This is a genomic window from Amycolatopsis acididurans (assembly GCF_012328925.1).
In the GTDB taxonomy this organism is placed as follows: domain Bacteria; phylum Actinomycetota; class Actinomycetes; order Mycobacteriales; family Pseudonocardiaceae; genus Amycolatopsis_E; species Amycolatopsis_E acididurans.
The window spans coordinates 57,672-112,598 of record NZ_JAAXLS010000008.1 but is presented as its reverse complement, the minus strand read 5'-3'; the positions used below and the strand labels follow the sequence as shown (position 1 = coordinate 112,598).

Genomic DNA, 54,927 nt, shown 5'->3' with positions numbered 1-54,927 from the left:
CGCGTCGTGGGCGGCGAGCCCGATGCCCCAGATGCGGTCCTCCGGGGACGCCTCGACCAGCACGGCGTCCCGGGTGCCGAGCAGGAAATCCCGCAAGGTGGGATGTTGGGTGAACTTCGCGAGGTTGCCCTCGACGACGATCTCGAACCGCCGCTGCTCCCAGCGCGACTCGTCGAACCCGGAGATCTGCCTGCCGAGGGCCTTGGCCTCCTTCGGATCGGTCGTGCGCAGGATCTGGCCCGCGATGTCCGCGTCGCCGAACAGCAACGCCTTCTCCGACATCATGAAGTGCTCCGCCGTCGGATAGGCCCGCCCGCCGACGACGAACTCGGCCGGCCACCACTGGCTCAGACAGGTTGGGCCGACGCCGTTGCCGGCCGGCTCGTGACCCCAGAAGTACAGGTACTCCGGCTCGTCGAGACTCCGCACGGCGGAATTCCTACCAGAACCGCCAGTGGCGCGGAACACACTTAGCCAGGACAAGGAATAACGCGCGGCTTGTCGCGCGCTGGGTCCACGGGAGACGGGAGAGAAATGACCGCCGCAACGGCAGACGTGACACCCGCCAGACCGAGGACCTTGCGCTACGCGCTCATCCTGGGCGGACTGTCCGCTTTCGCGCCATTGTCCATCGACATGTATCTGCCCGCGCTGCCGACCATGGTCGAGGACCTGCACAGTTCGGACGCGACCCTGCAGGTCACGCTGACCGGGTTCATCATCGGGCTGGCACTGGGCCAGCTGGTGATCGGGCCGGTCTCCGACGCGATGGGCAGGCGCAAGCCGCTGCTGGCCGGGCTCGCCCTGTACGCGGTGATGTCGGTGCTGTGCGCGCTGAGCCCGTCGGCCGGGCTGCTGGTCGGTTTCCGTCTGCTGCAGGCGATCGGCGCCGCGGCGGGAGTCGTGATCGCCCGCGCGATCGTGCGCGATCTGTACTCCGGCACCGCGATGACGAAGTTCTTCTCGATGCTCATGCTCGTCAGCGGCCTGGCGCCGATCCTCGCGCCGGTGGTCGGCGGCCAGTTGCTGCGGGCCACGTCGTGGCGCGGGGTGTTCGTCGTACTGACCGTGTTCGGCGCCGCGCTGCTGCTCGCCGCGGCGTTCGCGTTGCCCGAACCGCTGCCCCCGCAGCGCCGCCGGTCCGCGCGGTTCGGCGCGACTCTGCGCAACTACTGGTCGCTGCTGCGCGACCGCTCCTTCCTCGGTTACGCGCTGGCGGCCGGGCTGATGTTCGCGGGGCTTTTCGCCTACGTCTCGGCCTCGTCGTTCGTGCTGCAGGACGTCTACGGCCTCAGCCCGCAGCAGTTCAGCCTCGTGTTCGGCGCGAACGGGGTGGGCATCGTGCTCGCGGGCCAGATCAACGGGCGGCTGGTCGGCCGCTTCTTCCGCGAACGGACGCTGCTCGCCACCGGGCTCACGCTGTCCACCGTCGGCGGGCTGGGCGTGTTGCTGGCCGCCGTGTTCGCGCTGCCGCTGCCCGCGCTGCTCATCCCGCTGGTGCTGCTCGTGTCCAGCATCGGTCTGGTGATGCCCAACGCGTCGTCGCTGGCGCTGGCCGAGCATCCGCACAACGCGGGTTCGGCCTCGGCGCTGCTGGGCGTCATGCAGTTCGTGATCGGCGGCATGGCGACCCCGCTGGTCAGCATCGGTGGCGCGGCCAGCGCGGTGCCGATGGGCACGGTGATGGCCTCCTTCGCGGTGGCCGCGGTAGTCGTGTTCCGGACGATGACCCGGCCCGTCAGGACTTGACCTCCCGCTCCGCCACGGCGCGTTCGTAGGCGGCCCGGAGCTGTTCGGAGGCCCGCGGCCGGTCCGGATCCGGGCGCGGAATGCCCAGGTGCAGTTCCCGCAGTTCGTCCATCAGGTCGTTCCACAGCGGCGGGCCCGCCTCTTCGAGCAGTTCGGCGCGCACGGCCAGCTCGCGGGTGGTCGGCCGGTGCCGCAGCCCCCACGACCCCAGAACCGCCATCACCGGCACCAGCTGGATCGCGGCCTCGGTGAGGCTGTAGGTGGCGCGCTTCCCGCGACCGGCGTCCTCCCGCGTGAGCAACCCCTCCGCGACCAGCGATTTGAGCCTGCTGGCCAGGATGTTCGACGCGATCCGCTCGTCGGAGAGCGTGAGCAGATCCCGGAAGTGCCTGCGGTTTCCGAAGATGATGTCGCGCAGCACGATCAGGCTCCACTGATCGCCGATGGCCTCCACGGCCGCGTTGATCGCGCACCCCGACCGCGGCCGGTCACGCATTGCCGCCTCCAAACCGATTGCACTTTGCCACCACTGAGCCTAGGGTACTCGCTAAGTGATTGCATTTCGCAACCAGCCTTGGGAGGGCACGATGTCACGGGTACGAATTCACAACTTCGCGGTCTCGCTCGACGGTTTCAGCACCGGCGAAGGGCAGAGCCTGGAGACGCCGTTCGGACACGCCGGCGAACGACTGATGAGCGGCTGGTTCTTCCAGACCCGCACGTTTCGCGGGATGCAGGGCAAAACGGACGGGAGAATGGGCGTCGACGACGCCTTCGCCGGCCAGTGGGGCGGAGAGATCGGCGCGGAGATCATGGGGCGCAACAAGTTCGGGCCGCAGCGTGGACCGTGGGAGAACCACGACTGGACCGGGTGGTGGGGGCCGAACCCGCCGTTCCACACGCCGGTGTTCGTGCTGACCCACCATCCCCGCCCGTCGGTGGAGATGGAGGGCGGCACGACGTTCCACTTCATCGACGCCACGCCCGAGGAGGCGCTGCGGCAGGCGCGCGACGCCGCGGGCGGGCTGGACGTGCGCATCGGCGGCGGCCCGGCCACGGTGCGGCAGTTCCTGGCGGCCGATCTCGTCGACCACATGCACGTCGTGCTCGTCCCGATCCTCCTCGGACGCGGCGAACGCCTGTGGGACGGTCAGGAAGGGCTGGAGGAACGCTTCGACATCGAGTCGGTGACCTCCCCCACCGGCGTCACGCACATGTCCTTCGACCGGCGCTGACGTCAGACGAGCCCGGCCAGGTCGCCCTGTTCGAGATCGCGGGCGCTGACCTTCGTGTCGTTCTCCACGAGCGCCTTCAACGCGTCGCCGTCGTCCCAGACGTTGACGTTCATCGCGGCGGTGACCTGGCCATCGCGGACCCAGAACGCGATGAACTCGCGTTTGGCCAGATCACCACGCACGACCAGCTCGTCGGTGTCGAGATCGGCGAGGCCGCGGTACTCACACCCGAGGTCGTACTGGTCGGAGAAGAAATAGGGCGCCCGGTCGTACGGTTCGTGCGCGTCGAGCAGGTTTCCTGCCACGTGGGTGCCCTGGTTCTTCGCGTTGGCCCAGTGTTCGACGCGGACGCGACGGCCGTAGCGGGGATGGAAATGCGCCGCGATATCGCCCACCGCGTAGACGTCCGGCGCCGCCGTGCGCAGGTTCGCGTCGACCGCGACCCCGCCGCCGTCGGACAGTTCGAGACCGGCCTGGTGCGCGAGATCCACGCGCGGCGCCACACCGACCGCCACCAGCACCAGATCCGCGGGCAGCTCCGTGCCGTCGGCCAGCCGCACGCCGCGCACCCCGTCCGGGCCGCCGGTCACTTCCGCGACACCGCTGCCGAGCTGCCAGCGCACCCCGTGTTCGGAGTGCAGGTCCTGGAAGACGCGCGACACCTCGGGCCCCAGCACCGGCAGCAACGGTGCGGAGATCTGGTCCACGACGGTGACGTCGACGCCGTGTTTACGCGCCGCAGCCGCGGCCTCGGTGCCGATCCAGCCCGCGCCGATGATCACCATGCGCTTCGCGTCGGACATCGCGGCGCGCAACGCGAGCGCGTCGTCGAGCGTGCGCAACGTGCGCACACCGGGAAGATCCGCGCCCGGCACCGGAAGCGAACGCGGTTGCGATCCGGTCGCCAGCAGCAGCCGGTCGTAGGGGTGCTCGCCGCCTTTGCCGTCGTGCACCAGCCGTGCGCCCAGTTCGATCCTGGTGGCGTGCGTACCCGAACGAAGATCGACGTTGTGCTCACGCCAGAAGTTCTCGTCGCGCACCCAGTCCGGCTCGTCGGTGTCCCCGAGGAGCAATCCCTTGGACAACGCCGGAAGTTCGTACGGCCGGTGCGGTTCTGCGCCCAGTACGACGACATCGCCGGAAAAACCCTGTTCCCGTAAGGAAGCCGCCGCCGACGCGCCGCCGAGCCCGGCACCGACGATCACTACTCGTTCTGGAGCTGTCATCTCGCCTCCCATCTCCGGTGACGTGGCTCACGCTACCGGCCACGGCGGTTTTTCGCGCGCGCCCCGTCACGACACCGGGCCGGCGACGTCCCTTCTCCCGAGAGGGCAGCCGATGAGGGGAAGGCGAGGAAACGTGGCGTCTCGAGAGGAGTGGTCGGTCAACTGCCGCGATCTGGCGGGGCGGCGGCGCGAGCTGACCGTGTTCACCAGCAGCGGGCGGATCGTGCTCGTGGCTCCGCCTGGTGAAGCGGCCGTTCTGGAACCACTGGACGTCGGCAGGCTGCGTGCGGCACTGCGCGACGCGGTGGTCGCGGTCAGCCAGGACCCGAAACACGCCCGCGAATAGTCCGAAGATCACAGATCCTTTTCCGGCCGACGCGGTACCTTTCGGCCGGTCCGATAGGTTAGCCTAACTTCATGACCGCTCTCGCCGAGACGACCACGGCCACTCGCCTGCACGGCAAGGAACTCACGCTCGCCTACGACGGGCGGACCGTGGCCGAGGATCTCGCGGTCGCCATTCCCGACCGGTCCTTCACCGTCATCGTGGGCCCTAATGCCTGCGGCAAGACCACGCTGCTGCGCGCCCTCGCGCGGCTGCTCAAACCCCGCAAGGGCATGGTCTATCTCGACGGTGAGGTCATCACGTCGTTGCCCGCCAAGCAGGTCGCGCGCCGGCTCGGCCTGCTGCCGCAGAGTTGCATCGCGCCCGAGGGCATCACGGTCGCCGATCTCGTCTCGCGCGGGCGGTACCCGCACCAGCGGCTGCTGCGGCAGTGGTCGAAGGAGGACGCCGCGGTGGTCGAACGGTCGATGGCCGCGACCGGGGTGGACGAACTCGCGGACCGGCTCGTCGACGAGCTTTCCGGCGGGCAACGGCAGCGGGTGTGGCTCGCGATGGCGCTGGCGCAGGAGACGGACCTCCTGCTGCTGGACGAGCCGACCACGTTCCTGGACATCTCGCACCAGATGGACATCCTCGACCTGTGCGCGCAACTGCACACGGAGCAGGGCCGCACGCTGGTGGCGGTGCTGCACGACCTCAACCACGCCGCGCGCTACGCGACGCACCTGATCGCGATGCGCGACGGCAAGGTGCTGGCGACCGGCACCCCGGAGGAGGTCGTCACGGCGGAGAAGGTCGAGCAGATCTTCGACCTCCCGTGCCGCGTGATGCCGTGCCCGGAGACCGGCACCCCGCTCGTCATCCCGAAGGCGCGCTAGTCAGCCCCGCTTGTAGAACGGCATCGCGACGACCTCGACCGGGACCGTGCGGCCGCGGATGTCGACCGACAGGCCCGTGCCGGGCTCGCTCAATTCCCTTGGTACGTAGGCCATCGCGATCGGGTAGCCCAGGGTCGGCGACAGCGCGCCGCTGGTGACCTCGCCGATTTCCCGCTCGCCGTCGAGCACCTTGTACCCGTGCCGGGGCGCGCGCCGCCCCTCACCGCGCAGGCCCACGAGCACCTGCGCGGGCTCGCGGCGTCCGTCCAAAGCGGACCTGCCGACGAAGTCACCGGGCTTCTCGAACTTCACGACTCGGCCGAGACCGGCGTGGAACGGCGTCAGCGCGGTGGACAGTTCATTGCCGTACAAGGGCATTCCGGCTTCCAGACGCAGCGTGTCCCGGCACGCCAGCCCCGCCGGCAGCAGGCCGTGCGGGTCGCCGGCCTCGGTCAGCACATGCCACACGTCGACGGCCTCGGCGGCGGGCACATACAGTTCGAAGCCGTCCTCGCCGGTGTAGCCGGTGCGCGCCAGCAGCACGTCGCGGCCGCGCACGACCGCGGGCATGCTCGCGTAGTACTTGAGGCTCGCCAGGTCCGCATCGGTCACCGCACCCACGATCGCCGCGGAGTTCGGGCCCTGCACCGCGATCAGCGCGGTGTCGGCCGAGCGGTCGGACACCACGGCGTCGAACTTCGCGGCCCGCTCGCTCAGCTCCGCCGCCACCACCCCGACGTTGGAGGCGTTGGCCACCACGAGGTACTTCTCGTCCGCGAGCCGGTAGACCACCAGGTCGTCGAGGACGCCACCATCGGCCGCGCACATCATCGTGTACCGCGCCCGGCCGACCTTGACCCCGGAGAGGTTGCCGACCAGCGCGTAGTCCAGCGCGTCGGCCGCCTGCGGGCCGGTCAGCTCGATCTCGCCCATGTGCGAGAGGTCGAACAACCCGGCGGTCTCGCGCACAGCGCGGTGCTCGGCCAGTTCGCTGGCGTACCGGACCGGCATCTCCCAGCCCGCGAAGTCGGTGAACAACGCGTGCAGTCCCTTGTGGACACCGTAGAGGGCGGTGTGCATGAGTCAGCTCCCGTAGGCTTCGATCGGCGGGCACGAGCAGACGAGGTTGCGGTCGCCGAAGGCGCCGTCGATCCGGCGCACCGGCGGCCAGTACTTGCCCTTCGGTGTGACACCGGCCGGATAGACCGCCAGTTTCCTGTCGTAGGGCAGATCCCAGTCGCCTGCCAGGGTTTCCGCGGTGTGCGGCGCGTTGCGCAGCGGGCTCCGCTCGAGCGGCCACCGCCCCTCGGCGACCTCCTCGATCTCCCGGCGGATGGCGATCATCGCGTCGCAGAACCGGTCGATCTCGCCGACGTCCTCGCTCTCGGTCGGCTCGACCATGAGCGTGCCGGCCACCGGGAAGGACATCGTGGGCGCGTGGAAACCGTAGTCCACCAAACGTTTCGCGACGTCCTCGACGGTCACGCCGGTGCGCTTGGTCAGCGCGCGCAGGTCCAGGATGCACTCGTGCGCGACCAGCCCGTCGCGGCCGGTGTAGAGCACCGGGTAGTGCGGCGCGAGCCGGGCGGCCACGTAGTTCGCCGCGAGCACCGCGACCTTCGTGGCCTGGGTCAGGCCCGTCGCACCCATCATCCGCACGTACGCCCACGAGATCGGCAGGATCGACGCGGAGCCGAACGGCGCGGCCGAGATCGGGCCGACCCCGCTGTCCGGTCCTGCGCCGGGGAACAGCGGGTGGTTGGGCAGGTACGGCGCCAGGTGCGCGCGCACCGCGACCGGCCCCACGCCGGGACCGCCGCCGCCGTGCGGGATGCAGAAAGTCTTGTGCAGGTTCAGATGCGAGACGTCGCCGCCGAACTCGCCGGGCTTGGCAAGGCCGAGCAGCGCGTTGAGATTGGCGCCGTCGACGTAGACCTGACCGCCACCCTCGTGCACGATGCGGGAGATCTCACCGATCCCGTTCTCGTACACGCCGTGCGTCGACGGGTAGGTGATCATGATGGCCGCGAGGGTGTCGCGATGTTCGTCCACTTTGGCCTGAAGATCGCCGAGGTCGACGTCCCCGTTGTCGTCGCAGGCGACGACGACCACGCGCATCCCGGCCAGCACCGCCGACGCCGCGTTGGTGCCGTGCGCGGAGGACGGGATCAGGCAGACCTCGCGTTCGGGCTGCCCGTTGGCCTTGTGGAAGGCCCGGATCGCCAGCAGCCCGGCGAACTCGCCCTGCGAACCGGCGTTGGGCTGCAGGGAAACCTTGTCGTAGCCGGTGACCTCGGCCAGCCACGTGCACAGCTGGTCGATCAGCTCGCGGTAGCCCTGCGCGTCCTCGGCGGGGGCGAACGGGTGCAGGCCGGCGAACTCGGGCCAGCTGATCGGCTCCATCTCCGCGGTGGCGTTGAGTTTCATCGTGCACGAGCCGAGCGGGATCATGCCGCGGTCCAGCGCGTAGTCCATATCGGACAGCCGCCGCAGGTACCGCAGCATCGAGGTCTCCGACCGGTGGGTGCGGAACACCTCGTGCGCGAGGAAGTCGCTCCCCCGCGCCAGCCCGGCGGGCAGCACGACCGGCCCCGGCTCCACGTGCGTGTCCACCCCGAAGGCGGCCAGCACGCGGCGCAGCGTGTCGGGCGTGGTGACCTCGTCGCACGCGACCCGCACGTGGTCCTCGTCGACGAGGCCGAGGTTGATGCCGGACCGCCGCGCGTCGGCGAGCACCCGCTCCGCGCGGCCCGGCACCCGGGCGATCACGGTGTCGAAGAAGTGCTCTTGCACCACCTCGACCCCGCCCGCGCGCAGCGCGCCGGCGAGACCGCCGGCCAGCCCGTGGATGCGCGAAGCGATCGCGCGGAGGCCGTCCGGGCCGTGGTAGACGGCGTACATCGCGGCGAGCACGGCCGGGAGCACCTGGGCCGTGCAGATGTTGGAGGTGGCCTTCTCCCGGCGGATGTGCTGCTCGCGGGTCTGCAGCGCGAGCCGGTAGGCGGTGTTGCCGTCGGCGTCCTTCGACACGCCGACGAGCCGTCCCGGCAGCGAGCGCTCCAGGCCCTTGCGCACGGCGAGGTACCCGGCGTGCGGCCCGCCGTAGCCCAGCGGCACGCCGAAGCGCTGCGTCGTCCCGGCGACGGCGTCCGCACCGAACTCGCCCGGCGCGGTGATCAGGGTGAGCGCCAGCAGGTCCGCCGCGACCGTGTACAGCGCGCCGGCCGCTTTCGCAGCCGTGCCGATCTCCTCGTGGAAACCCTTGTCCCGCAACAATCCCGACGCGCCGGGGTACTGCACCACCACGCCGAAGAACTCCTCGGGCAGCCCGCCGGCGAGGTCCCGCACGTCCACCTCGATGCCGACCGCCTCGGCGCGGGTGCGCACCACCGCGACGGTCTGCGGCAGGCATTCGGCGTCCAGGACGACGCGCGAGGACTTGGCCTTCGACGCGCGGCGCATGAGCAGCACGGCCTCGGCGACGGCGGTGGACTCGTCGAGCAGCGAGGCGTTGGCGGTGTCCAGGCCGGTCAGGTCGGACACCATGGTCTGGAAGTTGAGCAGCGCTTCGAGCCGCCCCTGCGAGATTTCCGGCTGGTAGGGCGTGTACGCGGTGTACCAGGCCGGGCTCTCCAGCACGTTGCGGCGGATCACCGGCGGCGTGATCGTGTCGGCGAAGCCGAGCCCGATCATCTGCGTCATCGGCCGGTTCTTCGCGGCCAGCGCGCGCAGTTCGGCGGTGGCCTCGCTTTCCGAGGCCGGCGGGGCCAGGTCCAGCTCACGCGGGTTGCGGATCGCGGCGGGCACGGCGGCCTCGACCAGCGCGTCCAGGCTCCCGTAGCCGCATTCGGCCAGCATCTTGGCCTGCTCGTGCTCGGAAGGTCCGATGTGGCGGTCTGCGAAGGCGGACATCGGGAGCTCCTCAACTCAAGTAGTGGCGGGAACTCCCCCTCTGTCATGGGCACCTGAGAGTTTCACCGCTGGCGCGGCTTTCACCTTGGGTGAGGCACGCACGCGCGCCTGCTTTCCAGAGTGGCCTGGCCTGAGCGGTAACTGGTACCTGAGAGATTGGCGGGGAGATTGCTCCTTCGGTGCCCCGTTCGGCGACGGGGGCTCTCCCGCTCCGGCTCATGACGGCCGATGTTCAGTTGTCCGCCTAAGTCTATAGGCCCACGCCGTCGCGCGACATACGACGCAGAACGCGGCCCTCCCCGGCACCCACCGTGAGCGGCGCGCTACAGCGGGGTGACGTACGCGCCGCTGATACCGCCGTCGACGAGGAACTGCGACGCCGTGATGAAGGAGGCGTCGTCACTGGCCAGGAACGCGACCGCGGCGGCGATTTCCGTCGCCTCGGCGAACCGGCCCATCGGCACGTGCACCAGCCGCCGCGCCGCGCGTTCCGGGTCCTTGGCGAACAGCTCCCGCAGCAGCGGCGTGTTCACCGGGCCGGGGCACAGCGCGTTGACCCGGATGCCCTCGCGGGCGAACTGCACGCCCAGCTCACGGGTCATCGCCAGCACGCCGCCCTTGGACGCGGTGTAGGAGATCTGCGAGGTCGCCGCCCCCATCACGGCCACGAACGACGCGGTGTTCACGATCGAGCCCTTGCCCTGCCGCCGCATGTGCGGGATCGCGTATTTGCAGCACAGGTACACCGAGGTCAGGTTGACCTCCTGCACCTTCTTCCACGCGTCGAGCCCGGTGGTCAGGATCGAGTCGTCGTCGGGCGGGGAGATACCGGCATTGTTGAACGCGACGTCGAGCGAGCCGTACTTCTCGGCCGTGCCGTCGAACAGCGCCGCGACCTGGGTCTCGCTGGTGACGTCGGTGGCGACGAACTCACCGGGGACCTCGTCGGCGGCGGCCTTGCCCGCGGCGGCGTCGACGTCGGCGATGACCACCTTCGCGCCCTCGCTCGCGAGCCTGCGCGCGGTCGCGAGGCCGATCCCGCTGCCACCGCCGGTGATCACGGCGACCCGGCCGTCGAAACGCTGCACCATCTTTACGCGACCTCCACCAGCGCGGCGAACAGCCGCACGTCCGTATCGTCCTGCTCCGGATGCCATTGCACGCCGAGCACGAACGCCTCGCCGGGCATCTCCACCGCCTCGATCGTGCCATCCGCCGCCCAGCCCACGGCCTTGAGTCCGGGCGCCGGTTCGCCGACCGACTGGTGGTGGTAGCACTGGCCCTTCGCTTCCGTGCCCAGGATCCGCGCGGCACGGCTGCCCTCGGCCAGCGTGATGCGGTTGTGCCCGTAGACCGCCGGTGCGGGCTGGTGCCCGGTGTGCCCGGCGGCCTCGGGCAGATGCTGGGTCAGGGTGCCGCCGAGCGCGACGTTGAGCACCTGCATGCCCCGGCACACGCCGAGCACCGCGAGCCCGCGGTCGAGCGCGTCCCGGATGAGGGCGAACTCGAACCCGTCCCGCTCCGGGCGGCTCACCGTCGTCTCGTGCGCCTGCTGCCCGTACCGGGCCGGATCGACGTCGGCACCGCCCGCGATCACCAGACCGTCCACAGCGGACAGCGCCGACGTGTCCCGGCCGACCGAGGGCAACAGCACCGGCACCCCGCCCGCCTTCACCACACAGTCCACATAGGACCGCGGCAGCAGCGCGGCAGACGTGTCCCACACGCCCCAGCGGGCAGGTTCCACGTAGGTCGAGATGCCGATGACGGGTTTAGAGCCGTTCGAAGCCACGCACGCGCTCCCAGTCGGTGACGGCCGAGTCGAACGCGGCCAGTTCCACCCTGGCCGCGTTGAGGTAGTGGTCGACCACGTCGTCGCCGAACGCCTTCCTCGCCATCTTGCTTTCGGCGAGCGCGGCCGCCGCCTCTCGCAGTGTCGAGGGCACGGCCGGCTTGTCCGCACCGTAGGCGTTTCCCCGGAACTCCTCCTCCAGCGGCAGTTCGTTCTCGATCCCGTGCAGGCCCGCCGCGACGAGTGCCGCGACCGCGAGGTAGGGGTTCACGTCACCGCCCGGCACCCGGTTCTCGACGCGCAACGACGGTCCGTGCCCGACGACGCGCAGCGCGCACGTGCGGTTGTCGGTGCCCCACGCGACGGCGGTCGGGGCAAAGCTGCCGGGCACGAAACGCTTGTAGGAGTTGATGTTCGGCGCGAAGAAGTAGGTCAGCTCGCGCAGGCAGGCCAGCTGCCCGGCCAGGAAGTGCTCCATCAGCTTGGTGAACCCGCCGGGCCCGTCCCCGGCGAGCACCGGCTCACCCTCGGCCGAGCGAAGGCTGATGTGGATGTGGCAGGAGTTGCCCTCGCGCTCGTTGTACTTCGCCATGAAGGTCAGGCTTCTGCCTTCCTGCGCGGCGATCTCCTTGGCGCCGGTCTTGTAGATGCTGTGGTTGTCGCATGTGGACAAGGCGTCGGTGTAGCGGAAGGCGATCTCGTGCTGCCCGGGATTGCACTCCCCCTTCGCCGACTCGACGTACATCCCCGCACCGGCCATGTCGTTGCGGATGCGCCGCAGCAACGGTTCCAACCTGCCGGTACCCAGCATCGAGTAGTCCACATTGTACTGATTCGCGGGTGCCAGCTCCCGGTAACCGCGCTGCCAGGCCTGTTCGTAGGTGTCGTCGAAGACGATGAACTCCAGCTCGGTGCCGACGTAGGCGGCCAGCCCGCGTTCGGCGAGCCGGTCGAGCTGGCGGCGCAGCACCTGCCGGGGCGAGGCGGGTACCGCACCGCCCGCCACCCATTCGATATCGGCCAGAACCAGGACGGTGCCCTCGTGCCAGGGAATGTGCCGCAGCGTCGAAAGATCAGGCCGCAGCACGAAATCGCCGTAGCCGCGGCTCCAGGACGACATCTCGAAACCGTCGACGGTGTTCATCTCGACGTCGACGGCCAGCAGGTAATCGCAGGCCTCGGTGGCATGCGGCACGACCTCGTCGACGAAGTACCCGGCGGCACAGCGCTTGCCCTGCAGGCGCCCCTGCATGTCGGTGATCGCGACCAGGACCGTGTCGATGGTGCCGAGCCGGACCAACTCGCGGAGTTCGTCCAAGGTGAGCATGCCCCTGGCCATGTTCATGCGCTCACCCTACCCTCAGAAAGTGGGCCGGATGAGCGACGAGATCATCGACGTATGGATGCAGCAGCCCAACGAGCTGTTCATGAGCCAGCCGTGGCTGGAAACCGTGCTGCGCTGGACGAACACCGAGCGCGTCGTGCCGCCGCTCGCGGGCACCCTCGACGCGATGGACAAGGCCGGCGTGAGCATCGGGCTGCTCTCCGCCTGGACCGGTCCGCAGGGCGTGCTGATCTCCAACGACGAGGTCGCGTCGGTCGTCGACAAGCATCCCGGACGGTTCGCCGGGATCGCCTCGGTCGACCTGCGTGATCCGGTGCGCGCGGTGCGGGAGATCCGGCGCTGCGTGCGGGATCTGGGATTCGTCGGCGTGCGCGTCGTGCCGTGGCTGTGGAACCTGCCGCCGAACGACCGGCGCTACTACCCGGTGTACGTGGCGTGCGTGGAGGAGGACGTGCCGTTCTGCACGCAGATCGGGCACACCGGTCCGCTGTGCCCGTCCGAGCCGGGACGGCCGATCCCCTACCTGGACGAGGTGCTGCTGGACTTCCCCGACCTCGTCGTGGTCGGCGGTCACGTCGGATATCCGTGGCTGCCCGAGGTTTTCTCGCTCGCCGACAAGTACCCGAACTTCTATGTGGACACTTCGGCGTACGCCCTGCACCGGCTGCCGGCCGAACTGGTCGAGTTCCTGCGCGGCCGCGGCCGCACCCGGGTGCTGTTCGGCACGAACTACCCGATGCTCACGGCGTCGGCGTGCCTCAAGCGGCTGGACGAGCTCGAACTGGGCGAAGAGGCGCGGGAGCTATTCCTCGGCGGCAACGCCCGGCGCGTGTTCTCACTGTCCTAGCAGCTGCCGGATCTCGGTCACCGCGGCCCGGCCCGCGCGGCTGGCGCCGACCGTGCTCGCCGACGGGCCGTACCCCACCAGGTGCAGCCGCGGTTCGGCGACCACCCGGGTGCCGTCCATCCTGATGCCGCCGCCGGGCGCGCGCAGGTGCAGCGGGGCCAGATGGTCCAGCGCCGCGCGGAACCCGGTCGCCCACAGGATCACGTCCGCGCGCTGCTCGCTGCCGTCCGCCCAGACGACGCCGTCCGGCGTGATCCGCTCGAACATCGGCTTGCGGTCCAGGATCCCGCGATCGATGCCGCGCTTCACCTCGGGTGTCAGCGCCAGCCCGGTCACGCTCACCACGCTCGCGGGCGGCAGGCCCTCGCGGACCCGCTCGTCCACCTTCGCGACCACCTCGCGCCCGTACTCCGGGGTGAACTCGTGGGAGAAGAACTCGGGCGGCCGCCGGGTCACCCACGTCGTCCCGCTCGCGACGTCGGCGATCTCCAGCAGCAACTGCACGCCGGAGGCACCGCCGCCGACCACCACGACGTGCCGGCCGCGGAACTCCTCCGCGCTCTGGAAATCGGCCGTGTGCAGCTGACGGCCGCGGAAGGTCTCCTGGCCCGGGTAGTGCGGCCAGAACGGCCGGCCCCAGGTGCCGGTCGCGTTGATCACCGCGCGGGCGGCCCACTCGTCGGTGACGCTGCGGACCAGCAGCCGCTCGCCCTCGTCGTGCACGTCCAGCACCTCGACCGGACGCCGCACCGGGAGGTCGAAAGTGCGCTCGTACCGGCCGAAGTACTCGGACACGACCTCGGAGGCGGGACGGTCCAGATCCGTCGCGGCGAACGACATTCCGGGCAGATCGTGGATCCCGTGCACCTTGCCCAGCCGGAGCGAGGGCCAGCGGTACTGCCACGCGCCGCCCGGCCGCTTGCCGTGATCGAGCACGACGAAGCCCGAGCCGTTGCCGAACCCGGTCCGCCGCAGGTGGTAGGCGGCCGAAAGGCCGGCCTGGCCCGCGCCGATCACCACCACGTCAGTCTCGCTGCGCACATCCCGTACAACCGAGGGCGCCGCGAGGGACTTCCCGACGTGGCGAGGGGCACTCTTCCCGCGAAGGTGCCCCTCGCCCGCGGGAAGTCAGCGGCGGCGGATCGCGCGGATGATCGCCACGATGATCAGCAGGCCGGCGACGCCGGCGAGGACCGGGGCGAGCCGCTTCGCGACCGAGCTGCCCGCGTACTCGAACAGGTCGATCGCCTCGGCTTCCTTCTGCGGAGCCGGCTTCACGGCCTCCAGCTTCGGCTTCGCCGCCTCGGCGGGCTCGGCCGCACCGGTGGCGGGCTGCGCGGCGGGCTCGGCCTTGGGCTCCTCGCCGCCGCCCAGCTTCTCGGCCAGGTTCGTCGCGAACTGGTCGAGGATCTTGCCGCCGACCTCGGAGATCATGCCGCGGCCGAACTGCGCCGGCTTGCCGGTCACGTTGAGGTCGGTCTCGACCTTGCCCTTGGTGGAGCCGCTCTCCTCGGTCAGCGTCACGGTGACGGTCGCCGCCGCCGTGCCGCCGCCGCGCGCGTCCTTGCCGGAGGCCTTGATGACGATCTTGCGGGCGGTTTCGTCGGCCTCGAGGAACTCGCCCGCGCCCTTGTAGGTCAGGGAGATCGGCCCCAGCTTCACCTTGACCGTGCCGGTGAAGGTCTCGCCCTCCACCTTCGTCAGGGTCGCACCCGGCATGCACGGGGCGACGGCCTCCGGATCGGTCACGGCCTTCCAGACCTGTGCGGGCGGCGCCGGAACGCTGAATTCATGGTCAAGCCGCACGGCTCGACCTCCCTTCTGTGTCGCGAAGTCGTGAGGGACCCCCTCATGGCGCATAGCACCATGAGGGGGTCCCTCACGGCAACTGGCTAAGCGGTCACGGCAGCCGAGACAGCCCGGCCCGTGAGTACCCGTGCCAATTCTTGCCGATATTCGACGTCCGCGTTGCCGTCAGGGGTCGGGGAGGTGCCCTCGGCGGCGTGGGACGCGGCCGCGCGGATGGTTTCCTCGGTGGCCGCCTGACCGACGAGTGCCTGCTCAACGGCGGTCGCCCGGACCGGAATCGGCGCCATGTTGGTCAGCGCGATCCTGGCCTCGGCGATCGTGTCACCCTCGGTCCGGACGGTGACCGCGACGGCCACCATCGACCAGGCCTGCGCGACCCGGTTGAACTTCTCGTAGTGCGCCCGCCAGCCCGTGTGCTTGGGCACCCGGACCTCGACCAGGATGTCGGTCGGCTCCAGCGACGTGGTGAAGAAGTCCTGGAAGAACTCCGCCGCCGGTACCGTGCGGCGCCCGCCGGTCCCGGCGATCACCATCTCGGCGTCCAGCGCGAGCGCCGGGGCGAGCAGGTCACCGGCCGGGTCGGCGTGCGCGATCGCGCCGCCGAACGTGCCGCGGTGGCGCACCTGTGGGTCGGCCACCGTGTCGGTCGTGCGGGCCAGCAGCGCGGCGTGCTCGGCGATCAGGTGATCGCGCTGCACGTCGTAGTGCGTGGTCATGGCACCGATGACCAGCGCGTCGCCGTCCTCGCGGACACCGCGCAGCTCGGCGATCTTGCCCAGGTCGATGATCGTGGTCGGCGCGGCGAGCCGCATCCGCAGCACCGGCAGCAGGCTCTGCCCGCCTGCCAGCACCTTGGCGTCCTCGCCCGCGTCGGCCAGCGCACGGACCGCCTCGTCCACTGTGGACGGAGCGACGTAGTCGAATGCAGCGGGAATCACTGCACACCTCCAGAAGCGTCGATCGAACCCAACCCGCCGCCGGCCTCGGCCCCCGGCCCGCCGGCACTCTTCTCGCCACGATGGATCGCCGCCCACACGCGCATCGGCGAGCACGGCATCTCGACGTCGTTCACGCCCAGGTGCCGCACGGCGTCCACCACCGCGTTGACCACGGCGGGTGTCGAGGCGATCGTGCCCGCCTCGCCGACGCCCTTGACACCCAGCGGGTTCGTGGTCGACGGCGTGGTGGTGCGGTCGGTGACGAACGAGGGCAGGTCGGCCGCCGACGGGAGCAGGTAGTCGGCGAACGTGCCCGTGGTCAGCGTGCCGCTCTCGTCGAACACCGCCTCCTCGAACAGCGCCTGCGCGATGCCCTGCGCCAGCCCGCCATGGATCTGGCCCTCCACGATCAGCGGGTTGACCACCGCGCCGACGTCGTCGACGCAGACGTACTTGCGGATGCTCACCCGGCCGGTCTCGGTGTCGACCTCCATCGCGCACAGGTGCGTGCCGTGCGGGAACGAGAAGTTCTCCGGGTCGTACACCGCGTCGGAGTCGAGCGAGGGCTCGATCCCGTCGGGCAGGTTGTGCGCCATGAACGTCGCGAACACGACGTCCTGGATCGTGGTGGACTTGTCCGTGCCGCGCACGGTGAACTTGCCCTGCTCGAACTCGAGGTCGTCGGGCGAGCACTCCATCAGGTGCGCGGCGATCGTGCGGGCCTTGCCGACGACCTTCTCGGCCGCCTTGACCACCGCGATCCCGCCGACCGCGAGCGAACGCGAGCCGTAGGTGTCCAGGCCCTTGGCCGAGGACTGCGTGTCACCGTGGATGACCTCGACGTCCTCGAACGGCACGCCCAGCTGGTCGGCCACGATCTGGCTCCACGCGGTCTCGTGTCCCTGGCCGTGCGCCGAGGCCCCGGTGATCACCTCGACCTTGCCGGTGGGCAGCATCCGCACCGACGCGGCCTCCCAGCCACCGGCGCCGTAGTCGAGCGACCCGAGCACCCGCGACGGGGCAAGGCCGCACATCTCGGTGAACGTCGAGATGCCGATGCCCAGCTGAACGGGATCGTTGCGGTCGCGCCGTTCCTTCTGCTCGCGGCGCAGCCCCTCGTAGTCGAACAGCTGCATGGCCTTCTCGGTGGCGGCCTCGTAGTTGCCCGAGTCGTAGGTCAGCGTGGAGACCGTGGTGTACGGGAACTCCTCGTGCTTGATCCAGTTCTTCTCGCGCAGCTCCATCGGATCCATGCCGAGCTCGGCGGCGAGCTCGTCCATGATCCGCTCGATACCGAACGTGGCCTCCGGCCGCCCGGCGCCGCGATAGGCGTCGGTGAGCGTGGTGTTGGTGAACACGTTCGTGCAGGCGAAGTGGTAGGCCGGGATCTTGTAGATCGCGTTGAACATGAACGCGCCGAGGATCGGCACGCCCGGCCCGACCAGGCCGAGGTAGGCGCCCATGTCGGCGAGCAACTCGACCTTCAGGCCGGTGATCGTGCCGTCGCGGTTGGCGCTGATCGTGAGGTCCTGGATCTGGTCGCGGCCGTGATGCGCGGTCTGCATGCACTCCGAACGCGTCTCGGTCCACTTCACCGGCTTGCCCAGCCGCTGCGCCACGAGCAGCGCCAGGCACTCCTCGGGCAGCACGCCGATCTTGCCGCCGAAACCGCCGCCCACGTCGGGCGCGATGACGCGCAGCTTGTGCTCGGGAATGCCCAGCGTCAACGCGGCCATCGTCTTGAGGATGTGCGGGATCTGGGTGGCAGACCACATCACGATCTGCGTGCCGGTCGGGTCGACGACGCAGGAGCGCGGCTCCATGAACGCGGGGACGAGCCGCTGCTGACGGAACCGGCGCTTGACGACCACCTCGGCGCCGGAAATGGCCTCCTCGACGCTGCCGCCGGAGCCGGCCTCGCCGGAGTCGAACGCCCAGAAGGCGTTGCGGTTGGTGCCCAGCTCCTCGTGCACCAGGGGCGCGCCTTCGGCCAGCGCGTTCTCCAGGCCGAGGACCACGGGCAGTTCGTCGTAGTCGACGTCGATCGCCTCGAGCGCGTCGCGGGCCGCCGCGGCGCTGCGGGCGACGACCACGGCGACGCCCTCGCCCGCGAAGTTGACCTGGTCGGCGGCCAGCACGGGCCGCCGAGGCGATTTCATGTCCGGCGTGATCGGCCACGCGCAGGGCATGCCGATCGCGCCGTCGGGGTCGAGGTCCTTCGCCGTGAGCACCGCCACCACTCCGGGGCGGCTCTTGGCCTCGCTGACGTCGATGCTGTTGATCCGCGCGTGCGCGAACGGGCTGCGCAACACCGCGAGGTGCAGCAGGCCCGGCAGCGTCATGTTGTCGGTCCAGCGGGTGCGGCCGGTGATCAGCCGCGCGTCTTCCTTCCGGGTGCGGCTCTTGCCGACCTCGGGCTCGATCGTCGCGGTCACGTCACTCGCCTCCGCCTGCCACGGCGCTCGGCGCGCGGCGTACTTCGGTGTCGCTCATCCGCTCGGCCTCGGGCCCCGCGCCGGGGCTCATGTGCTTGGCCGCGTCCTGAACGGCGCGAACGATGTTCTGGTAACCCGTGCAGCGGCAGAGGTTGCCCTCCAGGCCCTCGCGCACGGTCTTCTCGTCGGGGTCGGGATTGTCTGCGAGCAGGTCGATCGACTGCATGATCATGCCCGGAGTGCAGTAGCCGCACTGCAACGCGTGGTTGTCGTGGAACGCCTTCTGCACCGGGTGCAGTTCGCCTTCGCGGGCGAGGCCCTCGATGGTGGTGACCTCGCACCCGTCGGCCTGCACCGCGAGTACCGAACAGGATTTCACGCTGTGCCCGTCCAGATGGACCGTGCACGCGCCGCAGTTGCTGGTGTCGCAGCCGACAACGGTGCCGACTTTCCCGAGCGTCTCCCGCAAGTAGTGAACGAGCAACGTGCGGGGTTCGACCTCATCGGTGTACTGGGCTCCGTCTACGGTGACGGTGATGCGCATGTGAGCCCTCCAGTGGTGGGAGCTGGGGTGATCGGCTTCACAAGGGAGCGTGCTACGTCCGCCGCCATCGGACAAGTCCTAGCCGGGTGACTCTCGAACGGCCTTTCCGCAGATGCGGATGAAGATCTTTAGCGGTTCCGAATCTGCGGAATTCCGGGCTTTGGGGACCACAAAAATTTTGCGACCGTCACACGACTTGTGGAACGAGTGACCGTGCGCGACGGGGAGGGCACCATCGATTTCGAGGGGGCGCAAGGGAAAGCGCCCCCACCGACGGACCGCCCTCGAACCTCGCTCAGCCGTGAATCCGGCCGCTGAGGTCGGCGAGCCTGCGGCCGCCACCGCCCCAGCGCAGCGCGATGATCTCCGCCGCGATCGAGACAGCGGTCTCCTCGGGTGTGCGGGCGCCGAGATCGAGCCCGATCGGCGAAGACAGCCGCGACAGCTCCTCCTCCGTCATGCCGGTCTCGCGCAGCCGCTCGATCCGGTCGTCGTGCGTGCGGCGCGAGCCCATCGCGCCGACGTAACCGATGTCCAGCCGCAGCGCGACCTCCAGCAGCGGCACGTCGAACTTCGGATCGTGCGTCAGCACCGCGACGACGGTGCGCCGGTCGATGCGGCCCGCCTCGGCCTCGGCCTTGAGGTAGCGATGCGGCCAGTCGACGACGACCTCGTCGGCGTCGGGAAACCGGCTGGCGGTGGCGAACACCGGCCGCGCGTCACACACCGTGACCTGGAAGCCGAGGTAGGAACCCATTCGTGCCATCGCGGCGGCGAAGTCGATCGCGCCGAAGACCAGCATCCGGGGCGGCGGCTCGAAGGTGTTCACGAACACCGACATGCCCTCGCCACGGCGTTCGCCCTCCAGGCCGTAGTGCAGGGTGCCGGTGCGGCCGGTGGCGAGCAGCCCGCGCGCGTCGTCGACCACGGCGTCGTCCACACGCGCGCTGCCGAGCGTGCCCTTGGTGCGGTCCGGCCACACGATCATCCGGCGGCCGAGCCGGCCGCCGTCGGCGTGCTCGATGACGGTGACGACCGCGACCGGTTCGCCCCGGTGCACCGACTCGACGACGTCCTCCAGCTCCGGCATGGACTCCTTGTCGATCCGCTCGACGTAGACGTCGATGATCCCGCCGCAGGTCAGGCCTACCGCGAAGGCGTCGTCGTCGCTGACCCCGTAGCGCTGCAGCACCGGGGTGTGCTCGCTCATGACCTGTTGCGCGAGTTCGTAGACCGCGCCCTCGACGCAGCCGCCGGACACGCTGCCGACGACCTCTCCGCCGCTGTCGACGAGCATCGCCGCGCCGGGTGCGCGCGGCGCCGAGGAGAACGTGGACACGACCGTGCCCAGTCCCACCGGCTGGCCGTCGGACCAGCGCTTGTACAGCTCGTCCAGTACGTCATGCATCGCGTATCTCCACCAGCAGTCGTTCCAGGGTGGCCAGGCTGTGGCCGGCCAGCAGGCGATCGAGGTGCGGGAGCGCGGCGGCGATGCCTGACTGCACCGGAGCGTAACCTTCGCGTCCCGCGTGTGGGTTCACCCAAATGACAGCGTGCGCCAATCTGCGCATCCGTGCCAACTGCTCACCGAGCAGACTCGGGTCGCCGCGTTCCCAGCCGTCGGAGAACACGACGACCACCGCGCGCCGGGCGACGCCCCGTTGCCCCCAGCGGTCGAGGAAAACGCGGAGCGTCTCGCCGAGCCGCGTGCCACCGGCGAAGTCGGGCACCGCCTGCCCCGCGGAGAGCATGGCGCGTTCGGGGTCGCGCTGGCGCAGCTGGCGGGACACGCGCGTGAGCCGGGTGCCGAGCGTGAACACCTCCACGTTGCCGGGCGCGGCGCGCACCACCACGTGGGCGAAGCGGAGCAGGGCGTCGGCGTACGGGCTCATCGACCCCGACACGTCGAGCAGCAGCACGACGCGGCGGGGCCGGGTGGCGCGTTTGCGGTGCGCGAGGCGCACCGGTTCGCCGCCGTAGGCGAGCATCCCGCGCAGGGTGCGGCCGGAGTCCAGTGCGCCGCGTTTGGCCGGGCGGCGGCGCAGCGAGTTGCGGGTGGGCGGTACCGGTTTGAGCACGGACAGCAGTTCGCGCAGGTGGCGCCGCTCGGCCGCGGTCAGCTCGGCGAGATCGCGCTGGCGGAGCAGCTCGGTGTCGGTCGCGGCGACCTTGAGCTGCTCGCCGTTGGTCTCGGATTCACCGGATTTCGCGCCCTCGGTGCTCATCGCGGCCATGCGGGCCTGCTGCTCGCGCCGGACCGTCGCGGGCCGCGCGTGGGGCGGCTCGGCGGCGAACCACTGCGCGAAGGCGTCGTCGTAGCGGGGCAGGTCGTCGGGGTCGGCACAGAGGGTGACGCGGCCGGCCCAGTACAGCTGGCCGGGGTCGGCGATGTCGACCCGGTTGACGGCGTCGAGGTAGGCCTGCACGCGCTGGGGCCCTGCGGGGACACCGGCCTCCCGCAGTGCGGTCGCGAAACCGACCAGTCCGGCCAGTGGGTCGGGTGCGCTCATGCCTCCATTGTCCCTCTGTTCCGGCCCCGGTCACGGGAACCGTCCGCTAGGCTCCAACGTCAGACGATCACGACCGGTAGCGGGGAGGCATCGTGCTCGAAGCAGACGGGGTCGGCGCGGCCACTCGGGCCGCACAGGACGTGTGGGGATCGGGCGTGCTCGCCGGTGCGGTGGCCGGTGCCGCCGTGGGAGCGCCGGCCGGTCTCGCCTCCGTCGGCGCCGCCGCGGCCGCACTGGCCGGTCCGGCGACCGGATCCGGTGGCGGTTTCGAGTTCCCCAGCGTCGAGGAGATGAACGCCGTCAAGGGGATGTGGCAGGAACGGCAAGTCAGCATTCAGCACAAGCAGACACAGATCAGCCAAGCGCTGCGGAATCTGAGCGAACTCGCAGACGACCCCGAGAGCCAGGGCTACCTCACCCAGACTCGTGAGTCACTTCAGCTGCTGAACGACCAGCACGTATCAATGCTCAAATACGTCGAGAACTACATTCAGAAGCTGACGCATGCCGCGAACGCCAAGCAGGCGAACGAAGAGAACAACACGGCGGCACTCACCAGCAAGCCGGAGCACTAGTGCGCGCGATGAAGTCCGGCCGTCCCCTTGCCCTGATTTGTGCCGGAATAGCGACCGCGGCGATCGGCGGGTGCACGCAGACGACGCCCGGTACCGCGACATCGGCACCGTCGGACACGAACTCCGCATCGGCCAGTGGCGCGGCTGCTGCCCCGAAGGTGTCGCATCCGCTTCCCAACATCGCGGACTATGTGAGCAAGACCTGCGACCTCGTACCGGCGGCTCTGATAAGCCGGCTGGGCTTTTCAGACCCGACTTCCACCGGCGCGGGCGATGCGCTCGGGCCAGGCTGCAGCTGGGTCAACACGACGAACGCGCACAGCAAGGGCCTGGGCGTCTCGGTTCAGACCGACGGCAACAAGGGCAACGGCGGCATGGCGAAGATCATAAAACTCAACGGGAGCCTCTACGCCTTCGTCGAGCCGACCTCGATATCCGGTTATCCCGCCGCGTATGCCGACAGCCGCGATGACCGTCCGCAAGGCAAATGCGGTCTGTTCGTCGGCGTGACCGACGACGTGACGTTCGCCGTGGACGTCCAGGGCTACAGCGGAGCACAGGACTCCTGCGACACCGTGAACCAGGTCGCCGCTTCCGTGATCACCACACTGCGAGGGGGCTAGCGTGATGGACGGAACCCAGATCTACCAGAACTTCACCGCGGGCAACTCACAGTCGTTGCAGACGGCCTCCGACATCGTCAAGCAGCTGTCGGACGGCTATCGCGCCGAGGCCGACGCGATCAAGGCGTTGCAGCAGCGGATGGCGGCTGCCTGGACGGGCGGCTCGGGTGATGCCGCGACAGCGGGCGCCGAGCCACTCGCGGCGGCGTTCGCGCAGTCGGCGCCTCCGCTCGACACCACCACGAAGTCGATGCAGACCCAGTCCGACGCCTTCGAGAAATCCAAATCCAGCGTCGTCGAGGTGCCGCCCGCGCCGGCGAAGCCCAGCCCCTGGTCCACCGGGCTGAAGGCCGCCATCCCCTTCGTCGGACCGTCCATGGCGGCCGGTGACATCCAGTCCTACGAGCAGGGCCTCGCGGCCACGAACGCGGCCAACGAGAACAACGTCCGGGTCATGGACCAGTACTCGAACGTCACCGGCAGCACCCGCGACTCGATCCCCATGGACTACCAGGCGCTCGCGCTCGACGGCGCCTCCGTCGGCCTCGCGCCCGCCAAGCCGGGCAGCATCGGGTCCACCGACCTGCTCTACAGCGACCGCACCAACGCCTCCTCCACCACGTCCCCGGCCACCGGCAACACGGTCGGCAACGTCGGCCCGGTCAGCTCGGGGCCCAGCCTCAACGGACCCAGCACGACCTCCGGTTCCGGGCCCGCCGGCACCGGCGGCCCGGCTTCGCCCGTCAGCTCCGGGCCGAGCCTGCCCGCGACCTCGAACCCGGGCGGCGGGGGCGGCACCAATGCGAGCACGTTCATCCCGCCCGCCGCGACCACCGGCTACACCGACAGCACCCAGCGTCCCGGCGGCAGCAACTACCGCAGCGGCACCGCCGACCTGCCCGGCGCCGGCCGCAACAGTGCCGCGAATCGCCTGTACGACTCCGAAAGCGGCGGCAGCGGTCGCGGCGGGAGCCTCGGCGGGCGCGGCGGCGCGAGCCAGGGCGCAGGGCGCGGCGGCAGCGCGACGGGCGAGAGCGCCCGGTCGCTCGGCGCGGGCAAGGGCACCGGCGCGGGCAACCTGGGCGGCGCGGCCGCGGAAGAGGCCGCCGCGCGCCGCAGCGCCGCGCGTGGCGCGAGCGGCACTCCCATGGGCGCCGCCGGGCAGCGCGGCAAGGGCGAGGACGACGACGAGCACAAGCGTCCCGACTACCTCATCGAGGCCGACCCGGACTCGGTCTTCGGCACGGACGTGCGCGCCACGCCGCCGGTCATCGGCGAATAGCGCGAGCCCGTGGCCAGAAGCGACTACCTCTCCCTGCCGCTCGCGGCGCTCGCCGGCGCCGTCGAGCAGGAGAACGTGGGAACGCTGCACCTGGTGCTCCGGCCGGAGCCGGTCTGGCTCAGCGCCACCGAGAAGGCCGCCGCGCGGGAACGGCTCCACGAGGCGCTGCTGAACGCGGGACTGCTCGACCGCCGCGGCCGCATCGAAATCGAGTTCCTCGACTGGCTTCCGCTGCTGACGAAGGCCTCCATCGAGTACTACGGCTGGGTCAACGACGGCGACCGCACCTACGGAGTAGTCGCCGCCGCGCGCGGTCTGCAGGGCATCGTCGCGGTCCGGGTCGCCGACGGTGTCGCGCTCAGACCGGTCCCCCGCGACCGGCTGGTCGACGCGCTGGTCACCGAACTGCCCGACGTGCGCCCCGGCGGCGGCCGACCGCTGATGATCCGCGTCGGCGAACTGGAGGAAGCCGCCCGGGAGGATCGCATCCCGAGCTGGGACATCCGCGATCTGATCAACGTGCTGCAGCGCCCGGTCACCGGCACCGGCGAGCTCTACGTCGCCCACCGCGACGAGCTCAACCGCTACACCCGCCTCGAACAGCCCCTGCACTACGCCGACACCGACTGGGGCCGCTACCTCAACTACACCCTCGGCACCGGTCCCGAGGCCGAGATCCACCTCGCCCCGGGCGACCCCGCCGCGCTCACCGACCACCTGCTGCGGCTCGAGAAGACACTCGCCGGCTAGGTGGGGGAATCCAGCCGCTAAGCCAGAAGCGCGTCCAGCTTCGCGCGGACGCGGTCCATGTCCTCGGTGTACTTCAGCACGGCACCGAGGGTCCGCGCCGCGGTCTCCGCGTCCAGTTCCTCCCGGTTGAGCGCCCGCAGCGCCTGCGCCCAGTCCAGCGCCTCCGCCACCCCGGGCGGCTTGAGCAGCTCCAGCTCCCGCAGCCGGTGCACGGCGGTGGCCACCTGGGTGGCCAGGCCCTCCCCGACCCCGGGCAGGCGCTTGCGCAGGATCGCGACCTCACGCGCGAGGCCCGGATGCTCCAGCCAGTGGTACAGGCACCGCCGCTTCAGCGCGTCGTGCACCTCCCGCGTGCGGTTCGACGTGAGGATCACCAGCGGCGGCTGCTCGGCGCGCACCTCCCCGAACTCGGGGATCGTCACGGCGTTCTCGTCCAGCAGTTGCAGCAGGAAGGCCTCGAACTCGTCGTCGGCGCGGTCGATCTCGTCCACCAGCAGCACGCACGGCGCCGCGGTCAGCGCACGCAGCAGCGGCCGCGCGAGCAGGAACCGCTCGGTGTACAGCGACTGTTCCGCGGCGTCGACGTCGAGCGTCTCGCTGCCCGCCTCCAGCGCGCGCAGATGCAGCAGCTGGCGCGGAAAGTCCCATTCGTACAGCGCCTGCGCCGCGTCGATGCCCTCGTGACACTGCAACCGGATCAGCGGCAGCTCCAGGGCCTGCGACAACGCGACCGCGAGCGACGTCTTCCCGGTGCCGGGCTCGCCTTCGCAGAACAGGGGGCGCTGCATGCGCAGCGCGAGGAACGCGGCCGTGGCGATGCCGTCGTCGGCGAGGTAGCCGACGCCGTCCAAAGTCTTGGCCAGCTCTTCCGGGGAATCGACCATCACGCTTCCACCCTAAGGCTTCAAGTCGGCGGGTGTGTCGACGTCGTCCCCGCTGCCCAGGTCCGCGCATTCGACGAGCCGCAGATCGTCCCTGGTCGCCAGCCAGTCCCTGGCCCCGCGATCGCCCCGTGCGCTCGCCGCGATTTCCCGCCACCATCGCGTGCCGAACAGCACCGGATGGCCTGCAACGCCGTCGTAGGCGGCACGCGCGACGACGTCCGGGGCGGCCAGCGCGACCAGGCGGGAGATCACGCGCGCGTCGACCTTCGGCAGGTCCACCAGATGCACGAGCACGGCGTCGGCCGCGGGCAGCGCGTCCAGCCCGGCCCGCAGCGAGGCACCCATGCCGCTGGACCAGTCCGGCGCGTACACGGAAATGGACGGATCGGGCAGCAGCGCACGCGCGTCCTCGGCCTGGGCGCCGAGGACGACGCGGACCGGATCGCAGCCGCCCTCGGTGAGGACCCGCAGCGCACGCAGCAGCAACGGTTCCCCGTCGAGTTCGACCAGTGCCTTCGGGCCGCCGAAACGCCGCCCCGCCCCCGCCGCGAGCAGGAGCCCCGCGCAGCTAGCCACGGCCGGCCCTGGCGGGTGCGACGGCGAGGTCGTTCTCGATGCGCTTCGCGGCCGCGAGCAGCGGCGGCACCATGTCCTCGATGACCGACTCCCGGGTGGTGCGGCTGGCGTGCGTGGACACGTTGATCGCGGCGATCACGTTCCCGCCGCGGTCCCGGATCGGCGCGGCGACCGACCGCAGGCCCTCTTCCAGCTCCTGATCCACCAGCGCCCAGCCCTGCTCGCGCACCGCGGCGAGTTCGGTTCTCAGCTCGGCGGTCGAGGTCAGGGTGTGCGAGGTGAGCCGGTCCAGCTGCGCCCGCTCCAGGTAGTTCGCGAGCCCGTCGGCGTCGAGCCCGGCGAGCAGCACGTGCCCCATCGACGTGGCGTAGGCGGGAAACCGCGTGCCGACGTTGATCGTCACGGTCATGATCCGGGAGACCGCGACGCGGGCGACGTAGACGATGTCCGCGCCTTCCAGCACCGACACCGAACTGGATTCGTGCACCTCGGCCGACAGCCGCTCCAGATGCGGCTGCGCGACGTCGGTCAGGGTCATGCTGGACAGGAACGCGTAGCCGAGTTCGAGTACCCGCGCGGTGAGCGAGAAGTACTTGCCGTCGGTGCGCACGTAGCCGAGGTCCACCAGCGTGAGCAGGAACCGGCGGGCGGCCGCCCTGGTCAGCCCGGTCACCTTGGCCACATCGGACAACGTCAGCTCCGGCGCCCCCGCGCTGAACGCCTTGATCACCGCGAGGCCGCGTTCGAGCGACTGCACGTGATGCGCCCCGCGTTCCTCCATCGCCGAATCCAATCAGTCGCGCGACTGTGCGTCCGTCGAGGGGGGTGGTGGGGAAGCGGCAGGCCCTGCCTCGCCCATTTCCGACAACGTCTTCTGGGCGATGGCGAACGCGGCGTTCGACGCCGGAACGCCCGCGTAGACGCCGGTGTGCAGCAGCACCTCGCCGATCTCGTCGGGGGTCAGGCCGTTGCGGATCGCGGCGCGGACGTGCATCGCGATCTCGTTCTCCCGGCCGAGCGCGGTGAGCACGGCCAGCGTGACGCAACTGCGGGTCTTGCGGTCCAGGCCCTCGCGCGTCCAGACCGAACCCCACGCGGCGCGGGTGATGTAGTCCTGGAACTTCGCGGTGAACGCGGTGGTGTTCGCGATCGCGCGGTCCACGTGCGCGTCCCCGAGCACCTCGCGCCGGACCTTCATGCCCTCTTCGTAGACCTCGTCGTTCACGAGACCCCCTTCAGGTGCGCGATGACCAGTTCGTTGAAGCGCTCGGGCTGTTCGTAGCTGCCGAGGTGCGCGGCGGGCGAGATCAGCTCGAAGCGGGCACCGGTGACGTTGTCCGCGATCTGCCGCCCCTGCTCGGGCGGCAGCGATTTGTCCTCGGCGCCGGAGATGACCAGCGTCGGCGCGGTGATCTTGGCCAGGCCGGGCACGAGGTCGAGGGTGGCAAGGACCTCGCAGCAGCCCGCGTAGCCCTCGACCGGGGTCGCGGCCGTCATCTCGCGCATTTCCTTCGCCAGTGCGGGATGCGCGTCGATCCAGGGCTGGGTGAACCAGCGGCCGACACTGCCGTCGGCGATGACGCCCATGCCGGACTCGCGAACCTGGGCGATCCGGTCGCGCCACATCTGCGCGTTGCCCGCCGTCCTCGCGGAGGTGAAGGTCGCGGCGAGGCCGGCGATGCGGGCGGGTTCGTGCTGTGCCAGCCAGATCCCGGTCATCCCGCCCAGCGACAGGCCGACGAAGTGCGCGGAGGAGATGCCGAGCCGGTCGAGCAGCGCGACGACGTCGCCGCCGAGGTCGGCGATGGTGTACGGAGCGGCGGGAACCGGAGATCGGCCGTGCCCTCGGGTGTCGTAGCGGATGACGCGGAAACCGCTGTCCACCAACGGCTTGACCTGCGGCTGCCACATGCGCAGGTTGCTGCCGATGGAGTTGGACAGCACGACCGCGGGCCCGTCCGCCGGACCGTCCACCTCGTAGTGCACGTCGATGCTCACTGGCCGCCCTTTCGCTTGTCGTGTGCGGCGAGCGCGCGATCGACGAAGATCCGCGCGCTGCCCAAGTAGTCTGCCGGATCGAGGAGCTGCCCGATCCGTTGCCGGGAAAGATTCTTGCCCACCAACGGGTCCCGCGCGAGAAGATCAGCGAGAGTACCTTCCCCCGCGAGCGCCCGCTTGGTGCAGGCGGTGACCGCGTCGTGCGCGGCGAGGCGCCCGGCCCGGGGCGCGAGTTCGGTCGTGACGCGTTCGGAGAGCACCGCGCCGCCGGTCAGATCGAGGTTGGCGCGCATCCGTTCGGCATCCACCCGGAGCCGCTCCAGACTCGTGCGCAGCCAGTGGGCCGCGGAACCGGCGCTGCGGAACAGTTCCGTCAGCGGACGCCATTCCGCGTGCCACGAACCGGCGGCACGCTGGTGTTCCTGCGTCATCGCGGCGAGCAACGTGCTCACCAGGCCCGGTGCCTGCTGGGCCGCGGCCTGCGCGGCGACGGCGGCGACGGGATTCCGCTTGTGCGGCATGGTGGACGAGCCGCCGCTGCCCTCCGCGACCTCGGCCACCTCGCCGACCTCGGTCTGCGCGAGCAGTGTGATCGTGCGGGAGATCCCGCCGATCACACCGCACAGCTCGCCGAGCGCGCCGGCCAGCTCGCCGATCCGGCTGCGCTCGGTGTGCCACGGCAACGCGGGTTCGGCCAGGCCGAGCCTGCGGCTGAAAGCGGCCAGCACCTGTAGTCCGTGCCCGCCGAGCGAGGCGAGCGTCCCGCTGGCGCCACCGAGCTGAGCCGCGAACCGTTGGGCGCGCAGGCGTTCCGCCGCACTGTCCAATCCGGACAGCCAGCCCGCCGCGGTGAAACCGAATGTCACGGGAAGCGCCTGCTGGAGCAGTGTCCGTCCGGCTTGGACGGTCGAGGCGTGCTCGCTGGCGAGCCGGGCGGCGTGCTCCGCGGCCGCCTCGATGTCGTCCAGCAGCGGCTCCATGGCCCTGGTCGCGAGCAGCATCGCGGCGCTGTCCATGACGTCCTGGCTGGTGGCGCCGAAATGCACGTAGCGCGCGGCCTCGCCGCCGACCTTCGCGGTCAGCTCACGCACCAGCGGCGCCGCGGGATTGCCGACACCGGCCGCCTTCGCGCCGATCTCGGCGAGGTCGAAGTAGCCCTCGCGGCACACCTCGGCGATGCGATCGGCGTGCTCACGCGGCACCAGACCGGCGTCGGCCCCGGCTCCCGCCAGGGCCGCTTCCACGTCGAGCAGCGCCCGCAGCCAGGCCGCGTCGCTGACCTCGTCGCGGACCGCGCCCGCGGCGAGCACGGCGTCGAACAGCTCAGACATCGAAGAACACTGTCTCGCCTTCACCTTGCAGATGCACGTCGAAACGGTAGCCCTCGTCGGTCTTCTCGGCGATCACCGTGTGCCTGCGGTCCTCGGGAATCGCGCTGAGCACCGGGTCGGCGGCGTTGGCCTCGACGTTCTCCGGGAAGTAGATCCGCGTGACGACCCGATTGAGCAGGCCGCGCGCGAACACCGACACGTCGATGTGCGGCGCCTGCCCCTGCACCACACCGGGCAGCAGGGTGAGGATCCGGTAGCGGCCCTCGGGGTCGGTCGGGCACCGCCCGAAACCGCGGAAGCCGGGCACCCGGCCGCGCGGATCGTCGGGGTGGTCGAAGCGGCCGTCGGGATCGGCCTGCCAGGTCTCGATCATCGCGTCCGGGATCGGGTCCTTGGCGCCGTCGTAGACGCATCCGGTGATCAGCAGCGCGCCGGGCGTGCCCTCGGGAACGACGGTCGGACCGTCCTCCCACGGCAGGCCGATCGCCAGGTACGGGCCGACAGTCTGCGAAGGGGTGGTCATCAGTCCTCGTCCTCCTCGGTGTTCAGCGGGACACCCGCACCCGGTCGGACGAGCGAGCAGGCGGGCGCATTGTCGCTCACTCGTCCTCCTCGTTCTCGAAGACCGAGGCTTCCTTACCGCGCACCACGATGTCGAACTCGAACCCGAGCGCCCAGTGGTCGGTGGTCCGGTTGTGGTCGTACCGCGAGATCATCCGCTGCCGGGCCTTCTCGTCGGGCACCGAGTTGAAGATCGGGTCCTGGAAGAACAGCGGATCGTCCGGGAAGTACATCTGTGTGACCAGCCGCTGCGTGAACGCCATGCCGAACACCGAGAAGTGGATGTGGGCGGGGCGCCAGGCGTTGTCGTGGTTCTTCCACGGGTACGCGCCCGGCTTGATCGTGGTGAACTCGTACCGGCCTTCCGAGTCGGTGAGCGTGCGGCCGAGCCCGGTGAAGTTCGGGTCGAGCGGACCCGGCCACTGGTCACCGATATGGCGGTAGCGGCCGGAGGCGTTGGCCTGCCAGATCTCGATCAGCGAGTCCGGGATCGGCCGCCCGTCGCCGTCGAGCAGCCTGCCGTGCACGATGATGCGCTGCCCGATGGGCTCGCCCTCGTGCTGCTTGGTCAGGTCGTTGTCGTGCTCACCGAGGCGGCCGGGCCCGAGCAGCGGGCCGGTCACCTCGGTGAGCTTCTGCGGCAACAGGACGAGTGGCTGCTTCGGGTGCCGGAACGTCGTCGAGCGGTAGCCCGGCGAGTCGAGCGGCGGATGCGTGCCCTCGGGATCCCGCCGGTACCTCGGCAGGATCAGATGGTCACTTGTCGGAGCTGCCATAGCCCATTCTCCTTACGCCTCAAGGACAACTGCCAAACCCTGTCCGACGCCGATGCAGATGGCGGCCAGGCCCCAGCCGCCGCCCCTGCGGCGCAGTTCGTGCGCGAGCGTGCCGAGAATGCGACCGCCGGAGGCGCCGAGCGGATGCCCGATCGCGATCGCGCCACCACGCACGTTGACGATCGCCGGGTCCAGCTTGGGCCACTCTGCCAGGCAGGCCAGCGACTGCGCGGCGAACGCCTCGTTCAGCTCGACCGCGGCCAGGTCCTCCCAGCCGATACCCGCGCGCTCCAGCGCGATCTCGGCGGCACGCACCGGCCCGATGCCGAACACATCGGGGTCGACGCCCGCGGCGCCACGGCCCGCGATACGTGCCAGCGGCGTCTTGCCGAGGCGGTCGGCGGCCTTCTCGTCACCGAGCAGCACCGCGGACGCGCCGTCGTTGAGCGGCGAGGCGTTGCCTGCCGTGACGGTGCCCGCCTTGCGGAACGACGGCTTCAGCTTCGCGAGCTTGTCCAAAGTGGAGTCGGCGCGGATGCCCTCGTCACGGGTCAGCTCGGTACCGGGCACCGCGATCACATGGTCGTCGTAGAAACCCTCGTCCCAGGCCCTGGCCGCGTTGCGGTGACTGCGCAACGCGAACTCGTCCTGTGCCTCGCGGCCGATGCCGTACCGGTCGGCGAGCCGTTCGGTGCTCTCGCCCAGCGAGATCGTCCACTGCTCGGGCATCTCGGGGTTGACCATGCGCCAGCCGAGCGTGCTGGAATGCAGGGTCTGGTTGCCCGCCGCGAACGGCTTCTCCGCCTTGAGCAGGATCATCGGGGCGCGGCTCATCGACTCCACGCCGCCGGCCACGACGAGCGACGCGTCGCCGACCGCGATGGACCGGCTGGCCTGCATCGTGGCGTCCAGCCCGGAGCCGCACAGCCGGTTCACGGTCGTGCCGGGGACGCTCGTCGGCCAACCCGCGAGCAGCGCGCCCATCCGGGCCACGTTGCGGTTGTCCTCACCCGCCTGGTTCGCGTCGCCGAGCACGACCTCGTCCACTCCTGCCGGATCGAGATCGTTGCGGGAGACCAGTTCGCGGAGCACGTGCGCGGCGAGGTCGTCCGGGCGGACCTTCGCGAGCGCGCCACCGTAGCGGCCGAACGGGGTGCGGATCGCGTCGAGAACGAATGCGTCGGTCATTTGGCGGCCTTCAACTCTCGCAGCGTCTTCAGCTCGGTGTCGGTGGGCGGCTCGGTGGTCGAGAGCTCCGGCGAGACCTTGAGGTCCCAGCCCGTCGCCTCGCGTACCTGCTCGACCGTCACGCCCTCGTGGACCTCGGTCAGCACGAGTTCGGAGGTCTGCGGATCGGGCCGGAACACGCCGAGGTCGGTGATCACCAGCGTCGGGCCCGCGCCACGCAGGCCGAGCTTCTCGCGGTCGCCCTTGCCGCTGCCGTGGCCGAACGAGGTGACGAAATCGACCTTCTCCACGAAGCTGCGCCTGCTCTGCCGCACCACGACGTACACCTCGTGGCAGGACGCGGCGATCTCCGGCGCACCGCCCGCTCCGGGCAGCCGGACCTTCGGGTTGGCGTAGTCGTCACCGATGACCGTGGTGTTGATGTTGCCGAACTTGTCCAGCTGCGCGGCGCCGAGGAAGCCGACGTCGATGCGGCCGGGCTGCAGCCAGTAGTTGAACACCTCGGGCACGCTGATCACCGCGTCGGCGGTCTCGGCGAGGATGCCGTCACCGATGGAGGCCGGCAGGCGGCCGGGCTTGGAGCCCAGCGTGCCGGACTCGTAGATGAGCACCAGATCCGGCGCATGCGTGCGGCGCGCCAGATTGGCCGCGGTGGAGGGCAGGCCGATGCCGACGAAGCACCGCTGCCCGCCGCCGAGCGCACGGGCCGCGGCGATCGACATCATCTCGTCGGACGTGTAGGTCCGTTCGTCCGTCGCAGTCACTTGGCCGCCTCCTGTTTCCTGCGGGACACCCGCACCCGATCGGTCCTCCTTCACGCCCGCTCCTTCGTCGCGCCCGCTCCGTGCGGGGCCTCGGACTTCCCGAACACCTTCTCGTTCAGCCATTCCTGGAACGAGTCCCGATTCCGCCCAATGGAATCCCAAAACTCGTAGTACTCGTTGTCGCGGTCGTAGTACCCCTGTGCGTAGGAGGGATGCGCGCCACGTGGCGCCTCGGCGACCGCGGTGACCGCCCAGCTGGGCAGGATCACCTGGCCGGGGATGGGCTCCAGCTCGTCCACGACCTCCTCGACCGTGACCAGGCTGCGCTTGGAGGCGAGCACCGCCTCCTTCTGCACGCCGACCAGACCCCAGATCTGCACGTTGCCGGCGCGGTCGGCCCGCTGCGCGTGGATGATCCCGACGTCCGGGTTGAGCGCCGGGACGGCCGTCAGCTGCTCACCGGTGAACGGGCAGGTGATCGGCTTGATCGTGTCGGTGTGCTTGGGCAGGTCGGTGCCGGTGTAGCCGCGCAGCACCGCGAACGGCAGACCCGAGGCGCCGGCGACGTACCGGTTGGCCATGCCCGCGTGGCTGTGCTCCTCGATCTCCAGCGGCACCGGCCACGCGTTCTGCACCGCGTCGCGGAACCGGTGCAGCGAGCCCACACCGGGGTTGCCGCCCCAGGAGAAGATCAGCTTGCGCGCGCAGCCCGCGCCGATGAGCTGGTCGTACACGATGTCGGGGGTCATCCGCACCAGCGTGAGGTCCTTGCGCCGCTGGCGGATGATCTCCTGCCCCGCGGCGTGCGGGATGAGGTGGGTGAAGCCCTCGAGAGCGACGGTGTCGCCGTCGTGCACCAGCTGTGCCACGGCGTCGGAAAGTGACAGTATCTCGGCCATTGAGTCGTCCTGTTCGCATTACGCACACAAGTTCTCTATAAGAACGTACTTGTTCAGCCGGGCACGCGCAAGAGAAGGTGTGCGCATGCGGATCGTGGTGACTCGACGGATACCCGAAGCGGCGCTGGCCGTCCTGCGCGAGGCCGGCGAGGTGTGGCTGCCCGAAGCGGACCGGGCGTTGGAGCCCGATGAGCTGCGCAAAGCCGTCGACGGGGCGGCCGCGGTGGTGAGCATGCTGCACGACCGCATCGACGGGCCCGTCGCCGACGCCGCGGGGCCGGGGCTGCGCGTGGTGGCCAACGTCGCCGTCGGCTACGACAACATCGACGTGCCCGCGCTGGCCGAGCGGAACGTTCTGGTGACCAACACACCGGGCGTGCTCACCGACGCGACCGCCGATCTGACGTTCAGCCTGCTGCTCGCGCTGACCCGCCGGATCGGTGAGGGCGACCGGCTGCTGCGCGCCCGCGAGCCGTGGTCGTTCCACCTCGGGTTCATGCTGGGCTCGGGACTGCAGGGCAAGACGCTGGGCATCATCGGGCTCGGCGGGATCGGCACGGCGGTCGCGCGACGGGCGCGCGCCTTCGGCATGAACATCGTCTACAGCGGACGGTCCCGCTCGGCCGCGGAGACGGAACTGGACGCGCGGTTCGTCTCCCGCGAGGAACTGCTGACGACCGCGGACGTGGTGTCGCTGCACTGCCCGCTCACCCCGCAGACGCGGCATCTGATCGACGCCGAAGCGCTGGGCGCCATGAAGAACACCGCCTACCTGATCAACACGACGCGCGGCCCGGTGGTCGACGAGGCCGCGCTCGCGGACGCGCTGCGGCGCGGCGAGATCGCGGGCGCGGGCCTGGACGTGTTCGAGAAGGAGCCCGAGGTCGAGCCGCGACTGCTGGATCTGGACAACGTGGTGCTCACCCCGCACCTGGGCTCGGCGACCGTGGAGACCCGCACGGAGATGGCGTTGCTGGCCGCGCGCAACGTCGCGGCCGTGCTCGCGGGCGAGGCCCCGTTAAATCCGGTGCGCGGCTGATTGGTACGGCGGTACGCCCACCCGCCGGCCCGACCACCACCCCTGATCGACGCGCTCCGCGCGGCTACGTTGTTCACGTGCGCCAGACTCTGATATTCGACGCGGATGACACCTTGTGGGAGAACAACGTCATCTTCGAGCGCGTGGTGAACGACTTCCTCGACTGGATCGCGCATCCGACGCTGGACCGGACCGAGCTGCGTGCGGTGCTCGACGACATCGAGCGCGCCAACTCGGCCGCGCACGGCTACGGCAGCAAGGTGTTCCTGCACAGCCTTCACGACTGCTTCGAGAAACTGCGCGAGCGCCCGGCGACCGACAACGAGCGCGAGGAGATCCTCGGCCTCGCCCACGCGCTGATCAACTACGAGGTCGAGCTGATCCCCGGGGTCGCCGAGACCCTCGACGAACTCGGCACGCGGCACGAGCTGTTCCTGCTCACGAAGGGCGACCTCGACGAGCAGCAGCGCAAGATCGACGCGTCGGGGCTCGACAAGCACTTCCGCGGGATCCACATCGTCCGGGAGAAACACGCGGGTGTGTACCGGGGACTTGTGGAAGAGCACACGCTGACCCCGGACCGGGCCTGGATGATCGGCAACTCGCCGAAGTCCGACATCCTCCCGGCCCGCGCGGCCGGTATGAACGCCGTGTTCATCCCCAACGAGAACACGTGGGCACTCGAACACGACGAACTGGACCCAGCCGATGACCGGGTGCTGCACCTATCCCGCTTCCCCGACCTGCTGGGCCATTTCTGACCGGAGTGCGGGCCGGGCCTCCGCGCGGGAGACCCGGCCCGGAAGCCTCAGGCGGTGGGGGCCGCCCCCGGCTGCTCGTTCTCCGGACGCGGCATCACCGCGAAGTTCAACTGGCCCTGGTCGTCCTGCTGGACGTCGAGAACCTTGTCGTCGAGGAACTGAGCGGCCTGCGGCTCCAGGAATACCCTGGCGCCACCGTCGGTGCCCAGAACCTGGTCACCGGCCTCCGGCTGCTCGGCCACGGACAACGCAAGCTGCGCGCCCGCTTCCTGCTGGGCCTGCACCGCGAAGCGCAGCCCACCGGTCTCCTGCTTGCCCTCCTGAGCGGTCAGCGCGCTGATCGCCTCGGCGGCGGCATCGGTCATCGCGAGCATTGGTCTTCATCCCTTCGGTTACGTGCGCTCGTAACCCCCGACCGTAGGGGTCTCGGCTTGATCACGCCGGGTGACGTCTGATCGAACGCCCGCCGAAGGGTGTTTGACCTGGTCACACCCGGAGTGACGCATATCACTCCGGTTCACGCGGCGGGGTGCGGATCGTCTCGGCGACGGACCCGCCCGCTTTGTCCGCGTTCTGGCCCTCCTCGACGCCGGCGTCCGCGACCGGACCCTCGTCGACCAGCGTCTCCGGTCCACTACCGACGTCGTCGATGCTCGCGTCGAGCTCGTCATCGGTGCGCGGCCGCTCGGCCACGTCCTCGGGCTGGACGTCGGGCCGCTCCTCCCGGAGCCGCTCGGCGAGGCTCTCGCCGTCGTGTTCCTCGTTCGGGGTGGTGCCGAAGCGGTCGGAGTGCGTGTAGTGCTCGGGCGGCTCGACACCCTCCTCCAGCGGGTCGACCCGGAGCCGGTCCTCGTCCAGGTCCTCACTGCTGCTCAGCGCCGCGGGATCGCTCTCGGCGGCGTCAGGAATGGGATGACCATGCGCCTCACTCATGCCTGTGGCCTTACCCGGCCGGGAAGCACCGCAAACGCGGAGATCAAGGTCACTCAGTTGTATGGTGCAAGAGATTGCTGAGGGCAGGTAAGTTTCAGCTATGACCACTACGCAGTGGATCGAGCGCCGGCCGGAACACCGGCCCGATGCGGCGCATCCCGCGGTCTGGTACGTCATCGCGGGCGTGGTCACAACCGGCCTGCAGGAGCTGATTTTTCTCGGCGCGCGCCTGCTGATCGGTTCCGTCGTGGCCAACGTGGTCGCCATCGCCGTGACGACCCTACTGAACACCGAGTTCCAGCGCCGGGTCACGTTCGCGGGTATGCGCACGTCCGCGCTGCGGCTGCACCTGCAGTCGGCGGGCACTTTCGCGTTCTACGCCAGCTACGGTTCACTCGTCCTGCTGTCGTTGCAGATCTTCTCGCCCGACCCGTCGGCCACACTGGAGGCCGTCGTACTCGCGGTGACGAGCATGCTCGGCGGAATCTTACGGTTTGTAGTCCTTCGTTGGTGGGTTTTCACCACTCGTTAGCATCAAGCGCGACAACCCGCAGAAATGTGTCACTTCTGCGCGATTTGACGCAAAACTGCTCGCTAACCAGGCACTTCGCACCGTTTTTAGCAGCACATTGCTGCAAATGGGGTATCTCTTCCTGATCTCTAGTTGAATTCTGGACTGAAGCGGGGCCACCACTTACGATTACGCTCAGTCGCACTGGTAGCGGGTCGGCAGGGACCTAATGGGAGTGTCCGCTCACCGTTTGTGACTGAGCGTGGACCCCGACGGCGACCGGTCGTAGGGTCGCCGTTGTCGTTGGGGAGCCGACTATGAGAACCAGTGTCCCGCCTGCCGTTGCCGTGCCCGCCGAAACCGCGGACACGGGTTTCACCACTCCGCAGAACTTCCCGCGCGGCAGTTCCTCCCGCCTCACGAAGGAGGAACTGGACCCCGCGGTTCGCGACGCCGCGACGGGGGATCCCGCGGCGGTCGCGAAACTCATCGCGATGATCACGCCGGTGGCCGTGCGGTACTGCCGTGCCCGGCTCGGGGGCCGCGACCTGTCCTATCTGTCCGCGGACGACGTCGCGCAGGAGGTGTGCCTGGCGGTGTTGCACGCGCTGCCCAACTACCAGGACCGCGGCGGGTCCTTCCTGTATCTGGTGCACGCGATCGCGTCGAACAAGGTCGCCGACGCCTACCGCCTCGTGTCACGGGACCGCTCGGACCCGGTGGCCGAGCTTCCGGAGCGCCCGCTTGCCGACAACGAGCCCGAGAAGCACGTTCTGGACGGCGACCTCGGCGCCCGGCTGTCCAAGCTGATCGCCACGCTTCCCCCGCTGCAGCAGGAAATTCTCACGCTGCGGCTCGTCGTCGGCCTGTCCGCCGGCGAGACCGCCGAAGCGCTCGGCATCTCGCCCGGCAACGTGCGAGTCACGCAGCACCGCGCACTCACGAAACTGCGCGCGATGGTCACTCGCGAGGGCGACCTGGTCGGTTAGCCGTACGCCTTGCGCAGCGCGGGCAACAGCTCCGAGGAGGCGAACTCGAAGAAGCCGTCCTGGTGCTGCCCGCCGATCTGGACCAGCGCGAGATCGGTGAAGCCCGCGTCGGCGAACGGCTTGATCGCCTCCACGATGGGCTCGGCGTCCGGCCCGCACGGGATCGAGGCCGCGACGTCCTCCTCGGTCACGTACTGGGTCGCGCCCGCGAACGCGGCCGTACCGGGCAGTTCGGCGTTGACCTTCCACCCGCCCGAGAACCAGCGGAACTGCTCGTGCGCCCGCTTCCGCGCCGCGGCGGGGTCCGGGTCGAAGCACACCGGCAGCTGCGCGAACTTACGCGTCGAGTCCTCCCTGACCTGCGTGCGTTCCTCGTCCCACCAGCGCACCAGCTCCGGCTTCGGCTCGGTGGTGATCATCGCGTCCGCGACCGGCGCGAACCGCTCGACCGACTGCTTGCCCGACACCGCGACGGCGACCGGCGTGCGCCGCTGCGGCAGGTCCCAGACCTTCGCCGAATCGACGCGGTAGTGCTTGCCGCTGAAGTTGACGTAACCCCCGTCGAACAGCTCCCCGATGATCTCCACGGCCTCGCTGAGCATCTCGTGCCGTACGTTGGCCGAGGGCCAGCCCTGGCCGATCACGTGCTCGTTGAGGTTCTCGCCCGCGCCGAGCCCGAGGATGAAGCGGTTGTCGGACAGCAGGGAGACGGTGGCGGCCTTCTGCGCGACCACCGCGGGGTGGTACCGCATCAGCGGACAGGTCACGAAGCTCAGCAGTTCCACCCGTTCGGTGACCTGGCTGACCGCGCCCAGCACGCTCCACGCGTAGGGCGCGTGTCCCTGTTCGTCCAGCCACGGGAAGTAGTGGTCGCTGGAAACCTCGAACTCGAACCCCGCCTGCTCGGCCGCGCTCGCATGCCGGACCAGTTCCTTCGGCCCGGCCTGCTCGGTCATCAGCGTGTAGCCGAAACGCACTCCTTCTCCTTCCCCCCGGAGTCGGACTCCATGAGCTGCTTGCGCCGCACGATCGCGGCTCGACGCTCGGTCTCGTCCAGACCACCCCAGACGCCGAACGGCTCCTCGGCGGTGAGCGCGTGGTGACGGCACTCCACGATCACGGGGCAGGACATGCAGATCCGCTTGGCGCGCGCGACCCGGTCGGCGCGTGCGAAGCCCCTTTCCCCGTCGGGATGGAAGAAGACCGCGCTGTCGAGGTTCCGGCAATTACCGTGCCGCTGCCACTCCCACGTCTCCGCGACGGGCGTGGGCAGCCGTGACGTGTCCGCCATCTTGATCTCCTCCGCGACGTGCTTCCGCGGAGGTAGTACCCATGTTCACTCCCCACTACACCTGCTTTTCGAACCAATGGTCGGCCCTGCCCGCGCGCGGCGGGCCGGACCGACCGGGCCCGGCGTGATCGTCCAGGTCACGGCCTGCGGAGCAGGAAGTTCAGCGCGGTCATGCCGCACACCACGTCGCCGGCGGAGTTGAGCACCTCGATCCTGCTGCGGACGAGCCCGCGGTCCGGTTTGGACTTCGACTCGCGTGCCTCGACCACGGTGACCCGCGCGCTCAGTTCGTCGCCGGGCCGGACCGGCTTGCTCCAGCGCAGTTCGTCGATGCCGGGGCTGCCGAGGCTGGCCACCGGGGACAGGTAGTTCTCGACCAGCAGCCGCATCATCAGGCTCACCGTGTGCCACCCGCTGGCGATCAGCCCGCCGAACGGGCCGGTCGCGGCCGCCGCCGGGTCGACGTGGAAGGGCTGCGGGTCGTACTTGGCCGCGAACTCGATGATGTCGGCCTCGGTCACCTTGACCGTGCCGAACTCATGCGTCGAGCCGGGCACGTAGTCCTCGAAGTACTCCATGACCACAAAGCTTCGCATGACATACTGCCGGTATGGAGCAGCGTCGCTACGACATCGTCCTGTTCGGTGCGACCGGGTTCACCGGCGAGCTGACCGCGGAGTACATCGCAAGGCGTACCCCCGCGGGCTGCCGGTGGGCACTGGCCGGGCGCAACAAACAGAAACTCGAGGCGGTACGCGACCGGCTCGCCGGGATCAACCCGGCGTGCGCGGACCTGCCGCTGCTGATCGCCGACGTCAACGACCCGGCGTCACTGCGTGAGGTGGCCGAGTCGGCCAAAGTGGTGATCACCACGGTCGGCCCGTACGCCCTCTACGGCGAACCACTCGTGGCCGCGTGCGCCGAGGCCGGTACCGACTACCTGGACCTCTGCGGCGAGCCCGAGTTCTTCGACCAGACCTACCTGCGCCACCACGCCCGCGCCAAGGAGACGGGGGCGCGCCTGATCCACGCCGCCGGGTTCGACTCGGTCCCCTACGACCTCGGCGTCTTCTACACGCTCAAGCACCTGCCGAAGGACGTGCCGGTCTCGATCACCGGCAAGGTGCGCAGCAACGCCTTCTTCTCCGGCGGCACCTACGCCTCGGCGCTGACCGCGGCCTCGCGGCTGGTTCCGATGTATCGGGCCGCGCGGGCACGCGCCAAGGCCGAGGAACGCCCGGCGGGCAGGCGGGTGCGCGCGGTGCTCGGGAAGCCGCACCGTGACGCGGGCAGCGGGCGGTGGCTGGTGCCGATGACCACCATCGACCCGCAGATCGTGGCCCGCTCGGCCGCGCTGCTGCCCGATTACGGTCCCGACTTCCGGTACAGCCACTTCGCCTCGTTCCGCCGCCTGCCCACGATCGCCGCGACGGCCATCGGGCTGGCCGCGGTGGTCGCGCTCGCGCAGCTGCCGCCGACCAGGAAGGCCCTGTCGAACCTGCAGAAACCCGGCAACGGGCCGAGCGAGGAACGGCGCGCGAACTCGTGGTTCAAGGTGCGGTTCAGCGGCGACGCGGGCGGCCGCCACGTGGAGACCGAGGTGGCCGGCGGCGATCCCGGCTACGACGAGACCGCGAAGATGCTCGCCGAGTCGGCGATGTGCCTGGTCTTCGACGAGCTGCCGAAGACGTCGGGCCAGGTCACCACGGCCGCCGCGATGGGGGACGCGCTGCTCGCGCGGCTCGTGGACGCCGGAATGGTCTTCCGGGTCGTCAATGCCTAGCGACGCGGCAGGCCGTGCAGCCGCACGCCGGTCAGCGCGCCGCCCTCGACGTCCGCGGTGAGGTAGGTGCATTCGGGCTGGCGGCGGCGGTCGGTCGGCGAACCCGGGTTCAGCAGCCGAAGGCCGCCCTCGGCTGTGCTGTCCCACGGGATGTGGCTGTGGCCGAAGACGAGCACGTCGGTGTCCGGGAACGCGGCCGCGCAGCGCTTCTCGCGGCCCTTGGCCGGACCGGTCTCGTGCACCACGGACAGCCGCAGCCCGTCCACATCGGCGTGCGCGACCTCGGGCAGCCGCGCGCGCAGTTCGGGGCCGTCGTTGTTGCCGTACACCCCGATCAGCCTGCGCGCCCGCGCTTCCAGCTCGTCCAGCAGCGCGACGTTCACCCAGTCGCCCGCGTGCACCACGAGGTCGGCGGCTTCGGCCGCACGCCACACCTCCTCCGGCAGGGCACGGGCCCGTTTGGGCAGGTGCGTGTCGGCGATGATGAGCAGCCGCATTCCCCAGGTCTACCACCCGGGATCAGTTCCCACTCGGCTCGCCCGTAACCTTCATCCCGGTTGTCCGGATTAGTGTTGCCCCGAGCAGGAGGGTTGAGCCGTGCAGCAGGAGCCCTCGTGGCCCACCGCCGACGACGAGAAGACGGAGGTCTTCGCCGCGGTCACCGAGGTGATCCCGCCGGTCAAGCCGTCCCGTGACCGCAAGGGACTGAAACGGGCCGGGATCGTGGCCGGTTCCGTGCTCGGCGTGCTGGCCGCGCTTTACGCGATCGATCTGCTGGTCAGCCAGGGCAACGTGCCGCGCGGGGTGACGGTCGCCGGTGTCGAGGTCGGCGGGCTGCAGCGGTCGGAGGCCGAGCAGAAGCTGCGCACCGAGATCGAGCCGAGGCTGGTCAAGCCGGTCGCGGTGCGGGCGGGCGACGTCCAGGCCACGGTCGACCCCGCCCGCGCCGGGCTCACTCTCGACTGGGCGTCCACTTTGGACCAAGCAGGCTCGCAGCCGCTGAACCCGTTCACCCGCATCGGTTCGTTCTTCTCCACGCGCGAGGTCGGCGTGGTCACCCGGGCCGACCGGCCGCAGCTGGTGAACACGCTGGCGAACCTGCGTGACCAGACCGATCGCGACCCGGTCGAGGGCACGATCCGCTTCGAGGGCGTCAAGCCGGTCGCGGTGGATCCCAAGCCGGGTCAGCACCTCGACGTGGAGAACGCGGCGAACGAGATCGTCACGAACTGGGCCTCCGGGCAGCCGGTGGAGCTGCCGGTGCAGGCGACGCCGGTGGCCGTTTCGGCGGAGAACGTGCAGAAGGCGCTGCACGAACTTGCCGAGCCCGCGGTGTCCGCCCCGGTGAAGATCCGCGGTGACGGCGCCGATGCGACGGTGGCCCCCGAGGCGCTCGCGACCGCGCTGCGTTTCGAGCCCGAGGGCGACGCGCTGACCATGAAGGTGGACAACAACAAGATCATCGAGGCGGCGGGCCCGCAGCTGAAGTCGACGGAAAAGCAGGGCAAGGACGCGCAGATCGTCTTCGACGGCGGGCGGCCGAACGTCTCGGAGTCGGTGGACGGCAAGGGCGTCGACTGGAACCCGACCCTGGAGCCGTTGCCGGAGCTGCTCCAGCGCGCCGACGGGCGGGAGATCGTCGCGAAGTACGTGAACACCCCGGCGAAGGTGACCACCGACCAGGCGAAGGCGCTGGGCATCAACGAGGTGATCGGCGAGTTCACCACGGGCGGTTTCGCCTCGGACTCGGGCGTGAACATCCGCGCCGTCGCCGAGAAGGTGAACGGCGCGATCGTGAAGCCGGGAGAGACGTTCTCGCTCAACGGTTTCACCGGCCCCCGTGGCGCCGCGCAGGGCTACGTCGAGGCGGGCGTGATCGAGAACGGCGCTCCGGCGCGCGAGGTGGGCGGCGGCATCTCCCAGTTCGCCACGACGCTGTACAACGCCTCGTACTTCGCCGGGATGAAGGATGCCGGGCACAAGGAGCACAGCTACTACATCAGCCGCTACCCGGCCGCCCGCGAGGCCACGGTTTTCGAGAGCCCCAACGGTGCGAGCGTCATCGACCTGAAGTTCACCAACGACGCACCCACCGGCGTGGCGATCCAGACCATCTGGACGCCGTCGTCGATCACGGTGAAACTCTGGGGAACCAAGCGGTACAACGTGGAGTCGGTTCCTGGCCAGCGGACCAACTTCGTGGACCCGCAGACCAAGCCGGGCCCGGCGGACAACTGCCACCCGTCCAACGGTGCCCCCGGCTTCACCACCACCGACACCCGCATCCTGCGCGATGCCGGCACGGGCGCCGAGGTCAGGCGCGACACCAGGACCGTGCACTACAACCCACAGCCGAAGATCACCTGCGGCCCGTAAGGCGGGCGGCGGCACCACCGCGGCTCGAACCGGCCCGGCAAGCGAAGCAAAGCCAACAACCCACACCTCCCCCAAAAGATGCCTCGCCGGCGGGCAGGCTCCGGGATGACTCGGTGACCGCAGGAATCTCCCGTTGACGACGGGGTCACCGAGAGGTGTGGTCTTCCCTCTACCGCAGGCTTTCCAGGCGCCTTTCCACGCCGTCAAGGCAGCGCTCGATGGCGTAGTCGAACTCGTCCTTGAAGTAGTTCTCCGCGCGGGCCGGGTCGCTGGTCACCTCGTGGATCGAGGCGCTCATGGCGGCCAGCCCCGGCCATTCGGCGTCGTCGCGGCTGCGGCTCCAGGCTTCGCTGTTGCGGGCGATCAGGTCGGTCTGCCTGCTTCGCTCGTCCTCGAGCGAGATGTACTGGCACGCGACCGCCGACAGGAACCGGTAGACGGCGGCGGCTTCGTGGCCGAAACCCGCGTTCAGCAGGATCCGCATCCCGCGGTCGATGGTGGGCGTGGCGGCGTTGACGTTGGGCCCGTTGACCGCGAGACGCCTCGCGACGCCGGGATACTGGGTCAGCACCAGACGCAACTCGCCGAACAGGCTGCGGAACCACTCACGCCAGGGCAGGTGCTCGGGCGGCAGCGGGTACATTCCGATCACCCGGTCGACCACGGCGCTGACCACCGCCTCGCGGTCGCCGACGTGGTGGTAGATGACCGCGGGATAGGCGTCCACGGCGCCCGCCAGCTGTCGCAGCGTCCAGCTGTCCAGCCCGTGCCGGGCCGTCAGCTCCAACGCCGCGGCCACGATGCGCTCCGGGGTCACCGCCGGTAGTCCAGCCGCGTCACGAGAACGCGGTCTGCCCGGCACTGCGGCAGAGTTCGGCATGGCGGTAACCCTAACTGTCGAGGAGCCAACAAGGCGCAGCCAGTCGGTACTGGGTGTGGCGAACCTCAACCGAGCGTCATACGGGCCAGGTGAATTGGCTCGCCAAGGTGGACACCTCCATGCAAGGCTGGGCCTTGCAGACCATGGAGGTTCGAAATGTCCGAAACCTCGCCCGCGTCCGGCGATCCCGAGGACGATCTGAAACGCAAGTTCCGTGAGGCGCTCGAGCGCAAGCAGGCCCACGCCCGCGCCGGCTCGCAGCACGAGAACGGCAGCGGCAAGAACCAGCACGCGCACGGCCCCGCCGCGAACAAGCGCACCTTCCGCCGCAAGTCGGGCTGAACCACCGTGAGGTGCCCCGCAGAGCGCTCTGCGGGGCACCTCACGGCGTTCACGGGGTCAGGATGGTGCGCAGTCGGCCGATCTCGGAGATCCGGCGCTCGGCCAGCCGGTCGGCCGCGGTCGCCGGAGGCACCCCCTCAGCCGCCGCCAGCGCGAACACCGCCTTGGTCGTTTCGAAAATGCCGGTCGCCTTCCGCTTGGCGCGGTCGAAGTCGAAACCGTGCAGCTCGTCGCTCACCTGGATCACGCCGCCCGCGTTGACGAGGTAGTCCGGCGCGTAGAGGATGTCGCGGTCGGCCAGCACCTTGTCGATGCCGGCGTGCGCCAGCTGGTTGTTCGCCGCGCCGCAGACGATCTCCGTACGCAGCCTCGGCACCGTTTCGTCGTTGAGCGCCCCGCCCAGCGCGCAGGGCGCGTAGACGTCGAGCCGGTCGTCCACGAGCGAATCCGACACCTCGACCTGGGGATGCGTGGCCCGCACGCGCTCGATCGCGGTGCGCGAGACGTCGGAGATGACGACCTCCGCCCCGGCTTTCACGAGATGCCCGACGAGGTAGTGCCCGACCTTCCCCACGCCCTGCACACCCACCCGCCTGCCGGTCAGGTCGGTGCTCCCCCAGCGGTGTTCGGCACACGCGCGGATGCCCTGGAAGACGCCGAACGCGGTGAGCACCGACGAGTCGCCCGCCCCGCCGTCGTCGGCCGACCGGCCGGTGACGAACGTGGTCTCGCGCGCCACGACGTCCATGTCGGCCACGTAGGTGCCCACGTCGCAGGCGGTGATGTAGCGGCCGCCCAGCGACCGCACGAAGCGGCCGTAGGCGCGCAACAGGCCTTCGGTCTTGACCGTGGCGGGATCGCCGATGATGACGGCCTTGCCGCCGCCGAGGTCGAGCCCGGCGAGCGCGTTCTTGTAGGCCATGCCCTTGGACAGGGCGAGCACGTCCTCCAGCGCGTCGCTTTCGCGGCGGTAGGGGTAGAACCGCGTGCCGCCGAGCGCGGGGCCCAGCGCGGTGGAGTAGATGGCGATGATCGCCTTCAGGCCGGTGGCCGGATCCTGGCAGTAGACGACCTGTTCATGGCCGCTTTCGCGGCCGAATACACCGTCGGTCACGGTGAGACTCCCTGTCTGTCCGCGGCAGGCCGCTTGTGACGCCCGTGCCGTGTTCGGTTGTGTCGAGCCCACGGGAAGGTCGTTCCCGGAAAGCGGCCTACGGAAAACTTAAGGCCGGGCACGAACCCGTGACAAGATTTCCGCCATGCACGCACGACGAGGTGGTGACGGCGAGCGGACCGTGCTCCTGCTGCACGGGCTGGGAGCGACCGGTGAGGTGTGGCGCGGCTTCACCGACGGGCTCGACGCCGCCTGGATCGCGCCTGACCTGCCCGGACACGGCCGCTCCGAGACCGTGGGCCGGTACTCGCTCGGCCGGGTCGCCGCGGAACTGGCCGAACTGGTGCCCGAGGACCGGCCGGTGGCGGTGCTGGGACATTCACTCGGCGGCGCACTCGCGCTGACCCTTGCCAGCGGCTGGTTCCGCGCCCCGGTCGAGGCGGTGTACGGCCTGGGCGTCAAGGTCCGCTGGTCCGCCGACGACCTGGCCAAGGCGCGCGCGAGCGCATCGCGCCCGCCGAGGACGTTCGCCACTCGCGAGGAGGCGGTCGAGCGGTGGCTCAAGGTCTCCGGGCTACAGGGGCTGTGGTCGCCGGACGACGTGGCCGCGGGCGTGGTCGAGACCGAGCAGGGCTGGCGGCTCGCGCTGGACCAGGCGGCGTTCGCCGTCGGCCCGCCCGATATGGCCGGGTTGCTCGCCGCGGCCCGCGCCCCGGTCACGCTCGCCGCGGGCGAGCGCGACCCGATGTGCCCGGCGGAGCACCTGCGCGAGTTCGTGGCCGATCCGGTGATCCTGCCCGGCCTCGGCCACAACGCCCACGTCGAGGATCCCGCCGCGGTCCGCGCGCTGCTAAAGCCGGGCGCGGACCGCCCATAGGTCGGGAAAGACCGGCCGGAACAGGGTCGAACGCAGGTACTCCGCGCCCGAGGAGCCGCCCGTTCCCGACTTGTCGCCGATCGTGCGCTCGACCATCTTGACGTGCCGGTACCGCCATTCCTGCATGCCCTCGTCGAGGTCGACGAGGTGTTCCGCGACGACCGCCGGCCCGGCGTCGTCGCGGTACACCGTCAGCAGCAGGTCCCGCGTCTCACCGTCGGTGTCGTACCCCTGCCCGTGCAGGTAGTCCACAAAGGACTCGAACAGCGAAGGTGCCGCCATCGCGGCGGCGATGCGGTCCCGGGCCGGACTGCCCAGCGGGTAGTGCTCGACGGCACTCTCGTCCCGCCGCCCCAGCACCGCCTCCAGCTCCCGGAACTGGGCCGACTCGAAACCGCTCGCCGCCTCCAGCCGGGTGCGGAAAGTGGTGAACTGGCTCGGCGTCATCGTCTCCAGCACGTCGATCTGCGCGACCACCACCTTGAGGATCGTCAGGATGCGGCGCAGCGTGCGGATCGCATGCGCGGTGTCGCCCTCCGCGAGCCGCTGCCGCAGGAAACCCAGCTCGTGCAACAGTTGTTTGAACCACAGCTCGTACACCTGGTGCACGACGATGAACAGCATCTCGTCGTGCTCGCCCGACCGTGGCCGCTGCGCGCCGAGCACCTCGTCGAGCGCGAGGTAGGAGGTGTAGGTCAGCGACGCGTGCTGGTCGTTCACGACATCAGCCGGTCTGCGGCACGGTGGCGAGCGCTTCCGCCAGTGTCTCTTCGGCCAGTTCGTTGTCCGTCATCTGACCCGCCAGGTAGGCGGCGTAGGCGGGAAGGTCGAGGTGCGCGTGCCCGCACAGCGCGGTCAGAATCGCCTTCTCCTCCCCGGTTTCCTTGCACCGCAACGCTTCCCGGACGCACGCGGCGAGTGCGTGGGTGGGCTCCGGCGCCGGGATGATGCCCTCGGTGCGCGCGAACTGGATCCCGGCCGCGAAGCATTCCTGCTGCCCGATCGCGAGCGCGTCGATCAGCCCCAGCTCGTAGATGTGCGACAGCAGCGGCGCCATCCCGTGGTAACGAAGGCCGCCCGCGTGGATCGGGTCGGGAATGAAGTCGTGGCCGAGGGTGTGCATCTTCAGCAGCGGGGTGAGCCCGGCGGTGTCACCGAAGTCGTAGGCGTAGCGGCCGCGGGTCAGCGACGGGCACGCCGCCGGTTCAACGGCCCGGATCTCCGGGGACATGCGCCCGGCCAGCTTCTCCCGCAGGAACGGGAAGGCAAGGCCGCCGAAGTTGGAGCCGCCGCCGGTGCAGCCGACCAGCACGTCGGGCGTGTCGCCGGCCAGCTCGAACTGCTTGAGCGCCTCCTCGCCGATGATGGTCTGGTGCATCAGCACGTGGTTGAGCACGCTGCCCAGCGCGTAGCGGGCCTCCGGGTCGCCAGCGGCCTTCTCCACCGCCTCGCTGATCGCGATGCCGAGGCTGCCGGTCGAACCGGGGTCGGCGGCCAGTATCTTGCGGCCCGACTCGGTCTCCTCCGACGGGCTCGGGTGCACGGTCGCGCCGAACGTCTCCATCATGATCTTGCGGTAGGGCTTCTGGTCGTAGGAGGCGCGGACCTGCCACACCTCGCATTCGAGCCCGAACGTCGCGCAGGCGAACGCGAGCGCGCTGCCCCACTGCCCGGCACCGGTCTCCGTGGTCAGCCTCTGCACGCCCTCGGCGGCGTTGTAGAACGCCTGCGGCACGGCGGTGTTCGGCTTGTGCGAGCCGACCGGGCTGACGCCCTCGTACTTGTAGTAGATCCGCGCCGGGGTGCCCAGCGCCTTCTCCAGCCGGTGCGCCCGGTACAGCGGTGACGGGCGCCAGAGCCGGTAGACGTCGAGCACCTCTTCGGGAATGTCGATATAGCGCTCACCGCTGACCTCCTGCGCGATGAGCGCCTGCGGGAACAGCGGGGCGAGGTCGTCGGGTCCGACCGGCTGCCCGGTGCCGGGATGCAGCGGCGGCGGTGGCGGCGCCGGCAGATCGGGGATGATGTTGTACCAGCGGGTCGGCATGTCGGCTTCGTCGAGGATGTACTTGGTCTTCATGGACGCACCTCCGTGGACGGCTTGTTCACGCTAAGCCAGAGCGGCCGTGACATCCAGTTCGACGAGCTGACCGGGGAAGCCGAGGCAGGTCACGCCGATGCTCGACCTCCACTACTACAGTAAGTCCCGTGCGCAGGACGATCGACTGGGACGAAGACGCCGTCGTGATCATCGACCAGTGCGCGCTGCCCGGGGCCTTCTCGACGCTGCGCCTGCGCACGGTCGACGAGCTGATCGACGCGATCCGCCGCCTCGCCGTGCGAGGGGCGCCCGCACTCGGTGCCGCAGGCGCGCTCGGCACGGCGATGTCGGCGCTGCGGCACGGCGCCGACCACGCCGCGGTCGAGGCCGACGCCAAACGGCTCGCCGAGGCCCGGCCGACCGCCGTGAACCTGAGCTGGGGCGTGCGGCGGGCGCTCGCGAAGCTCCCCGAGGGCGGGCAGGCGGTACTCGTCGAGGCGAAGGCGGTGCTGGACGAGGACGAGACCGCCAACCGGCAGGCGTCGGCGCGCGCCGCCGAGGCGATCCTGGACCGCTGCGCCCGCCGCCCGCTGCGCCTGCTGACCCACTGCAACGCGGGCAGGCTGGCCACGGTCGGCTGGGGTACCGCGCTCGGCGTGGTGTGGCACCTGCACACCGCCGGGCACGTCGAGTACGTCTTCGCCGACGAGACGCGGCCGCTGTTGCAGGGTGCGCGGCTCACCGCCTGGGAGCTGGCGCAGGCCGGGGTGCCCTACCGGGTACTGCCCGACTCCGCGGCCGCGACCGCGATGGCACGTGGTCTGATCGACTGCGTCGTGGTCGGCGCGGACCGCATCGCGGCGAACGGTGACGTGGCCAACAAGATCGGCACCTATCCGCTCGCACTCGCGGCGGCACGGCACGGGCTGCCGTTCTTCGTCGTCGCACCGGAGTCCACTGTGGATAGGACACTGCCCGGCGGCGAGCACATCGTCATCGAGGAGCGGTCCGCGGCGGAAGTGACCGAGTTCGGCGGCCGCCGCGTGGCACCCGACGACGCCGCGGTGTTCAACCCCGCGTTCGACGTCACACCCGCGGATTTGATCACCGCGGTGGTCACTGACCAGGGAATTCTGCCTTTGGCCTGATTTGTCCCTTTCCCTACGATGTGCGGAAATCAGACTTTTCAGTATCTGTCGAGGATTTTCTTCCCCTGAGCCGTTTTCGGCTCTAATCTCACTGCGCAGTTCCGCATAACTCAAGAAGGGGGAAGTCCCCAGTGCGAAGAGCTTTGAGCCTGTTCGTTTCGCTCGCCGTCGTGGGCGGGGTGAGCGCCGCGGTGCCGGGCATCGCCACGGCGCAGGGGCGCGCCGTGATCCCGGCGTCCCATCCTCGATGGGCCACGCCGCAGACGAAGGTCACCGACACTGCACCGTCGTCGAAACTCAGCTTCCGGGTCTACCTGGCCATGCGTGACCAGGCAGGCGCTGAATCCGCCGCGCAGGCGGTGAGCGACCCGGCGAGCAAGACCTATCGCCAGTACCTCACCCCGGACCAGGTACGCGACCGCTTCGCCGCGACCGACGACACGGTCACCTCCGTGCGGAACTGGCTCTCCGGCAGCGGGTTCGCGATCGGCGACATGCCGTCGAACAAGGCCTACGTCGAGGCCACCGGCACCGCCGACCAGGTCGAGAAGGCGTTCGGTATCGCACTGGCCGGATATAAAGTGGACGGTCGCATCCTGCGTGCCGCGGACAAGGAGCTGTCGGTGCCCGCCGGGCTGGCGAGCTCGGTCCTCGGCGTCGTCGGGGTGGACCAGGCCACGCAGCTGCTGACGCCGGATCACACCCAGGGCACCCCGGCCGACGTGCCGCCGCCGGCCGGTTTCCGCAACGCGCCGCCGTGCAGCAGCTACTACGGCGAGAAGGTCGACACCACGGACCCGGCCTACGCGGGCAAGAACCTGCCGTACGCGCCGTGTGGCTACACCCCCGCGCAACTGCGTTCCGCCTACGGCATCGACCAGACCGGCGCCAACGGCAGCGGCACGACGGTGGCCATTGTGGACGCTTTCGCCTCGCCGACGCTGTACGCCGACGCGGCCGAGTACGCCAAGCGCAACGACCCGGGCAACCCGCTGCGCCAGTCCCAGTTCTCGGAGAAGGTCTTCCCGGCCAATCCGGCGCAGGAACCCGCGGACCAGTGTGACGCGGCGGGCTGGTACGGCGAGCAGACGCTCGACGTCGAGGCCGTACACGCGATGGCGCCGGGCGCCGGCATCCTCTACGTCGGCAGCTCGGACTGCCAGGACGCGTCGCTGGACGAGGCGCTGAACTGGATCGTCGCCGGGCACAAGGCGGACATCATCTCCAACTCCTACGGCGACGCGGGCGAGGACATCCCGGCCTCGGAGGTGCGCACCTGGAACCAGATCGAGGTGCAGGCGGCGATGGAGGGCATCGGCGTCTACTTCTCCTCGGGTGACAACGGTGACGAGGCCGCGCGCCTCGGCACCCCGTCGGCGGACTTCCCCGCCACGGGCACCTGGGTCACCGCGGTCGGCGGCACCAGCCTCGCGGTGGGCCAGGACGGCAAGAAGATCTTCGAAACCGGCTGGGAGACGGGCAAGAGCACGCTCTCCGGTGGCACCTACACCCCGGCCGCGCCCGGCGCGTACACCTCCGGTTCCGGTGGCGGCACGTCGACGATCTTCGACCAGCCCTTCTACCAGCGTGGCGTGGTGCCCGACCAGCTGTCGACCCAGAACCAGCACGGCAAGGCCAAGGGCCGCGTGGTGCCGGACATCTCGGCGGTCGGCGACCCGAACACGGGCTTTCTGATCGGGCAGACGCAGACCTTCCCCGACGGCGTGTACTACAGCCAGTACCGCATCGGCGGCACGAGCCTGTCGTCGCCGGTGCTCGCCGGGATCGTGGCCGTGTCGGACAGCCTGGCGCACTTCCACCACGGGTTCATCAACCCGATGGCCTACGCGTCCTACCGTTCGGCCGCGATCACCGATGTGTCGCATGTGGACGGAGCGGTGGAGCGCGTCGACTACGCGAACTCGGTGGACGACTCGAAGGGCCTGGTGGTCAGTGCCCGCACGTTCGACTATCCGAACCTGACGATCCACACCACCGGCGGCTACGACAACGTGACCGGACTCGGCTCGCCCAACGGCCTGCCGTTCCTGATCGCCCCGTAGCTCGCACTTCCCCGTGAGGGACCCCCTCCTGGCGCCGGACGCCGGGAGAGGGTCCCTCACGGCGTTTCCGCGCTCTATGCCCGAAGCCTCTCTTCGGCTTATGGTTGGCGCGTGGCCGCAACGGAGCGAGTCGCGAAGGCGCGGGCAGCCGAGCAGAGCAACCTGCTCGACGAACTGCTGCGCGAGCGCGAAGGGCTGATCGGCGCGCTCGACCGCGTCGTCGCGCTGCACGGCACCGCGCAGCTGATCCGCGAGCGCCTCGGCGCGCACGCGGCGTTCGTCGGCGATCTCGAACGGCCGGAGTTCGCGGTCGTGCGGTGGATGTCGGGCAACCGCACCGAGGCGATGCAGAACCTGCTGGTGCCCACCGGACAGGGCATCGGCGGCCGGGCGCTCGCGCTCGGCAAACCGGTGCGCGTGTCCGACTACCTCAGCTCCCACACGATCACCCACCAGTTCGACGCACAGGTCCGGCAGGAGAGCCTGCGCGCGATGGTCGCCGTGCCGATCCTCGGCCGCGAAGGACAGCCGGTCGCGGTGGCCTACGCAGCGCTGCGCGAGTCGGCGACGTTCGGCGACGCCGCGGTGCACGATCTCGAATCGATCGCGGAGCAGGCGGCGAAGGCACTGCGCCTGGCCAGTGTCGCCGAATCGACCCGCGCGGACGCGGTGTCGGCCGAGCGGCGGCGGATGCAGAGCGCGCTGCACGATTCGGTGGGCGCGCTGCTGTTCTCCATCGGCGTCCAGGTACGCGGGCTGCGCGACGACATCGCCGACAATCCCGCGCTGCGGCAACGACTCCACGAACTCGAACGCGACGTCGCCGCGGCCTCGACCGCGCTGCGCGAATCGCTGCTGGCGCTGGCCGAGTCCACCCCCGAACGTGCCCTGCCGGTCGAGGTCGGCGAGCACTGCCGCTCGTTCGAATCCCGGTGCGGCGTACCCGCCCGGTTCGTTCAGCTCGCACCCGTGCGCCCGCTCGACGCCGAACGCACCGCCCTGTTGATCAGCGCCGTGCGGGAGGGACTGCTCAACGTCGAGAAACACGCCAGGGCCTGTTCGGTCGTGGTCAGCCTCGGCCCGAGCGCCGGCGGGGTGCAGGTGGTCGTCGCCGACGACGGCAGCGGCGAGGCCGCCGAGGATGCACCGGGCAGCGGGATGGGCCTGCGCTCGCTCGCCGAACGCGCCGCGCGGCTGGGCGGCCGGGTCAGCCTGGTACGCGACGAGGACTGCGGATGCACCCTGCGGGCCTGGGTTCCCGAGGTTCCCGCGCCATGACCGCCGCGTCGGTGATGGTGGTCGACGACCATCCTGTCGTGCGCGACGGCGTGACCCTGCTGCTCCGGTCGGATCCCACGTTGCGGCTGGTCGGGGCCGCCGAGTCGGGGCGCGCCGCGCTCGTCAGGGTCGCCGAACTGCGGCCGGATCTGATCTTGCTGGACCTGCGCCTGCCGGACATGCTCGCCCCCGAGGTGATCGCCGCACTGCGCCAGATCCACCCCGGCGGACGGATCGTCGTGTTCACCGCGCACGGCGACCACCAGGGGCTGTGCGCGGCGCTCGACGCGGGCGCCAACGGCTGCCTGCTCAAGGACGTCGCGGGCACCGACCTGGTGTCGGCGCTGCGGCGGGTGCTGCGGGGCGAGCGCGTGGTGGATCCCCGGATCCTGCCCGATCAAGGACAGCAGTCGGATGCGCTCGCGCGCAGCGGGCTCACCCGCCGCGAGTACGAGGTGCTGCGGCTGGCGGCGCAGGGCCAGACCAACCCGGAGATCGCGGAAACCACCGGGCTGACCCGCAACACGGTGAAGACCTACCTGCAGTCCGCGCTGCACAAGCTCGGCGCCCGCAACCGCGTCGAGGCGATCGGCAAGGCCAGCGAAGCCGGCCTGCTCTGAGTGCACTCACCCGTTGCGCTGTTCGGCCGCGCGCTGTGTCCGTTTCGTGTCCGCACCCTCTCCAGGTGGGGGTGTCGGGTCGCGGGGAAGGGATCAAGGATTACGGCCACCGAGGGTGACCCCTGTCACACGAGCGGAGGAGGCGTCCGCGGTGCTGAGTGTGCGAGACCTGCATGTGCGCTACGGCCGGTCAGTGGCCGCGCTCCACGGCGTGGACCTGGAGGTCCACGACGACAGCGTGCTCGCGGTGCTGGGCAGCAACGGGGCCGGTAAGTCCACCCTGCTCCGCACCATCTCGGGCACGCTGCGCATGCACCGCGGCACCGTGACGGGTGGCGAGGTCCGCTACGGCGACACCCGTGTCGACCGGCTCGATCCGGCCGCGATCGTGCGGCTCGGCGTGGTCGGGGTGCCCGAGGGCCGCCAGATCTTCGCGCGCATGACCGTCGACGAGAACCTGCGCGCCGGCGCGATCGGCGCCCGCACCGGCGCCCAGCGGAGCGCCGCACGCAAACGCGTGCACGAGCTGTTCCCCGTGCTGGCCGAACGAGCAAGGCAACGCGCCGGGCTGCTCTCCGGCGGCGAACAGCAGATGCTCGCGATCGGCCGTGCACTGATGTCCACGCCGAGACTGCTGCTGCTGGACGAGCCTTCCCTGGGGCTCGCACCCAAGCTCGTCGGGCAGATCAGCGACATCATCCGCGAGATCCACGAGCAGGGCACGGCGGTCGTGCTGGTCGAACAGAACGCCACGATGGCGCTGCGGGTCGCCGATCACGCCGTGGTGTTCGAGGTCGGCCGGGTCGCCCTGTCCGGCACCACCGCCGAACTCGAGCGGAGCGAGGACGTGCAGCGGCTCTACCTCGGCGGGCACGCCGAATCCGACGCCATGGCCGCGGAGGAGGCACGCGCCGCGCGCGGGCGCACCGGACGCAAGGAACTGTCGAGGTGGGCCGGATGATCCCCGAGCTCAGGGTCGAGAACCTGACCCTCCGATTCGGTGGCCTCACCGCGCTCGACGGGGTGTCCTTCACCGTGAAACCCGGCGCGCTGCATGCCCTCATCGGCCCCAACGGCGCCGGAAAGTCCAGCTGTTTCAACGTGATCA

59 protein-coding genes and 2 riboswitches (2 of these 61 running past the window's edge) are annotated in these 54,927 nt (G+C 70.1%); of the genes, 23 read left to right on the top strand and 36 right to left on the bottom strand.

The genetic code is table 11. The annotated features are described in order from the left end of the window. Nucleotides 1-429, bottom strand: the 5' portion of a protein-coding gene (gene ybiA, locus HFP15_RS14850) for a riboflavin biosynthesis intermediates N-glycosidase (RefSeq protein ID WP_312871597.1). It extends 84 nt beyond the left edge of the window; only the first 429 of its 513 coding nucleotides appear in the window; the start codon lies at nt 427-429; the stop codon falls past the left edge of the window. Between the two features lie 105 nt (nt 430-534). Here ybiA and HFP15_RS14845 point away from each other — a divergent pair, with 105 nt between their 5' ends. Further along, nucleotides 535-1,749 (top strand): Bcr/CflA family multidrug efflux MFS transporter, encoded by a 1,215-nt coding sequence (locus tag HFP15_RS14845; RefSeq protein WP_168515782.1) that lies wholly within the window; start codon nt 535-537, stop codon nt 1,747-1,749. Here HFP15_RS14845 and HFP15_RS14840 read toward each other — a convergent pair. Beyond that, nucleotides 1,739-2,245, bottom strand: a complete 507-nt coding sequence (locus tag HFP15_RS14840; protein WP_168515780.1) for a winged helix-turn-helix transcriptional regulator — start codon at nt 2,243-2,245, stop codon at nt 1,739-1,741. The two genes, HFP15_RS14845 and HFP15_RS14840, sit on opposite strands and share 11 nt — an antisense overlap. Before the next feature lie 91 nt (nt 2,246-2,336). On the opposite strand from HFP15_RS14840, the gene HFP15_RS14835 reads away from it, so the two are divergent. Continuing rightward, nucleotides 2,337-2,984, top strand: a complete 648-nt coding sequence (locus HFP15_RS14835; RefSeq protein ID WP_168515778.1) for a dihydrofolate reductase family protein — start codon at nt 2,337-2,339, stop codon at nt 2,982-2,984. A gap of 2 nt (nt 2,985-2,986) precedes the next feature. On the opposite strand, the gene HFP15_RS14830 is transcribed toward HFP15_RS14835, so the two are convergent. Further along, nucleotides 2,987-4,210: an NAD(P)/FAD-dependent oxidoreductase gene (locus HFP15_RS14830; protein WP_168515776.1), complete on the bottom strand. Its 1,224-nt coding sequence runs from the start codon at nt 4,208-4,210 to the stop codon at nt 2,987-2,989. A gap of 133 nt (nt 4,211-4,343) precedes the next feature. On the opposite strand from HFP15_RS14830, the gene HFP15_RS14825 reads away from it, so the two are divergent. Together HFP15_RS14825 and HFP15_RS14820 are read left to right on the top strand one after the other, a co-directional pair. Next, nucleotides 4,344-4,556, top strand: a complete 213-nt coding sequence (locus HFP15_RS14825; protein ID WP_168515774.1) for a hypothetical protein — start codon at nt 4,344-4,346, stop codon at nt 4,554-4,556. Between the two features lie 71 nt (nt 4,557-4,627). Beyond that, entirely contained in the window at nt 4,628-5,434 is an 807-nt protein-coding gene (locus tag HFP15_RS14820) for an ABC transporter ATP-binding protein (RefSeq protein ID WP_168515772.1), read from the top strand. Here the strand turns inward: HFP15_RS14820 and gcvT are convergent, their stop codons facing one another. From gcvT to HFP15_RS14795, 5 genes are all read right to left on the bottom strand, one after another. Further along, nucleotides 5,435-6,514, bottom strand: a complete 1,080-nt coding sequence (gene gcvT / locus HFP15_RS14815) for a glycine cleavage system aminomethyltransferase GcvT (protein ID WP_168515770.1) — start codon at nt 6,512-6,514, stop codon at nt 5,435-5,437. It lies immediately after the preceding gene. Nucleotides 6,515-6,517: 3 nt separating this feature from the next. After that, complete coding sequence (gene gcvP / locus HFP15_RS14810) at nt 6,518-9,346, bottom strand: aminomethyl-transferring glycine dehydrogenase (RefSeq protein WP_168515768.1); 2,829 nt, start codon at nt 9,344-9,346, stop codon at nt 6,518-6,520. Between the two features lie 30 nt (nt 9,347-9,376). Next, nucleotides 9,377-9,471, bottom strand: a riboswitch (glycine riboswitch). Continuing rightward, a riboswitch (glycine riboswitch) is annotated at nt 9,472-9,565 on the bottom strand. A gap of 104 nt (nt 9,566-9,669) precedes the next feature. Beyond that, complete coding sequence (locus HFP15_RS14805; RefSeq protein WP_168515766.1) at nt 9,670-10,437, bottom strand: 3-oxoacyl-ACP reductase; 768 nt, start codon at nt 10,435-10,437, stop codon at nt 9,670-9,672. Between the two features lie 2 nt (nt 10,438-10,439). Further along, nucleotides 10,440-11,138 carry a gamma-glutamyl-gamma-aminobutyrate hydrolase family protein gene (locus tag HFP15_RS14800; protein WP_168515764.1) on the bottom strand — a complete coding sequence of 233 codons (699 nt, stop codon included), beginning with the start codon at nt 11,136-11,138 and terminating at the stop codon, nt 10,440-10,442. Continuing rightward, nucleotides 11,119-12,465, bottom strand: coding sequence for a glutamine synthetase family protein (locus tag HFP15_RS14795; protein ID WP_168516036.1), 1,347 nt, complete (start codon nt 12,463-12,465; stop codon nt 11,119-11,121). Before HFP15_RS14795 ends, HFP15_RS14800 begins: the two co-directional genes overlap by 20 nt. 49 nt (nt 12,466-12,514) lie before the next feature. Here HFP15_RS14795 and HFP15_RS14790 point away from each other — a divergent pair, with 49 nt between their 5' ends. Further along, a complete protein-coding gene (locus tag HFP15_RS14790; protein ID WP_168515762.1) occupies nt 12,515-13,330 on the top strand; it encodes an amidohydrolase family protein in 816 nt (271 codons plus the stop codon). On the opposite strand, the gene HFP15_RS14785 is transcribed toward HFP15_RS14790, so the two are convergent. The 7 genes from HFP15_RS14785 to HFP15_RS14755 form a co-directional block, all read right to left on the bottom strand. Next, complete coding sequence (locus HFP15_RS14785; protein ID WP_168515761.1) at nt 13,319-14,371, bottom strand: NAD(P)-binding domain-containing protein; 1,053 nt, start codon at nt 14,369-14,371, stop codon at nt 13,319-13,321. The two genes, HFP15_RS14790 and HFP15_RS14785, sit on opposite strands and share 12 nt — an antisense overlap. Before the next feature lie 87 nt (nt 14,372-14,458). Continuing rightward, entirely contained in the window at nt 14,459-15,136 is a 678-nt protein-coding gene (locus HFP15_RS14780) for an SRPBCC family protein (RefSeq protein WP_168515759.1), read from the bottom strand. A gap of 86 nt (nt 15,137-15,222) precedes the next feature. Next, a complete protein-coding gene (locus HFP15_RS14775; RefSeq protein WP_168515757.1) occupies nt 15,223-16,077 on the bottom strand; it encodes an FAD binding domain-containing protein in 855 nt (284 codons plus the stop codon). Next, a complete protein-coding gene (locus HFP15_RS14770) occupies nt 16,074-18,512 on the bottom strand; it encodes a xanthine dehydrogenase family protein molybdopterin-binding subunit (protein WP_168515755.1) in 2,439 nt (812 codons plus the stop codon). The genes HFP15_RS14775 and HFP15_RS14770 overlap by 4 nt, the downstream gene beginning before the upstream one ends. Before the next feature lies 1 nt (nt 18,513). Beyond that, nucleotides 18,514-19,056, bottom strand: coding sequence for a (2Fe-2S)-binding protein (locus HFP15_RS14765; protein WP_168515753.1), 543 nt, complete (start codon nt 19,054-19,056; stop codon nt 18,514-18,516). 295 nt (nt 19,057-19,351) lie between these two features. Continuing rightward, nucleotides 19,352-20,464: an XdhC family protein gene (locus HFP15_RS14760; RefSeq protein WP_168515751.1), complete on the bottom strand. Its 1,113-nt coding sequence runs from the start codon at nt 20,462-20,464 to the stop codon at nt 19,352-19,354. After that, nucleotides 20,457-21,566, bottom strand: a complete 1,110-nt coding sequence (locus HFP15_RS14755; protein ID WP_168515749.1) for a vWA domain-containing protein — start codon at nt 21,564-21,566, stop codon at nt 20,457-20,459. The genes HFP15_RS14760 and HFP15_RS14755 overlap by 8 nt, the downstream gene beginning before the upstream one ends. 92 nt (nt 21,567-21,658) lie before the next feature. Here HFP15_RS14755 and HFP15_RS14750 point away from each other — a divergent pair, with 92 nt between their 5' ends. The 4 genes from HFP15_RS14750 to HFP15_RS14735 are packed head-to-tail and all read left to right on the top strand — an operon-like array spanning nt 21,659 to nt 24,796. Further along, on the top strand, nt 21,659-22,141 hold the full coding sequence (locus HFP15_RS14750) for a hypothetical protein (RefSeq protein WP_168515747.1): 483 nt from the start codon (nt 21,659-21,661) through the stop codon (nt 22,139-22,141). Between the two features lie 8 nt (nt 22,142-22,149). Further along, nucleotides 22,150-22,764 (top strand): DUF3558 domain-containing protein, encoded by a 615-nt coding sequence (locus tag HFP15_RS14745; protein WP_246271712.1) that lies wholly within the window; start codon nt 22,150-22,152, stop codon nt 22,762-22,764. A 4-nt stretch (nt 22,765-22,768) separates the two neighbouring features. Beyond that, nucleotides 22,769-24,046: a hypothetical protein gene (locus HFP15_RS14740; protein WP_168516034.1), complete on the top strand. Its 1,278-nt coding sequence runs from the start codon at nt 22,769-22,771 to the stop codon at nt 24,044-24,046. Between the two features lie 9 nt (nt 24,047-24,055). After that, on the top strand, nt 24,056-24,796 hold the full coding sequence (locus HFP15_RS14735) for an ESX secretion-associated protein EspG (RefSeq protein ID WP_168515743.1): 741 nt from the start codon (nt 24,056-24,058) through the stop codon (nt 24,794-24,796). A gap of 17 nt (nt 24,797-24,813) precedes the next feature. On the opposite strand, the gene HFP15_RS14730 is transcribed toward HFP15_RS14735, so the two are convergent. The 11 genes from HFP15_RS14730 to HFP15_RS14680 form a co-directional block, all read right to left on the bottom strand. Then, complete coding sequence (locus HFP15_RS14730; RefSeq protein WP_168516032.1) at nt 24,814-25,680, bottom strand: AAA family ATPase; 867 nt, start codon at nt 25,678-25,680, stop codon at nt 24,814-24,816. Between the two features lie 12 nt (nt 25,681-25,692). Then, a complete protein-coding gene (locus HFP15_RS14725; protein ID WP_168515741.1) occupies nt 25,693-26,256 on the bottom strand; it encodes a nucleotidyltransferase family protein in 564 nt (187 codons plus the stop codon). Further along, entirely contained in the window at nt 26,249-27,037 is a 789-nt protein-coding gene (locus HFP15_RS14720; protein WP_168515739.1) for an IclR family transcriptional regulator, read from the bottom strand. Before HFP15_RS14720 ends, HFP15_RS14725 begins: the two co-directional genes overlap by 8 nt. 12 nt (nt 27,038-27,049) lie before the next feature. Further along, the gene (gene pcaC / locus HFP15_RS14715) at nt 27,050-27,481 is read right to left on the bottom strand and encodes a 4-carboxymuconolactone decarboxylase (protein WP_168515737.1); all 432 of its coding nucleotides are present in this window, start codon (nt 27,479-27,481) and stop codon (nt 27,050-27,052) included. Continuing rightward, the gene (gene pcaD / locus HFP15_RS14710; RefSeq protein ID WP_168516030.1) at nt 27,478-28,248 is read right to left on the bottom strand and encodes a 3-oxoadipate enol-lactonase; all 771 of its coding nucleotides are present in this window, start codon (nt 28,246-28,248) and stop codon (nt 27,478-27,480) included. The genes pcaC and pcaD overlap by 4 nt, the downstream gene beginning before the upstream one ends. A gap of 2 nt (nt 28,249-28,250) precedes the next feature. Then, nucleotides 28,251-29,585 carry a 3-carboxy-cis,cis-muconate cycloisomerase gene (pcaB, locus tag HFP15_RS14705; protein ID WP_168515735.1) on the bottom strand — a complete coding sequence of 445 codons (1,335 nt, stop codon included), beginning with the start codon at nt 29,583-29,585 and terminating at the stop codon, nt 28,251-28,253. Further along, nucleotides 29,578-30,108: a protocatechuate 3,4-dioxygenase subunit alpha gene (gene pcaG / locus HFP15_RS14700; protein WP_168515733.1), complete on the bottom strand. Its 531-nt coding sequence runs from the start codon at nt 30,106-30,108 to the stop codon at nt 29,578-29,580. The genes pcaB and pcaG overlap by 8 nt, the downstream gene beginning before the upstream one ends. A gap of 76 nt (nt 30,109-30,184) precedes the next feature. Beyond that, nucleotides 30,185-30,922, bottom strand: coding sequence for a protocatechuate 3,4-dioxygenase subunit beta (pcaH, locus tag HFP15_RS14695; protein ID WP_168515731.1), 738 nt, complete (start codon nt 30,920-30,922; stop codon nt 30,185-30,187). Nucleotides 30,923-30,934: 12 nt separating this feature from the next. Beyond that, nucleotides 30,935-32,110, bottom strand: coding sequence for a thiolase family protein (locus HFP15_RS14690; RefSeq protein WP_168515729.1), 1,176 nt, complete (start codon nt 32,108-32,110; stop codon nt 30,935-30,937). Continuing rightward, nucleotides 32,107-32,835 carry a CoA-transferase subunit beta gene (locus tag HFP15_RS14685; RefSeq protein ID WP_168516028.1) on the bottom strand — a complete coding sequence of 243 codons (729 nt, stop codon included), beginning with the start codon at nt 32,833-32,835 and terminating at the stop codon, nt 32,107-32,109. Before HFP15_RS14685 ends, HFP15_RS14690 begins: the two co-directional genes overlap by 4 nt. Nucleotides 32,836-32,924: 89 nt before the next feature. Then, nucleotides 32,925-33,773, bottom strand: coding sequence for a CoA transferase subunit A (locus HFP15_RS14680; protein WP_168515727.1), 849 nt, complete (start codon nt 33,771-33,773; stop codon nt 32,925-32,927). Nucleotides 33,774-33,858: 85 nt separating this feature from the next. Here HFP15_RS14680 and HFP15_RS14675 point away from each other — a divergent pair, with 85 nt between their 5' ends. Together HFP15_RS14675 and HFP15_RS14670 are read left to right on the top strand one after the other, a co-directional pair. Then, on the top strand, nt 33,859-34,812 hold the full coding sequence (locus HFP15_RS14675) for a 2-hydroxyacid dehydrogenase (protein ID WP_210717264.1): 954 nt from the start codon (nt 33,859-33,861) through the stop codon (nt 34,810-34,812). Between the two features lie 77 nt (nt 34,813-34,889). Next, on the top strand, nt 34,890-35,573 hold the full coding sequence (locus HFP15_RS14670) for an HAD family hydrolase (RefSeq protein WP_168515723.1): 684 nt from the start codon (nt 34,890-34,892) through the stop codon (nt 35,571-35,573). Nucleotides 35,574-35,620: 47 nt separating this feature from the next. On the opposite strand, the gene HFP15_RS14665 is transcribed toward HFP15_RS14670, so the two are convergent. After that, nucleotides 35,621-35,947 (bottom strand): HesB/IscA family protein, encoded by a 327-nt coding sequence (locus tag HFP15_RS14665; RefSeq protein WP_168515721.1) that lies wholly within the window; start codon nt 35,945-35,947, stop codon nt 35,621-35,623. A 133-nt stretch (nt 35,948-36,080) separates the two neighbouring features. Next, on the bottom strand, nt 36,081-36,506 hold the full coding sequence (locus HFP15_RS14660; protein WP_168515719.1) for a hypothetical protein: 426 nt from the start codon (nt 36,504-36,506) through the stop codon (nt 36,081-36,083). Nucleotides 36,507-36,606: 100 nt separating this feature from the next. On the opposite strand from HFP15_RS14660, the gene HFP15_RS14655 reads away from it, so the two are divergent. Both HFP15_RS14655 and shbA read left to right on the top strand, forming a co-directional pair. Continuing rightward, nucleotides 36,607-37,038, top strand: coding sequence for a GtrA family protein (locus HFP15_RS14655; RefSeq protein ID WP_168515717.1), 432 nt, complete (start codon nt 36,607-36,609; stop codon nt 37,036-37,038). Nucleotides 37,039-37,334: 296 nt separating this feature from the next. Then, nucleotides 37,335-38,006 carry an RNA polymerase sigma factor ShbA gene (shbA, locus tag HFP15_RS14650; protein ID WP_168515715.1) on the top strand — a complete coding sequence of 224 codons (672 nt, stop codon included), beginning with the start codon at nt 37,335-37,337 and terminating at the stop codon, nt 38,004-38,006. On the opposite strand, the gene HFP15_RS14645 is transcribed toward shbA, so the two are convergent. The 3 genes from HFP15_RS14645 to HFP15_RS14635 all read right to left on the bottom strand — a co-directional run bounded on the left by HFP15_RS14645 (nt 38,003) and on the right by HFP15_RS14635 (nt 39,893). Continuing rightward, nucleotides 38,003-38,983, bottom strand: a complete 981-nt coding sequence (locus HFP15_RS14645; protein WP_168515713.1) for a TIGR03557 family F420-dependent LLM class oxidoreductase — start codon at nt 38,981-38,983, stop codon at nt 38,003-38,005. The two genes, shbA and HFP15_RS14645, sit on opposite strands and share 4 nt — an antisense overlap. Further along, nucleotides 38,962-39,297, bottom strand: a complete 336-nt coding sequence (locus HFP15_RS14640; protein WP_168515711.1) for a WhiB family transcriptional regulator — start codon at nt 39,295-39,297, stop codon at nt 38,962-38,964. Before HFP15_RS14640 ends, HFP15_RS14645 begins: the two co-directional genes overlap by 22 nt. 137 nt (nt 39,298-39,434) lie before the next feature. Further along, complete coding sequence (locus tag HFP15_RS14635) at nt 39,435-39,893, bottom strand: MaoC family dehydratase (protein ID WP_168515710.1); 459 nt, start codon at nt 39,891-39,893, stop codon at nt 39,435-39,437. A gap of 14 nt (nt 39,894-39,907) precedes the next feature. On the opposite strand from HFP15_RS14635, the gene HFP15_RS14630 reads away from it, so the two are divergent. Continuing rightward, on the top strand, nt 39,908-41,080 hold the full coding sequence (locus HFP15_RS14630; protein ID WP_168515709.1) for a saccharopine dehydrogenase family protein: 1,173 nt from the start codon (nt 39,908-39,910) through the stop codon (nt 41,078-41,080). On the opposite strand, the gene HFP15_RS14625 is transcribed toward HFP15_RS14630, so the two are convergent. Further along, nucleotides 41,077-41,577, bottom strand: coding sequence for a metallophosphoesterase family protein (locus tag HFP15_RS14625; protein ID WP_168515708.1), 501 nt, complete (start codon nt 41,575-41,577; stop codon nt 41,077-41,079). The genes HFP15_RS14630 and HFP15_RS14625 overlap by 4 nt on opposite strands. Before the next feature lie 100 nt (nt 41,578-41,677). Here HFP15_RS14625 and HFP15_RS14620 point away from each other — a divergent pair, with 100 nt between their 5' ends. Continuing rightward, entirely contained in the window at nt 41,678-43,456 is a 1,779-nt protein-coding gene (locus HFP15_RS14620; RefSeq protein ID WP_168515707.1) for a VanW family protein, read from the top strand. Nucleotides 43,457-43,625: 169 nt separating this feature from the next. Here the strand turns inward: HFP15_RS14620 and HFP15_RS14615 are convergent, their stop codons facing one another. Beyond that, nucleotides 43,626-44,273 (bottom strand): TetR/AcrR family transcriptional regulator, encoded by a 648-nt coding sequence (locus tag HFP15_RS14615; RefSeq protein ID WP_446680244.1) that lies wholly within the window; start codon nt 44,271-44,273, stop codon nt 43,626-43,628. Between the two features lie 219 nt (nt 44,274-44,492). On the opposite strand from HFP15_RS14615, the gene HFP15_RS14610 reads away from it, so the two are divergent. After that, a complete protein-coding gene (locus tag HFP15_RS14610; RefSeq protein WP_168515704.1) occupies nt 44,493-44,678 on the top strand; it encodes a DUF5302 domain-containing protein in 186 nt (61 codons plus the stop codon). A 49-nt stretch (nt 44,679-44,727) separates the two neighbouring features. Here the strand turns inward: HFP15_RS14610 and HFP15_RS14605 are convergent, their stop codons facing one another. After that, nucleotides 44,728-45,792 carry a Glu/Leu/Phe/Val family dehydrogenase gene (locus HFP15_RS14605; RefSeq protein ID WP_168515702.1) on the bottom strand — a complete coding sequence of 355 codons (1,065 nt, stop codon included), beginning with the start codon at nt 45,790-45,792 and terminating at the stop codon, nt 44,728-44,730. Nucleotides 45,793-45,928: 136 nt separating this feature from the next. Between HFP15_RS14605 and HFP15_RS14600 the strand changes: the two genes are divergently transcribed. After that, nucleotides 45,929-46,669: an alpha/beta fold hydrolase gene (locus HFP15_RS14600; RefSeq protein ID WP_168516026.1), complete on the top strand. Its 741-nt coding sequence runs from the start codon at nt 45,929-45,931 to the stop codon at nt 46,667-46,669. Here HFP15_RS14600 and HFP15_RS14595 read toward each other — a convergent pair. Together HFP15_RS14595 and HFP15_RS14590 are read right to left on the bottom strand one after the other, a co-directional pair. Then, on the bottom strand, nt 46,643-47,389 hold the full coding sequence (locus HFP15_RS14595; protein ID WP_168515701.1) for a tryptophan 2,3-dioxygenase: 747 nt from the start codon (nt 47,387-47,389) through the stop codon (nt 46,643-46,645). The genes HFP15_RS14600 and HFP15_RS14595 overlap by 27 nt on opposite strands. A 4-nt stretch (nt 47,390-47,393) precedes the next feature. Next, nucleotides 47,394-48,749 (bottom strand): TrpB-like pyridoxal phosphate-dependent enzyme, encoded by a 1,356-nt coding sequence (locus HFP15_RS14590; RefSeq protein ID WP_168515700.1) that lies wholly within the window; start codon nt 48,747-48,749, stop codon nt 47,394-47,396. A 128-nt stretch (nt 48,750-48,877) separates the two neighbouring features. On the opposite strand from HFP15_RS14590, the gene mtnA reads away from it, so the two are divergent. The 6 genes from mtnA to HFP15_RS14560 form a co-directional block, all read left to right on the top strand. After that, nucleotides 48,878-49,858, top strand: coding sequence for an S-methyl-5-thioribose-1-phosphate isomerase (gene mtnA, locus HFP15_RS14585; RefSeq protein WP_168515699.1), 981 nt, complete (start codon nt 48,878-48,880; stop codon nt 49,856-49,858). Nucleotides 49,859-49,989: 131 nt separating this feature from the next. Beyond that, the gene (locus HFP15_RS14580) at nt 49,990-51,921 is read left to right on the top strand and encodes a S53 family peptidase (RefSeq protein ID WP_168515698.1); all 1,932 of its coding nucleotides are present in this window, start codon (nt 49,990-49,992) and stop codon (nt 51,919-51,921) included. A 111-nt stretch (nt 51,922-52,032) separates the two neighbouring features. Next, on the top strand, nt 52,033-53,199 hold the full coding sequence (locus tag HFP15_RS14575; protein WP_168515697.1) for a GAF domain-containing sensor histidine kinase: 1,167 nt from the start codon (nt 52,033-52,035) through the stop codon (nt 53,197-53,199). After that, nucleotides 53,196-53,819, top strand: a complete 624-nt coding sequence (locus HFP15_RS14570; RefSeq protein WP_168515696.1) for a response regulator — start codon at nt 53,196-53,198, stop codon at nt 53,817-53,819. The genes HFP15_RS14575 and HFP15_RS14570 overlap by 4 nt, the downstream gene beginning before the upstream one ends. A gap of 151 nt (nt 53,820-53,970) precedes the next feature. Further along, nucleotides 53,971-54,780: an ABC transporter ATP-binding protein gene (locus HFP15_RS14565; protein WP_168515695.1), complete on the top strand. Its 810-nt coding sequence runs from the start codon at nt 53,971-53,973 to the stop codon at nt 54,778-54,780. Then, a protein-coding gene (locus HFP15_RS14560; RefSeq protein ID WP_168515694.1) for an ABC transporter ATP-binding protein crosses the window boundary here: on the top strand, nt 54,777-54,927 show its 5' portion. It continues 623 nt past the right edge of the window; the window shows 151 of its 774 coding nt (coding positions 1-151); its start codon is at nt 54,777-54,779; the stop codon falls past the right edge of the window. Before HFP15_RS14565 ends, HFP15_RS14560 begins: the two co-directional genes overlap by 4 nt.

Excerpts from the sequence above, each read along its gene's own strand:
- HFP15_RS14845 (WP_168515782.1), top strand. The coding sequence starts at position 535 with ATGACCGCCGCAACGGCAGACGTGACACCCGCCAGACCGAGGACCTTG.
- HFP15_RS14840 (WP_168515780.1), bottom strand. The coding sequence starts at position 2,245 with ATGCGTGACCGGCCGCGGTCGGGGTGCGCGATCAACGCGGCCGTGGAG.
- HFP15_RS14835 (WP_168515778.1), top strand. The coding sequence starts at position 2,337 with ATGTCACGGGTACGAATTCACAACTTCGCGGTCTCGCTCGACGGTTTC.
- HFP15_RS14830 (WP_168515776.1), bottom strand. The coding sequence starts at position 4,210 with ATGACAGCTCCAGAACGAGTAGTGATCGTCGGTGCCGGGCTCGGCGGC.
- HFP15_RS14820 (WP_168515772.1), top strand. The coding sequence starts at position 4,628 with ATGACCGCTCTCGCCGAGACGACCACGGCCACTCGCCTGCACGGCAAG.
- gcvT (WP_168515770.1), bottom strand. The coding sequence starts at position 6,514 with ATGCACACCGCCCTCTACGGTGTCCACAAGGGACTGCACGCGTTGTTC.
- gcvP (WP_168515768.1), bottom strand. The coding sequence starts at position 9,346 with ATGTCCGCCTTCGCAGACCGCCACATCGGACCTTCCGAGCACGAGCAG.
- HFP15_RS14805 (WP_168515766.1), bottom strand. The coding sequence starts at position 10,437 with ATGGTGCAGCGTTTCGACGGCCGGGTCGCCGTGATCACCGGCGGTGGC.
- HFP15_RS14795 (WP_168516036.1), bottom strand. The coding sequence starts at position 12,465 with ATGCTCACCTTGGACGAACTCCGCGAGTTGGTCCGGCTCGGCACCATC.
- HFP15_RS14790 (WP_168515762.1), top strand. The coding sequence starts at position 12,515 with ATGAGCGACGAGATCATCGACGTATGGATGCAGCAGCCCAACGAGCTG.
- HFP15_RS14765 (WP_168515753.1), bottom strand. The coding sequence starts at position 19,056 with ATGCGCATCACCGTCACCGTAGACGGAGCCCAGTACACCGATGAGGTC.
- HFP15_RS14760 (WP_168515751.1), bottom strand. The coding sequence starts at position 20,464 with ATGCATGACGTACTGGACGAGCTGTACAAGCGCTGGTCCGACGGCCAG.
- HFP15_RS14755 (WP_168515749.1), bottom strand. The coding sequence starts at position 21,566 with ATGAGCGCACCCGACCCACTGGCCGGACTGGTCGGTTTCGCGACCGCA.
- HFP15_RS14745 (WP_246271712.1), top strand. The coding sequence starts at position 22,150 with ATGAAGTCCGGCCGTCCCCTTGCCCTGATTTGTGCCGGAATAGCGACC.
- HFP15_RS14740 (WP_168516034.1), top strand. The coding sequence starts at position 22,769 with ATGGACGGAACCCAGATCTACCAGAACTTCACCGCGGGCAACTCACAG.
- HFP15_RS14730 (WP_168516032.1), bottom strand. The coding sequence starts at position 25,680 with ATGGTCGATTCCCCGGAAGAGCTGGCCAAGACTTTGGACGGCGTCGGC.
- HFP15_RS14720 (WP_168515739.1), bottom strand. The coding sequence starts at position 27,037 with ATGGAGGAACGCGGGGCGCATCACGTGCAGTCGCTCGAACGCGGCCTC.
- pcaB (WP_168515735.1), bottom strand. The coding sequence starts at position 29,585 with ATGTCTGAGCTGTTCGACGCCGTGCTCGCCGCGGGCGCGGTCCGCGAC.
- pcaG (WP_168515733.1), bottom strand. The coding sequence starts at position 30,108 with ATGACCACCCCTTCGCAGACTGTCGGCCCGTACCTGGCGATCGGCCTG.
- pcaH (WP_168515731.1), bottom strand. The coding sequence starts at position 30,922 with ATGGCAGCTCCGACAAGTGACCATCTGATCCTGCCGAGGTACCGGCGG.
- HFP15_RS14690 (WP_168515729.1), bottom strand. The coding sequence starts at position 32,110 with ATGACCGACGCATTCGTTCTCGACGCGATCCGCACCCCGTTCGGCCGC.
- HFP15_RS14685 (WP_168516028.1), bottom strand. The coding sequence starts at position 32,835 with ATGATGTCGATCGCCGCGGCCCGTGCGCTCGGCGGCGGGCAGCGGTGC.
- HFP15_RS14680 (WP_168515727.1), bottom strand. The coding sequence starts at position 33,773 with ATGGCCGAGATACTGTCACTTTCCGACGCCGTGGCACAGCTGGTGCAC.
- HFP15_RS14675 (WP_210717264.1), top strand. The coding sequence starts at position 33,859 with ATGCGGATCGTGGTGACTCGACGGATACCCGAAGCGGCGCTGGCCGTC.
- HFP15_RS14665 (WP_168515721.1), bottom strand. The coding sequence starts at position 35,947 with ATGCTCGCGATGACCGATGCCGCCGCCGAGGCGATCAGCGCGCTGACC.
- HFP15_RS14660 (WP_168515719.1), bottom strand. The coding sequence starts at position 36,506 with ATGAGTGAGGCGCATGGTCATCCCATTCCTGACGCCGCCGAGAGCGAT.
- HFP15_RS14655 (WP_168515717.1), top strand. The coding sequence starts at position 36,607 with ATGACCACTACGCAGTGGATCGAGCGCCGGCCGGAACACCGGCCCGAT.
- shbA (WP_168515715.1), top strand. The coding sequence starts at position 37,335 with ATGAGAACCAGTGTCCCGCCTGCCGTTGCCGTGCCCGCCGAAACCGCG.
- HFP15_RS14640 (WP_168515711.1), bottom strand. The coding sequence starts at position 39,297 with ATGGCGGACACGTCACGGCTGCCCACGCCCGTCGCGGAGACGTGGGAG.
- HFP15_RS14635 (WP_168515710.1), bottom strand. The coding sequence starts at position 39,893 with ATGCGAAGCTTTGTGGTCATGGAGTACTTCGAGGACTACGTGCCCGGC.
- HFP15_RS14630 (WP_168515709.1), top strand. The coding sequence starts at position 39,908 with ATGGAGCAGCGTCGCTACGACATCGTCCTGTTCGGTGCGACCGGGTTC.
- HFP15_RS14625 (WP_168515708.1), bottom strand. The coding sequence starts at position 41,577 with ATGCGGCTGCTCATCATCGCCGACACGCACCTGCCCAAACGGGCCCGT.
- HFP15_RS14610 (WP_168515704.1), top strand. The coding sequence starts at position 44,493 with ATGTCCGAAACCTCGCCCGCGTCCGGCGATCCCGAGGACGATCTGAAA.
- HFP15_RS14590 (WP_168515700.1), bottom strand. The coding sequence starts at position 48,749 with ATGAAGACCAAGTACATCCTCGACGAAGCCGACATGCCGACCCGCTGG.
- HFP15_RS14570 (WP_168515696.1), top strand. The coding sequence starts at position 53,196 with ATGACCGCCGCGTCGGTGATGGTGGTCGACGACCATCCTGTCGTGCGC.